This window comes from Pseudomonas sp. P7759, assembly GCF_013386445.1.
GTDB lineage: Bacteria > Pseudomonadota > Gammaproteobacteria > Pseudomonadales > Pseudomonadaceae > Aquipseudomonas > Aquipseudomonas azotoformans_A.
This window is the reverse complement of sequence record NZ_JACART010000017.1, coordinates 1-57290: the sequence shown is the minus strand read 5'-3', so window position 1 is coordinate 57290 and position 57290 is coordinate 1. Positions and strand designations below refer to the sequence as shown.

Here is a 57290-nt window from a genome sequence, read left to right as displayed (position 1 = left end):
AACCGCAAGACGGTGATCCTGGCCTACGAAGAGGCCATGACCAAAGGCTGGCTGGTCAGCGAGCCGCGACGCGGGACCTTCGTCAATGCGCAGTTGACGGCCAAGCAACTGCCGAGCGGCGCGCAGGCGCCCTTCGCGCCGCCCATCCTGGCGCAGACAGCCGCGCCCTATTTCGCCCAGAACGCCCAGGTGACGGCGCTGAATCATCGGCATGACGCGCTGTTTTTCGATAACGGCACCAGCGACCACCGCCTGCTGCCCCAAGCCGTGCTGCACCGCTACTACCGCAATGCCCTGCGCAGCAGCTTTGCATCCAACACCCTGCGCTACGGCAGCGAGGGCACCGGCTATCATCTGCGCTGCGCGCTGGCCGAGATGCTGCGTAACAACCGTGGGTTGACGGTTGGCACCGAAAACATCTGCCTGACCCAAGGCACCCAGATGTCGCTGTACCTGACCGCCAGCCTGTTGCTCAACCCCGGCGACGTGGTGCTGGTGGAGCGCCTGAGTTACCCGCCAGCGTGGGAAATTTTCCGCAGGTTGGGTGCGCAACTGATCACGGTGGACATCGACGAAGAAGGCTGTCGCACGGACCAGATCGATCGCCTGTGCCGCGAACACAAGGTGCGGATGATCTATCTCACGCCACACCACCAGTTCCCCACCACCGTGAGTCTGCACGCGGCGCGGCGGCAGCAGTTGCTGGCATTGGCGGCGCTGCATGACTTCTGCATCATCGAAGAAGACTACGACCACGAATTTCACTTCAGCGGGCGCCCCTACCTGCCCCTGGCCAGTGATCGCACGCAGCGGCATGTGATTTATGTTGGCTCATTATCCAAGGCTCTCGGCTCGACGTTCCGCTGCAGTTATGTGGTGGCTCCCGCGCAGGTGGTCGAAGCCCTGCACAGCAACGCCGCACTGATGCTGGGCGATGCCGACGCGGTCGCGCAGAAGATGCTTGCCAACCTGATCAACGACGGCGAACTCAAGAAGCACCTGCGCCGCGTGTCGAAGGAATACCGCGCCCGCCGTGAAACCTTGCAAGGCTGCCTGCATGCGGCGTTCGGTGAGCGGATCCAGGTGCGCGAGCCCGAAGGCGGCCTGGCGCTGTGGGTGCGTTTCGACGATGCAATCGACGTCGACAAGATGGTTAACGCAGCGCTTGATCACGGGCTGGTCGTACGCAGCGGCCGGCAGTTTTCGCCGATGGACCAGGCGGAGAACGCGTTGCGGTTGGGCTTTGCCTCGCTTGATCAGAACGAGATACGCGAGGCGACCTTGAGGCTGGCCAGCGCGGCGAACGCGCGATAAAACGCGCACAAACAAAAACGCCGATCATTGCTGATCGGCGTTTTCATTGAATATGGAGCGGGAAACGAGACTCGAACTCGCGACCCCGACCTTGGCAAGGTCGTGCTCTACCAACTGAGCTATTCCCGCAAATGGCGTCCCCTAGGGGACTCGAACCCCTGTTACCGCCGTGAAAGGGCGGTGTCCTAGGCCACTAGACGAAGGGGACACACAACTGAAACACATGGTGTGTATTTCAGTGCCCAGAGGTTAGATCCGAAGATCATGCCCTGGTTTCACTCAGTGCCGCCCGAGGGCCACACTGCTTAAATTGGAGCGGGAAACGAGACTCGAACTCGCGACCCCGACCTTGGCAAGGTCGTGCTCTACCAACTGAGCTATTCCCGCAAATGGCGTCCCCTAGGGGACTCGAACCCCTGTTACCGCCGTGAAAGGGCGGTGTCCTAGGCCACTAGACGAAGGGGACACACAACTGAAACACATGGTGTGTATTTCAGTGTCCAGAGGTTAGATCCGAAGATCATGCCCTGGTTTCACTCAGTGCCGCCCGAGAGCCACACTGCTTAAACTTGGAGCGGGAAACGAGACTCGAACTCGCGACCCCGACCTTGGCAAGGTCGTGCTCTACCAACTGAGCTATTCCCGCATATTGGCGTCCCCTAGGGGACTCGAACCCCTGTTACCGCCGTGAAAGGGCGGTGTCCTAGGCCACTAGACGAAGGGGACACACGTACAACATTCACTACCTAACCGCGTTTCGCTGTGTGCTTTACGCGTTAAGTGGCGCGCATTCTATGGATGGATTGAAAGGTCGTCAACCCCCAAGGATAAATTTATTAAAATCAATGACTTCGACCTGCTTTCAGGGCCTGCGGGCGAATTGTGCGCGTCCGGGCTTTGACGCCTATATTCTGGCGCCCGACAAGGCGCTATAGTTCGCTCCGGCAAATGATGGCAATGTGCATCCATGCAGGGAGCACCTATCTATATAGAAGCAAACTACCCGGGCAACTGGTCGATCAGTCCTATCCGCCGGATGGCCCAGTCACTACACTCCACTGTAAACCCTATAAAGAGGTCACACCGGTGACACCACTCATGATCACCCTGCTGGTAATAGCCGGGATCGTAATACTGATCGCCATTGGCTACATGAACCACGTGGTGGAAAACAACAAGCTGGAAAAGAAGCGCACCGAGATCGAGCTCAATGATCGCCTGCGTCGCTGCGGTGAAATCACCGAGACTTTCCCCGGCCAGTTGATGACCGCGGCGCTCAAACTGTTGATGACCCGCCTGGAACTCAACGTCAACCAGCGCCTGTTGAACCTCAACAAAGGCAGCGCACCACTGAAAGCCCGCATCGCCGAGTTGAATACGCTGGTAGCCCAAGGCGAATCGATCCCGGTGAACAACCCGCCCGCGCCGATCCAGACCGAAGCCAAGGCCAAGGACGTGCGCTTCCTGCTCGAAGCCCTGCACGGCCAGGTCACCCGCGCCGCCCAAGACGGCTTCCTGCCGGCCAACGAGGCCAAGCACTGGATCCGGGAAATCCGCCATATCCTGGTGTTGCTGCACATCGAGTTTTTCAACAACCTCGGCCAGCACGCCCTGCAACAAGGCCAGCCGGGCCAGGCACGCCTGGCGTTCGAGCGCGGCGTGCAGTACCTGCGCAAACAGCCGGAGCCGGTGATCTACAGCACACAACTGCAACAGCTGGAGGCGCAGCTTGCTCGCGCCAACTCCACGGTGCTGACCAACAGCAAGCCCGCCGAAGACGAGGTCAACGAACTGACCGAAGGCCTCAAAGTGGTGGATGCCGACGCCGAGTGGAAGAAGAAAGTCATCTACGATTGATTGGACGGTCGCTGGCGAGCCTGTGGTGAGCGGGCTTGTGTGGTGAGCGGGCTTGCCCCGCGCTGGGCCGCGTAGCGGCCCCAATTAGATCACCGCATTTTTCCAGACAAAATGCAGTGCCTGGTTTTAGGGCCGCTACGCAGCCCAGCGCGGGGCAAGCCCGCTCACCACAGCAAGCCAACTCACGACCATCAAGACCAGGTCTGTACAAACAACCTACCGCTTCACAAGATGCCATCACTTTGCATCTATCCCCCCGCCCCCGACTAGCGTAAAAAAGTGCCCCTTACTCCGTGAAGTCAGAGGCCCGCTATGCCTGTCGCCGTCATTGATGGACAACCGCTGCACTACATTGACCAGGGCACCGGCCCGGTCGTCCTGCTGGGTTCAAGCTACCTGTGGGACGCCGGCATGTGGTCGCCGCAGATCGAAGCGCTGTCGCAACAATACCGTGTGATCGTGCCGGAGCTATGGGGCCACGGAGAATCCGGTGCGCTGCCCGCGAAGACCCATTCGCTGGACGACCTCGCGCGCCAAACCCTGGCCCTGCTCGACCAGTTGGACATCCCGCAGATCAACCTGGTGGGGCTCTCGGTCGGCGGTATGTGGGGCGCACGCCTGGCGCTGCTGGCGCCCGAGCGAATCAACAGCCTGGTGCTGATGGACACCTATCTGGGCGCCGAGCCCGAGGCCACGCGCCAGTACTACTTTTCGCTGTTCAAGATGATCGAAGACGCCGGTGCCATCCCCGAGCCGCTGCTGGATGTGGTCGCGCCGATCTTCTTCCGCCCGGGTATCGACCGTGAATCAGCGCTGTACCAGGATTTCCGCCGGCAATTGCAGGGTTACTCCAAGGAGCGCCTGTTGCAGAGCATCGTGCCCCTGGGTCGGCTGATCTTCAGTCGCGAAGACGTGCTGGAGCAACTGCCGCGCCTGGACGCCGACACCACCTTGGTGATGTGCGGCGAGCAGGACAAACCGCGCCCTCCCGCCGAGTCCGAAGAGATGGCGGGCCTGATCGGTTGCAGCCTGATCCTGATTCCTGAAGCCGGCCATATCAGCGCCAGGGAAAACCCGGACTTCGTCAACGAAGCCCTGCTGACCTTCCTCGCCAACAACGCCTGACCCGCCCTCCCCTGTGGTCGTCGCACTCACGCGGCGATCACAGGCGGAAGTGCCCCACCATGCCCTTGAGTTCCGCGCCCAACTGCGCCAGTTGAATACTCGACGCGGCGTTGCCCTGCATGCTCAGCGCCGACTGATCGGCACTGGCGCGGATACTGGTGACGCTGCGGTTGATCTCTTCGGCCACCGAGCTTTGCTCCTCGGCCGCCGCGGCAATCTGCTGGTTCATCTGCTGGATCAACGACACCGCCACCGCAATGCTGCCCAAGGCACTTTCGGTTTCCAGGGCATCGCTCACTGCCAGCTTCACCAACTCGCCGCTTTGCTGGATCTGCTGCACGGATGACTGGGCCGCACTGCGCAAGGTGCTGACCAGTCGTTCGATTTCTTCAGTGGATTGCTGGGTACGCTTGGCCAGGGCCCGCACTTCGTCAGCGACCACCGCAAAACCACGGCCCTGCTCGCCGGCACGGGCGGCTTCGATGGCGGCGTTGAGGGCCAGCAGGTTGGTCTGTTCGGCCACGCTCTTGATCACACTCAACACGCTGCCGATGTGCTGAATTTCCGCGCTCAAGCTCTCGATGCTGGCGCTGGCAGAGGTGCTGGAAGCGGCCAGCAATTCAATGCGCTGCAAACTCTGGCGCACCACCTGCTGGCCGCTGTCGACTTTGTCATCGGCGGTCTGCGCGGCTTGCGCGGCCTCTTCGGCGTTGCGCGCCACATCGTGCACAGTGGCGGTCATCTGGTTCATCGCCGTGGCGACCTGTTCGGTTTCTTCTTTCTGGCTGCTGACCTCGACGTTGGTCTGCTCGGTGACGCTGGACAATGAATGCGCCGAACTGGCCAGTTGCTCGATACCGGCTTGCAGGCCGCTGACCATCTGGCTAAGCCCATTACCCATCTGTTGCATCGCCTGCATCAACTGGCCGATTTCATCACGACGGCTGACCTCCATGCGCCCACTCAAATCACCGTCGGCAATCTGCTGGGCTACCGCAATCACACTGCGCAGCGGCGCAACGATCAAACGGGTGATCACCCACGCCGCTATCAACCCCACCAACAACGCCAAAGCCGAAGAGCCGATGATCAGCATCGCGCTTTTTTTCAACTGCGCCTGCATCGACTGGTCTTCGGCGTCGTAGGCCTGGTTGACCCGACTGACGACCTCACCCGCCCGATCATGCAGCTGCTTGTAGACCACCTTTTCCTGCGCCAACAGCCCGGTGTACTCGCCGAGCTTTTCACTGAACGCGGCGATATGCCCGGCCACTTCGTTAAGCACGGTCTGGTAGCCGGAATCCTTGACTGCGGTTTTCAGTTGCTCGACCTGGGCGAGGGCCTGGTCGGCTTGCTCGATCTTGCCCTGCTCACCATTGTCCTCATCGACTTTTCGGCTCTGGTTCAAGCGTACGTGGGCTTCATTCATGGCTTGCAGCATCAGGCGCGACACCTGGCTGACCTGCCCCGCCTGCTCGATGAACTCGGCGCCTTCCTTGCCCTGGCTTTCCTTCAAGCCATAGGCGCCGTCATCCGCCAGCCCGGCCTGCAACACGTCAAGGTTGTTGGCCACGCTGGACACCGACCAACTGGCCATCTCCAACGCCAGGTCTTTGGTTTGGGTCAATTCGACAAACTCATCGAACGCCTTGCGGTAGGCGGCCAAGGCCTGTTCGACATCGGTCATGACCGGCACATTGGCCGCGGACTGGGCCTTGAGACTGGCCGCAAGCGCCGCCAAGGCATCAACGCTTTCATGCAGGGCATCGACGGCTTTGGGGTCGGCGTGCAGCGCGTAGTCCTGCTCGATCAGGCGCACCTTGAGCAAGCCGCTGTTAAGCGACGACATGGCCTTGAGGCCTTCGAAACGCTGGCCAACGGTTTGCAGGGACCACACCCCGATCGCCGCGACCAAGGCCGTCAACAGCAATACCAGGGTGAAACCCAAGCCCAGCTTTTTTGCCATACCAAGGTTGGCGAATTGTCGTTGCACGGCCGAAATCATTGCACTTGAATCCTCTTGCAATGGCGGTTGCCATCGAGCACGGTTTACACAGGCGAGATTCGCAACCACAAGGCACTGAACACAAGTCGTTGGCGCCACAATAATGGCAAAAAGCTACACGCTCGTCGTTTTCAGAATGGTCGAGGTCGATCTAGCGGGCCCCATGGCGCGGAACAACGCCAAGGCCCGTTGATCATCGGCATAGGCCACATTGATGCGCAGCCACTCACTGGGCTCGCTGGTTGGGCTGAACAGCGCTCCCGGCGACAATAAAACCCCGAGTCGCCGGGCACATACCTGCAACCGCGATGAGTCCCGTGCCCCCGGTCGCGCCCACACGAACATACCGCCGGCAGGCGCGGTGAACACCTCCCACTCCTCGTCCTCCAGCACCTGCAGCGTAGCTGTCATTTGCGTATTCAACCGCTTGCGCAAACGCTGTACCCATTTGCGATAAGTACCATTCGCCAGCAGCGTGGCCACCACCGCTTCGGCAAAGCGTGAGGTGCCGAAACCGGTCAGGGTCTTGAGGCTGGCCAACTGCGTGATGATCGCGGCGCTGGCGCTCAGGTAACCCACGCGCAAGGCACTGCTCAAGGTCTTGGAAAAGCTGGCGACGTAGATCACCCGGTCATCATGGGGCAATGCCGAAAGCCGCGTGCAACTGGCGTGTTGCAAGTCGCCAAGCACATCCTCTTCGATGATCAGGAAATTGTCGCGTCGCGCCAGCGCCAGCAAGCGCTCGGCGACCGCGCGGCTCAGGCTGGAGCCGGTGGGGTTGTGATACAGGCTGTTGATGAACAGGCACTTGGGCCGGTGTCGCTGCAGCAGCGCTTCCAGCGCCGGAATGTCCGGGCCCGCGGGGGTTCGCGGCACGTGCAGCAGTTGCACACCGTGGAATGCCAATTGCCTATAGAGGTTGGCGTACCCTGGCGTTTCGACCACCACGCAGTCGCCGGCCTTGAGCAAGGTGCGTATCAGCAAGTCCTGGGCATGACTCGCGCCCGCCGTGGTGAGGATACGGTCCTGGTGGGCCGCAATCTGGATTCGGCTCAGCCGCTTGAGCAGTTGCTCGCGCAGCGCCGGCAACCCCAGTGGCGTGCTGTAGTTGAACAGGCCGGCGGTGTCGGTACGGGTGACTTCACGAATCGCATAACTGATGTCATCGCTTTCACGCCAGGCATCGGGCAACCAGCCGCAGCCCAACTTCAGCTCTCCCAGTGGACTATCGACAAAGCCGCCCCATTCCCGCTCGGCGCCTTCGTACCACTGGCCCTCATGCAGGGCCGGTGGCTGAGCCACGCTGAAACCCGAGCCCGGCTTGGAAACCAGCACACCCTGGGCGACCATCCGCTCGAACGCCTCGATCACGCTGGATTGGCTGAGCAGGTTATCGAGGGCCACCTGTCGAATGGACGGTAAGCGTGTGCCAGGGCTCGCCCCACTTGTGCGAATCCATTGCGCCACTGCGCTGATGATTTGCTGCACCACCGGTACAAGGGCTTGTCGATCGATCCCTAAATCCATGCGCCACTCACTTCAACTGTCTGTTATTCAACCCAGAACAGTTAAGCACAGAAGCGCATTTCGGCCGCTCGCCAAGTTTTATTAAAGTATTGATTTTATTAGATTATTTACCTCCTGATACACATTCCGACAGGGCACGGTGCCAGCTATGGAAACGCCCCACAGCCCCCCAAACCTTTTCGAATGAAGGGCGGCGTGAGGTCCTAGATCGCGGTCGCACCACCGTCCACCGCCAACGCTTGGCCCGTGGTAAAGGCCGCGCCGTCGCTGCACAGATAAAGCACCGCACTGGCGATTTCCTCAACCTTGCCGATGCGCCCGACCGGGTGCATGGCGGCGGCAAACTCAGCCTTGCGGGGGTCGGTTTCATAGGCGCGCCGGAACATATCCGTATCGATCACCGCTGGACAGACTGCGTTGACGCGGATTTTCTTCTTCGCGTACTCGATGGCCGCCGATTTGGTCAGGCCGATCACCGCATGTTTGGAGGCCGCATAAATGCTCATCTTCGGCGCCGCCCCCAGGCCCGCGACCGAGGCGGTGTTGACGATCGCCCCGCCGCCCTGGGCCAGCAACAGCGGCAACTGGTGCTTCATGCACAACCACACGCCCTTGACGTTGACGCCCATGATCGCGTCGAACTCATCCAGGCTGCCATCGGCCAGCTTGCCCTTTTCGATCTCGATACCGGCGTTATTGAAGGCGTAGTCCAGGCGACCGTAGGCGGCGATGGTCTGGGCCATCAATTGCTGCACATCCGCCTCCAGCGTGACGTTGCAGCGCACGAACAGCGCCTCACCGCCGGTCTGGTGGATCAGGGCGACAGTGCCCTCGCCGCCCGCCACGTCCAGGTCGGCAACCACGACCTTCAAGCCTTCGGCAGCGAACGCCAGCGCGGTGGCGCGGCCAATACCGGCAGCGGCGCCAGTCACCAGGGCGACCTGGCCGGAAAACGTCATGCTCATAGAAGATGTCCTGTGGGAGAAATTAGCGGTGGGTCGAGTCTAGCCAACGCCGCGCGGGACGCGTCAGCACTATCAAACCGCCGGTTGGCGCCGCATGGATTGCAGTGATAAAAGGCACCGGACGACTATCAGCAACACCTATCGACCGCCATTCGCACCCTCGGTGAACCTTGCCCCCGGCGCGTTCAAGGTCTATCACTTCAGGTTCATTTCCAGAAGAGTCGCTGCCATGACCGCCCAGACCAACCGCCAATTCCTGCTCGCCAAGCGCCCGGTCGGCGCAGCCACCCGGGACACCTTCACTTACCAGGAAGTCCCGGTGGGCACGCCCCAGGATGGCCAGGTGCTGGTGCGCAACGAATACCTGTCCCTCGACCCGGCCATGCGCGGCTGGATGAATGAAGGCAAGTCCTACATCCCACCGGTCGGCATCGGCGAAGTCATGCGCGCGCTGGGTGTGGGCAAAGTAATTGCGTCGAACAACCCGAAATTCGCCGTTGGCGACTACGTCAATGGCGCGCTGGGCGTGCAGGATTATTTCCTGGGCGAGCCGCGTGGTTTCTACAAGGTCGATCCGAAACTCGCGCCGTTGCCGCGCTACCTGTCCGCCCTGGGCATGACGGGCATGACCGCCTACTTTGCGCTGCTGGACACGGGTGCGCCCAAGGCCGGCGAAACCGTGGTGATCTCCGGCGCGGCCGGTGCCGTGGGCAGCATCGCCGGGCAGATCGCCAAGCTCAAGGGTTGCCGCGTAGTGGGCATTGCCGGCGGCGCCGACAAGTGCAAGTTCCTGGTGGATGAACTGGGCTTCGATGCCGCCATCGACTACAAAAGCGAAGACGTGCCCGCTGCCCTCAAGCGCGAGTGCCCCAAAGGCGTCGACGTGTATTTCGATAACGTCGGCGGCGATATTCTCGACGCCGTCCTCAGCCGCCTGGCACTGAAAGCCCGCGTAGTCATCTGCGGTGCCATCAGCCAATACAACAACAAGGAAGCCGTGAAAGGCCCGGCCAATTACTTGTCACTGCTGGTCAATCGCGCGCGCATGGAGGGTTTTGTAGTCATGGATCACGCCGCAGGCTTTGCCGCTGCTGGCCAGGAAATGGCCGGCTGGATGGCCCAGGGCAAGCTCAAGAGCAAGGAAGATATTGTGGAGGGGCTGGAGACGTTCCCGGAGACGCTGATGAAGCTGTTCAATGGCGAGAACTTTGGGAAGCTGGTGCTGAAGGTCAACTGACACACTGTGGATCAAATTGTGGGAGCGGGCTTGCTCGCGAAAGCGGTGGATCAGCCAACTGATGTAATGACTGAAACTCCGCATTCGCGAGCAAGCCCGCTCCCACATTTGTTACCAGGTTCGACCTGAAATCAGGCGATCTCGGCAACCACTGCCGCCAACGCCTTGGCCGGATCCGCCGCCTGGCTGATCGGCCGCCCGATCACCAGGTAATCAGAACCCGCGTCCAGCGCCTGACGCGGCGTCAGAATACGCCGCTGGTCATCCTGTGCGCTGCCCGCCGGACGAATCCCCGGCGTCACCAACTGCAACGAAGGGTGCGCAGTCTTCAGCGCCTGGGCCTCCAGCGCCGAACACACCAGGCCATCGAGACCGGCTTTCTGCGCCAGGGCAGCCAGGCGCAGCACCTGCTCCTGGGGCTCGATATCCAGACCGATACCGGCCAGGTCTTCACGTTCCATGCTGGTGAGCACGGTCACGCCGATCAACAAAGGCTTGGGACCGCTGCGCTGTTCCAGCACCTCACGGCAAGCACTCATCATGCGCAGGCCGCCGGAGCAGTGCACATTGACCATCCACACGCCCATTTCGGCGGCGGCCTTGACCGCCATGGCGGTGGTGTTGGGGATATCGTGGAATTTAAGGTCGAGGAACACCTCGAAGCCTTTATCACGCAGGGTGCCGACGATTTCCGCCGCACAACTGGTGAACAATTCCTTGCCGACCTTGACCCGGCAAAGCTTCGGGTCCAACTGGTCAGCCAGCTTCAGTGCGGCGTCACGAGTGGGGTAATCCAGGGCGACGATGATAGGAGTCTGGCAGACGGACATTGGAATGGGCTCTCAGGCAAGTCGAAATCGGCGCGGATTGTAGCGCAAGCGGCGCCGTTGCGGGATCCGATGATCGGTAAATACTGACCAAGCGCCATCGGGCGGGCATTTTCTCCAATTATTTCAAAGCTGATACATTCACGACATGCCCCCAACACGCCCCACGGCTAGCCTCGCTCGCACGACCCACCGACCAGCACTTCCAGCCATGGGGCTGGACGCCTATGCTGACCGCAACGACCAGGCAGATGATCGCATTATGCAGACCCCTTCCGTCTCTTTGAACGACGAGCAAAAAGGCGCGGTGATCGCCGATGACAAGCGCTGGAACACCCGCGCGCTGATCGTTGACGACGATGTGCCGATCCGCGAACTGCTGATCGACTACCTCGCCCGCTTCGGCATCCTGGCCACTGGCGTCACCGACGGCACCGCCATGCGCCAGGCCATGCAGGCTGAAACCTTCGATATGGTGGTGCTCGACCTGATGTTGCCCGGTGAAGACGGCCTGTCGCTGTGCCGCTGGCTGCGCGCGGAGTCGGACATTCCGATCCTGATGCTCACCGCCCGCTGCGAGCCGACGGACCGCATCATCGGCCTGGAGCTGGGCGCTGACGACTATATGTCCAAGCCGTTCGAGCCGCGTGAGCTGGTAGCGCGGATCCAGACCATCTTGCGCCGTGTACGCGATGACCGCACCGAACAGCGCGCCAACATCCGCTTCGACACCTGGCGCCTCAACAGCGTGTTGCGCCAACTGGTGGCCGACGATGGCCTGGTGGTGCCGCTGTCCAACGCGGAATTCCGCCTGCTGTGGGTGTTCATCGAGCGTCCGCGCCGGGTGTTGAGCCGCGAGCAGTTGCTGGATGCCGCCCGTGGCCGCTCCATTGAAGCCTTTGATCGCAGCATCGACTTGCTGGTGTCACGCCTGCGGCAAAAACTCGGGGACGATCCTAAAGCCCCGCAACTGATCAAGACCGTGCGCGGGGAAGGCTACCTGTTCGATGCGCGGGATATCGGTTGATGCGCAACGCCCTCAACACGCTGTTCGGTCGACTGTTTGGCGTGTTGCTGGTGGCGATTGTGCTGGCCCATGTGCTGGCAATCTCATGGTTTCGCTATTACGGCCCGCCCCCGCCGCCGCCCCAGGAAACCTTTGTCGAACAGCCCGACGGCACGATGAAGCTCCTGCCCAAGCACAAACGTCCGTGGTTTGGCGGCCCGGTGGTGCCGCTGACGTTCCAGTTCATCTCGTTGATCATCGCCGCCTGGTACGGCGCCAAGTTGCTGAGCCGGCCGATTCAGCGCCTGAGCGAAGCCGCCGAGCGCTTGAGCCTGGACCTCGACAGCCCGCCCCTCGACGAGTCGGGACCGCGTGAGGCCCAGCAGGCCGCGTCGACCTTCAACCTGATGCAACGGCGCATCCGCGAACAGGTCAGCCAACGCGCGCGCATGCTCGGCGCGGTCTCCCATGACCTGCGCACCCCGCTCTCGCGCCTCAAGCTGCGCCTGGAACAGATCGAAGACACCAAGCTGCAAGGCCAGATGCGCCAGGACCTGGACGATATGATCGGCATGCTCGACGCCACCCTGAGCTACCTGCACGAACAACGCACCAGCGAAACCCGGCACTGGCTCGACGTGCAGGCGTTGGTCGAGTCCATGAGCGAAAACGCCCAGGACCAAGGCTGCGACGTACAATTCGCCGGCACCTGCGCGCCGCTGCAGGTGCAGCCGATGGCCTTGCGTTCGTGCCTCAACAACCTGATCGACAATGCCCTGCGCTATGCCGGTACGGCGCGCATCGAGCTGACGGACAGCCGCGAGGCCTTGGTGATTCGCGTGATCGACCATGGCCCCGGCATCGCCGTCGACAAGCGCGAGGCGGTGTTCGAGCCGTTCTATCGGTTGGAAGGCTCACGCAATCGTAACTCCGGCGGCGTCGGCCTGGGCATGACGATTTCCAAGGAAGCCGCCGAACGCCTCGGCGGTCGGCTGCACCTGGAGGACACCCCCGGCGGTGGCTTGACCGCCGTGATGTGGTTGCCCAGGGCTTAAAGCGGTTTGTCTTCCCGACGCCCTTGGGCCTGGGTCGCGCTCCAATCCATCAACAGGCTGTAGGCCACCGCCAGCAGGGTCGGGCCGATAAACAGGCCGATGAACCCAAATGCAATCAAGCCGCCGAACACGCCAAGCAACACGATCACCAGCGGCAGGTTGCCGCCACGGCTGATCAGGTAGGGCTTGAGCACGTTGTCCACGCCGCTGATGATGAAGGTGCCCCACACGCCGAGGAACACCGCGTAGGTGTAATCACCCTTCCACGCCAGCCAGGCCGTGGCCGGGATCCACACCAGCGGCGGGCCCATGGGGATCAGGCTGAGCAGGAAGGTGACGATACCCAGCACCAATGCACCCGGTACGCCGGCGATCCAGAAGCCGATCAACGCCAACAGCGCTTGGGCAGCGGCGGTGCCGATCACGCCGTTGACCACCCGCTGCACGGTGCCGGCCACCAGTTCGATGTAGTAGCCGGCGCGATCGCCGATCAAGCGTTCCAGCAGGCGGTGGACGAACATCGCCAGGCGCGGCCCGTCCCGATAGAAAAAGAATACGAATACCAGGCTCAGGGTCAGTTCCAGAATCCCGCCACCGATTTGCGCACTGCGCGCCAACAACCAATTACCCACCTGCCCCAGATAGGGCTTGATGCTGACCATCAAGGCGGCGCCCTGCTGATCAATGCTGTCCCACATGCCCACCAGCCGCTCGCCGACAAAGGGGATCGAGCCGAGCCAGGCAGGCGCCTCCGGCAAGCCGTCGACCTGGATATCCTTGATCAATGAGGTTGCATCGCGCACATGGTCCGCGAGGTTGAAGCCCAGCCATACCAGCGGCAGCGCCACCAGCAACATCCAACCCAACGTCAGGATGCCGGCGGCCAAGGATTCGCGACCACCCAGCCAACGAGTGAGCAGGACCATCAGCGGCCAACTGGCAAACGCCAGCACCGCGCCCCAGAACAGCGCCGACCAGAACGGCGCCATCACCCAGAAGCTGGCACCGAACAGCACCAGCAGCAGGATTTGCACCAGTAGGCGATCGTTATTGAGCATGTAGGATCTCGAAAGGAAGACTGTAGGAAGACAGCTTAGGCGAACGGCACGGGTCCGTTCGCCCTGTTACGCCTAGCGTATCAGATGCAGGTGCAGGCCTTTGGCGTCACCTGTGCCGGTTTCCATGCGTGCAGCGCGCACGCCTTTGTCGACCAACGCCTGGCGCCAGGCTTCGGCGGTCGGGCCGGTCAAGCTGACGCGCAACGTGGCATCCAGGTTCAGGCCACGGGAAATCAGGGTCAGCCAGGTGTCGTCAGGCTCGCCGCCCAATGCCGGGAAATCCAGCTCACCGGTGCTTTTCAACTCACGCAGCAGGGTCGCCGAGGTGGGAAGCAGGTCGGCCAGCGGCGCGTTGGCGTCCAACTGTTCTACGTGCAGGTAGGCGCGGCGGTTGCCACGGGTGATGCCGTACAGCGCCACCAGGGAGTTTTCCTGGGGAGCCGCGAGGCGCAGCAGCAGGTATTCCTGCTGCCCGTCGGCACCGACCAGCTTGGCGTTGCCGAACACTTCATTGGCCCACAGGCTGCTTTCACCGCAATCGCGCGCCTGACACCAGAACAACAACTGCGCGCCCGTCTCCTGCAAGGCTTCACGCGTCGCCTTGAACGCGGCGCTGGAGCTGTGCTCGGCGGGCAGTTCATAGGTGATGGCGGTGGTTTGGCCACGGGCGGTGGCCTGGCCTTCATAACGCAACTGGCCGCTGATCTTGCGGATCGCGCCCATGGGGTAGATGCGTTCTTTTTCTTCGGCGGGACGGTAGTCGACGATTTGCGAGTCGACCTGGCGGGCCACGGTGGGCAGGTCCTGGCTGCCCGGTACGTCGGCGGCGAATACCAGTGGGCTCAAAAGGCTCAAGCCCAGGATACGGATACATCCGTTACGCACGCTCATAAGATCAACGAGCCCTGGCCATCGGAGGTCGCAGCGGTGTTGAGTTTGTTCATGGTTGACTCCCTTTCAATCCGCCCAGCCTCGGCAGTTGACCGCCCCAAGTCAAGGCGCGGAGAAGAACCGATTGAAACAGTCTGCAACAAGGACCGCGCCGGACTCATCATTCAGGTGTAAATGATGGCCGCCTGGCAGCGTGGTGACCGTAAAGGGCAGCTGGGAAAGCAATTCGGAATGTTTCGCCAACATGCCGTCGGCAGCGACCACCAACTGGGTAGGACAACCCACGCGTCGCACGAAAGCCATCGCCTGTTCTTCAGTCAGACGAACCGGCGAAGCCAGGGTCAGTCGGCTGTCGGTACGCCAGGTGTAACCGCCTGGCACCGGCATCAAACCGCGCTGGGCCAGGAGTTCGGCAGCTTCGCGGCTGACCGCCACCACGCCTTTCATGCGCGCTTCGACGGCTCGATCCAAGGTGTTGTAGACCGGCTTGCGCTTGTCCTGCAGGTTCAATTGCGCTTGCAACGCCATGCCCAGGCGCTCGGCGGCGTTCTCGCCGCTGGCGGTCGGCGGGGTGACGCCGTCGATCAATCCCAGGTGCGTCACTCGCTCCGGCAACGCGCCGGCCAACACCAGGGACACGATGGCGCCAAGGGAATGGCCAAGTAATGCAAAACGTTTCCAACCCAGTTGCTCAGCGACTTGCAGCACGTCAAAGACGTAATCCCACAAAGCATAACCGGCACCCGTAGGACGATGCGCCGAATGCCCGTGCCCAGCCATATCCAGCGCAACGATGCGCAACCCCTGGAGTTTTGGCGCCAGCCGCGCAAAGCTGTTGGCGTTGTCCAGCCAGCCATGCAGGGCAATCACCGGCAAGCCGTCCTCGGGCCCGAACAGATGAGCCGCCAGTTCGATATGCGGCAGGCTCAGGCGCACTTCTTCGACCGGCGTACTCATGCGCAGCTGCGCTCGCGGGCTTCCCAGCGGGAGAACAGGTTCTTGATCAAGGTCGCGGTGTCGTGGGGGCGCTCAAGGGGGAACATATGGCCGCCGGGCATGGTGAGCATTTCGCCCATGGGCAGGCGCCCGACGCCACTGGCGTGGTGACGCATTACCACCCGGCTCTGCCGGCCGCGCACCACCGCCAACGGCACCTTCAACTGGCGCACTTGGCCGGGGCTGGTGTGGGGCACGCCACGGTAGATGCTGATTTCAGTGGCCGGGTCGAAGCGCAGGCGCAGGCGATCGCCCACTTGCAGCAGGCCGTGTTGCAGGTAGGCGTCGAAACATTCGGGGTCAAAGCCACGGAACAGGGTCTTGCCGGCGAAATAGCTGCGCGCGGCGTCCAGGTCGCTGAACTCCTCCCGACGGCCCAAGGTGCGGCCGGCCGGGGTCAGGCGGTCGATAAACCCGAAACGCTTGGCCGCGCGAATCACCCAACGGTCGGCGCGTGTCAGCACCGGTGAATCCAGCATGACGACGCCGCGATACAACTGCGGGCAACGCATGGCCGCGTGCAGGTGCAACACACCACCGAGGGAATGGCCCACGCCCCACACCGGTTCCGGTTGCTGCTCCAGGTGGTGGATCAGTTCGTCCACCAGGTTCTGCCAGTTGTCGTCCACCGGAAACCTCGGGTCGTGACCGTGCTGCGGCAGGTGAGCCACCGCATATTCCGGGGCCAGGGCGGCGAACAACTTGCCGTAGGTGGCCGAGGGAAAGCCATTGGCGTGGGCAAAAAACACGTGCTGCGACATACCGGATCCATCTACAAAAACAGAGATTGATTGTCACCATGCCCGGCCGGCACAGCAATGACTGTAACTGCCAGGAATGATGACACTCACGCCACGCCTATCGCGCCGGTGGGTTCTCGCCTAGCGGCACCACCGCCATGGTCAGGCGCGACACGCAACTGGCCTTGCCCTCATCGTTGGTCAGGCGGATGTCCCAGACCTGGGTCGTGCGGCCAATATGAACGGCCTTGGCCACCGCCGTCACCCGCCCGCTGCGCACACCGCGCAGGTGATTGGCGTTGACCTCCAGGCCCACGCAATAAAACTTGCTCGGGTCGATGCACAAGTAGGCCGCCATGGAGCCAACGCTCTCGGCCAACACTACCGAGGCGCCGCCATGCAGCAAGCCGTAGGGCTGATGGGTGCGATGATCGACCACCATGCTCGCGGTCAGGGAATCGTCGTCGAAGCTTTCAAAACGGATGTCCAGCAGTTCACCGATGGTGTTTTTCTGGATCGCGTTGAGTTGGTCGATATTCGGTTGGGTGCGCCATAGGCTCATTTAAATTGTCCTTATTGGTTTTATTACGGCCCTAATCCTGCCACAGAACCGTTTCGGAACGCTCGCTCCAGGTTTGGAAATATTCGCCGTAAACCGATTCGATCACGTTGCGCTTGATCTTCAAGGTCGGCGTCAGAAAGCCGTTTTCCACCGCCCAACTGTCTTTGACCACCACCAATTGGCGCAGGCGTTCATGCTTATCCAGCCCCTGGTTGACCTGTTCCAACCAGCGCTCCAGGCTGGCACGCAGGGCTGGCGAGTCGTCCCCACCCGCCGATAACACGCACAAGCCTATCGGCGCAATCAGTCCCTCGCCCACCACGCACACCTGCTCGATACGCGCATGCTCGGCCAGGCGGTTTTCAATCGGCGCCGGCGCCACGTATTTGCCTTTGCTGGCCTTGAAGATTTCCTTGAGTCGCCCGGTCAGGCGCAAACGCCCCTCGGCGTCCTGCTCGCCTTTGTCGCCCGTGCGCAGGAAGCCATCGGCGGTGATGGTTTCGGCAGTTTTCTGCGGGTCCTTGAAGTAGCCGAGCATGGTCGCGCCGCTGCGCACCTGCACTTCCCCCGCTGGGTCGATGCGCACTTCCACACCAGGGCACGGCAAGCCGATCCAGCCGAGGGTCTGCTGGCCGGGGCGGCAGACATGGGAGTAGCCGCAACTTTCGGTCATGCCATACACCTCAAGCACATCCAGGCCCAGGCGTTGATACCAGCGCAGCAACGCCTCAGGCACAGGCGCCGCTCCCGAAAGCGCGATACGCAACGCGTCCAGCCCCAGGCCGGCGAGCACCTTGTGGCCCACGCGTTTGCCGATGAAGGGCAGGCGCAGCAAGGTATCCAGGCGTTTCGCGGGGATTTTGGCGTAGACGCCCAGCTGGAATTTGGTCCAGATGCGCGGTACGCCAAACAGTGCGGTCGGACGCGCCCTACGCAGGTCTGTCAGAAAGGTTTCCAGGCTCTCGGCGAAAAATACCGTTTGCCCGGTGTAGATCGAGGCCATTTCCACAAACATCCGTTCCGCCACATGGCACAGCGGCAGGTAAGACAACAATCGGTCGCCCTCGCCCAAGCCAAATAACTCCGTACCACGGGTGGCGGCGAACCCCAGCGCGCCGAAGCTGTGCATCACGCCCTTGGGCAGGCCGGTCGTGCCGGAGGTATAAATGATGGTCGCCAGGTCCGAGGCGACCGGCGCCGGGTCATCCTGGATCGGTGCACAGGCTTGCAGGTCGGCCCAACTGAAATCGAATTCGCCCGCTGGGCACAATGGCAGGCTGATGGTCGGCACACTCGCAGGCACACCGGGCGCCATGGCGGGCCAGTCGTCGAGCTTGCCGATAAACACCAGCGCCGCCTCGGAATGGGTCAGCACATGGGCAACGGAGTCGGCGGTGAGGTTGGGATACAGCGGCACCGAGACATGCCCGGCCATCCAGATCGCCAGGTCAGCGATGATCCAGTGCGCGCAGTTTTTTGAGATCAGCGCAATGTGCGAGCCCTGGGGCAGCTCCCGGGCGCGCAACCAGTGCGCGGCGCAGCGGGCCTGGTGGCCGACGTCGCCCCAGGTGAGGCTTTGCACCTGGCCACCCCCTATCGGCTGCACCAGAAAGGTTTGGCGCGGATGTCGCGCTTCACGTTCGAAGAAGACCTGCAACGGCAAACGAAAAGCGACGGGCATGGGACGCGCTCCTTTGTGGTCCGACGATAGCCAACCAAGCACTTGCTTGGTTGACTATATAGCACACACAAAGCCGCGATAAAGCCTACGGATTCTTCACGCCGACCAGGCTCATCAGCCCCGCCAGCGGGAAATCCCCTTCCAGTTCCGCCAGGCTGGCAGTGTGCATCGGCTGTGGCTGGCGCTGGTGACCGTGCTGCAGAAAGCTGATCAGGCTGCCCACCAACGGCTGGTGGCTGACCAGCAACACATTGTCATCGGTGTCGAGCTGTTCCAGCACCTGCAACGGGTTGCCCACGGGGGTCAGCCACGGCACGGTGCGGATCTCCGGCTCGAAGCCCAGCGCTTCACGCACCAGGTGTGCGGTCTGCTGCGCCCGCACATAGGGGCTGGCGATGATCGCGCTGAGGGGCTGGCCGATCAGGTGCGCAGCACTGCGCAACACTTCGCCACGGCCATGCTCGGTGAGGTTGCGTTCGGCATCGGTGCGCGCGTGCCCTTCGGCCTCGCCGTGGCGCAGGATCCACAGCTTCACAGTTTCGGCTCTTCATCACGCACCGGGTGCGGCGCTGGCGGCACGCTGTGGGCGGCTTCGCCCTCGGGTACGCGCGGAGTCGGCCAGTCGGCGAACGGCCACGGCTTCTGTTCGGTGTGGAAGCTGCCGAAACGGCCGATTTGCGCCAGGAACTGGCTGAGGCTGTCGCCAAAGTTCATCAGGCCCAGGTTCGGGGCGCCGTAGACCAGACGGTAGATCAACTGCACCACCACCAGCGCGCCGAGCAGGAACTGCGCCACTTGCCACACCAGGGCAAACACCAGCATCCACAGGATGCGCAGGGCAATGGATTCGTACTTGGGGGCTGCTTTCGGATCGTTCATGACGCGTTCCTCAGTTGAAACCACTGGTGGAAATAAAGTCGACATCGGTCTTGGGCTCGGCGCGCATCAGCAACTCGATGACCTGGTTCAAGGTGCGCCCTTCAAACAGGATCGCGTGCAACCCGGCGACCAGCGGCATATACACGCCGACTTCCTGGGCCTTGGCCTTGAGCACCTTGAGGGTGTTGACTCCTTCGGCCACTTCGCCCAGGCGGGTGACGGCGTCTTCCAGGCTCAGGCCCTGGCCAAGGGCGAACCCGACCTGGTAGTTGCGGCTTTTCGGCGAGGAGCAGGTGACGATCAAGTCGCCCACGCCCGCCAGCCCCAGGAAGGTCATCGGGTTGGCGCCCTGGTTCACCGCAAAGCGGGTCATCTCAGCCAGGGCGCGGGTGATCAGCATGCTCTTGGTGTTTTCGCCCATGCCCAGCGCGACGGCCATGCCAGCGATGATCGCGTAGACGTTTTTCAGCGCACCGCCCAGCTCGACGCCAAAACGGTCGCTGCTGGCATAGACGCGGAACGTGCGGCCATGTAACACGGCCTGGACACGTTCGCAGAGTTCCTCATCTTCACTGGCGACCACCGTGGCGGTCAGCGCGTGTTCGGCCACTTCCCGTGCCAGGTTCGGCCCGGACAGCACGCCAATGCGCGCCTGGGGAGCGATTTCTTCGAGGATTTCGCTCATCAGCTTGAAGGTCTGCGCCTCGATGCCCTTGGTCAGGCTGACCAGCAGCTTGCCGGCCAGACGCTCAGCGTGGGGCGCCAGCACCGAACGCAAGGCGCTGGAGGGCAACGCGACGAAGCACAGGTCGCACGCCGTGAGGGTTTCCAGCAGGTCGGTGACCGGCTCGACCGCAGGATGAATCTTGATGCCTTTGAGGTAACGCGGATTTTCCCGGTGCACCCGAATGGCCTCGGCCTGTTCGGGATCGCGCATCCACTGGCGCACAGCGTGGCCGTTCTCGGCCAGCAGGTTTGCCACGGCGGTACCAAAACTTCCGCCTCCCAGGACCGCAATAGGGCGCTGTTCAGTCATATGCAATCCGTTAATCCATACCAGTGGCGATGGCGGCATTATACGGGCCGACCCGCTGGCGGCCAGCCCCCGCATCAATTCGTGCGTTTGTCGGAAAATGCCACATTTTCATGAAGCAATTGCAAGTCCGACGACTGGCAAAAGGCCCCACCTCAGTTAACATGGGCGGCTATCCGCAATTATCAAGGCCGTGCCGTGTATTTGGGCCCTCCTCCTCGCTCATCCCTCTGGTTGATGTTGTTGTGCAGCGCACCGACGCTGGCCGACGACCTGTTCCTCGACAGCCAGCCGCTGCCCCAGGTATTGACGGCCACGCGCCTCAAACAGTCGGCCGCCGCTGTACCGGGCAGCATGACCGTGATCGACAGCGAGTTGATCAAGGCCAGCGGCGCGCGGGACATCAGTGAGTTGCTGCGCCTGGTGCCGGGGATGATGGTCGGTTACACCACCGGCAACCAGGCGGCGGTGAACTACCACGGCACCAGCGCCAGCGACGCGCGGCGCATGCAGGTGTTGATCGACGGCCGTTCGGTGTACCGCGCGGGCCTGGCCACCGTGGACTGGAGCGACATTCCGGTGGCCATGGAAGATATCGAGCGCATCGAAGTGTTCCGGGGCCCCAACACCGTCAGCTACGGCGCCAATGCCTTGATGGCGGTGGTGAACATTCTTACGCGCTCGCCGGCCAACAGCCACGGCACGCGGGTAAAAGTGGTGCGTGGCGAACGCGGCATCAATGACTTCTATGCCAGCCAGGGCGCGGACTGGGAAACCGGCGACTTGCGCCTGTCCCTATCCGGGCAGCAAGACGATGGCTTCGACAGCGATGCCTCCGGCGCCGACCGCCGCGACAGTCGCCGCCTCAGTCGCTTCAGCCTGGCGATCAGCCAGACGCTGAACACGCAGCAAAGCATCGACGTACAACTGGACGCAAAGGAAGGCACCAACCAGCGGCCGTATACCTACAGCCCTGTCTTTGCCGGGATTACCGAAGGCGGTAACAATTCCGACGTCACCGCCAAGGACTACGCCGGCTCCCTGCGCTGGAACTTCGACTTCAACCCTGAGCACAGCCTGTATATCCAGGGCTCGGCCCAGCAATGGGACCGCCAGCAAGTCTGGAAAGCCTGTGACGCCAAGGTCTCGTTCAGCCCCGAGCTGACCCAACTGTGGCAGATGAACCCCAACTACGCCGAACTGCTGGCCCGGCACATGGACACCTACAGCCAAGGCAGCGCACCACCGGGCAGCGCCGCCGAACAGGCGTTGGCCAACCAGGTGCTGCAACAATGGCGTGACGGTGCCAGCCAAAGCGTCTGCGGCGATATCGACCAGAGCACCCGCGAGAGCCGCTACGACCTGGAGATTCAAGACACCCTCAGCCTGTCCGACAGCCTGCGCCTGGTCAGCGGCATGAACTATCGCTATGACCGCGCCGACTCCGACACCTACTTCAACGGCACCTTGGACGACACCACCTGGCGCCTGTTCGGCCAGTTGGAATGGCGCGCGAGCGAGCATTGGCTGCTGCAAGGCGGCGCCATGTATGAAGACACCCACCTGAGCGGCAACTCGCTGACGCCACGGGTGGCGGTCAACTACCTGATCAACCCGCGCCACGGCCTGCGTGCGGTGTATTCCGAGGCAATCCGCTCGCCGGACATGTTCGAGAACAACGTCAACTGGAGTTATCGCGTCACCAACCTCAGCTCCCCGGCCTACGGACAGACCACCGGGCAATACTTCGTAAAAACCCGGGGCCCGGGCAACCTCGATAAAGAGATGATGAAGTCACGGGAACTGGGGTACAACGGCTTCTTTGCCGACATCGGGCTGAACATGGACGTGAAACTGTTCTACGACGAGATCACCGACATGATCAGCTCGCCGCTGCGCAATAACCAGTACATTGCCAGCAACGCCAACAGCTCACGGTTCACCGGCGCCGAGTCGCAGTTCGACTGGCGCGTGAGCAACGCCGATCGTCTGCGGCTCACCTATGCTTACGTCGACGCCAGCAGCAGCAACCCGCTGGACAAAGCACAGACCGCGCGCAACAGTGGCTCCGCCGGCTGGTTGCGCGAGTGGGGCCAGGGTTGGTCCAGCGCGCTGTTCTACTATGGCGATGACGCACTCAACCAATATCGCTTCGAACGGGTCGACCTGCGGGTGGCCAAGCGCATTGCCCTGGGCAAAGCCAACGTGGAGCTGGCCGGCATGTTGCAAGAACGCCTCGACAACCAGCCCACCACTTGGGCTGACAACAATTATGACCATCGCCACGTGCTCTACTTCAGTGCCGAGCTAGAGTTCTGACATGGGCGACTCGTCACGGATGACTGGCCTGTTGATCACTCGGCTCTGGCGGCGTGCCCTGCTGCTCGCCTGCCTGCTGCTGGCCGCGCCGGCGTGGAGCGCCGACATTCTGCTGACCGCCGCCGAAGACGGTGCCGGTGTGCAAGCATTTGCCCAGGCCCTGGCCCAGCAACGCCCCGAAGACCGTGTCACCTTCACCGCCCTCAAGGACTTGCCGGCACCCGGTCGACTGCCGGCCAACACCCGTCTGATTTTGCTGGACCTGCCCGGCCTCGACTGGCGCCTGCAAGAACCTCAGGGCCCGCCAACCCTGGTGCTGCGCATCAGCCGCCTGCAAGCCCATCAGCGCCTGGGAAACATGCCGCACCCACGCATCAGCCTGCTGTGGAGCGACCCGCCGCTGGATCGCCAACTGCGCCTGATCGCGGGCATCCTGCCGCAGGCGCGGCGCATCGGCGTGCTCTATGGCGCCGACAGTGAGTTCCTGCTGCCCGAACTGCGCCAGCATGCCGCGCCGCTGGGCCTGGAGATCGTGCCGCAGCTGTGGGACAACATTAATGACAGTCGGCCGCTGCAGACCCTGTTCCGCAACAGTGACGTACTGCTCGGCCTCGACGACCCGCAGTTGTACAACCCGAAAACCGCGAAGAACCTGTTGCTGAGCAGTTACGCCCAGCAATTGCCGCTGATAGGCCCGAACGCGGGCTTCGTGCGGGCCGGCAGCCTGGCCAGCACCTACAGCGACCAGGCCGACTGGCTGGCCGTGCTCGACCGCCTGCTCGACCACTCGCCGGCCAACTGGCCGCGCTCGCTGTACCCGGAACGCTTCAAAGTCGTGGGCAACCCGCAAGTCGCGCGCTCACTGGGGATCGAACAGGTGGATGAAGCCAGTGTCGGCGCCCGATTGGCCGAAGGAGAAAAACGCCCATGACCTTGCGTCGTCGTTGGGACATCAACACCCGCACCCAGCTCATCACTCTGGGCCCGGCGCTGTTGCTGACGTTGCTGTTGATCAGCTTCTTCACCTTCGTGCGTATCCAGGATTTGCGCCAGGAACTGGACCACACCGGTCAACTGATCGCCAACCAACTGGCGCCCGCCACCGAGTACGGGGTGATATCCGGCAACAATGATGTGCTCGACAGCCTGTTGCGCGCCACGCTGGCCACGCCCCATGTGCGTTTCCTGGAGATCCAGGACAGCAGCGAGAACATTCTGGTGTATGTCGAGCAACCGTCGGAGAAGCACGACCGTTCGCTGTCGGTGAAAGTGTTCCAGGCGCCGATCCGCCTGCAACATATCCAGCTGGGCAATGATTTTTTCCAGGACAACCTCAATGAACCCAAGGCGCCGCGCGCGGACTACCTGGGCCGGGTGATCGTCGGCATGTCCAACGATGCGTTCAGCCAGCGCCAACAGGAGATCCTGTTCAAGGCAGGCATCCTCGCGCTGTTCGCCCTGCTGTTTACCTTCCTGCTCGCACGGCGCCTGGCCGCCAGCCTGTCGCAGCCGATCAGCGCCATGGGCCATGCGGTGAAGGCGATCCAGCAAGGCGACTACCAGACACCGCTGCCGATTGTGGATGACTCGGAGCTGGGCGACCTGTCGCGGCATATCAACAACCTTGCCGAAGGCCTCAACCAGGCCAGTCGCGAACAGCAACAGGCCATGGCCCAGTTGATCCAGACCCGCGAAGAGGCCGAGCGCGCCAACAACGCCAAGTCAGACTTCCTGGCCATGATGAGCCATGAACTGCGTACCCCCATGAACGGCGTGCTGGGTATGTTGCAGTTGCTGGAAACCACCGAGATGACCGAGGAACAGACCGAGTACGCGGCGCTTGCGTCGGAGTCCACCGAGCATTTGCTCAAGGTCATCAACGACATCCTCGACTTCTCGCGTATCGAACGCGCCGCCCTGGAACTGGAGCATATTCCGTTCAATCTGGCGGACCTGATCAACAGCTGCGCCCAGGCCTTCCAGCACAGCGCCCAGCAACGTGGGCTGGCGCTGCAACTGGCGATCCCGCTGGGGATGGACGCCTTGCACGTGCAGGGTGACCCGACACGGATCCGCCAGATCCTGGTGAACCTGATCGGCAACGCGCTGAAGTTCACCGAGCACGGCAGCGTCAGCGTCGAGCCCCATTGGCAGACCCTCGACCATGAACTGGTGTGGTTCACCTGCACCGTGCGCGACAGTGGCATCGGCATTTCCGCCGAACGCCTGGAGGCGATGTTCGACGCGTTCCAGCAGGCCGACAGTTCCATTTCAAGACGTTACGGCGGCACCGGCCTGGGCCTGCCCATCGCCCGTACCTTGGCCGAACGCATGGGCGGTACCCTGCGCGCCCAGAGCGAGGAAGGCCGCGGTTCGGTGTTCACCCTGGAAATTCCCCTGGCCATCGACCAGTACAGTGTGCCGGCGATTGCCAGCGACGCCGACGGCAAAGCCAGTGCGGGCGATGGTCGCCATGTGCTGCTGGTGGAAGACAACCCGGTCAACCGCACCGTGGTCGAAGCCATGCTGCGCAGCCTGGGGTTTGAAGTGAGCCTGGCCACCGACGGCGCCGAAGCGATCCGCAGCGCCGAGAGCCTGATTTTCACCGCCATCCTGATGGATTGCCGGCTGCCGTTGATCGACGGCTACGAAGCCACCCGGCAGATTCGTCAGTTGCCGGGCTGCGCCGACTTGCCGATCATCGCCCTGACCGCCAACGCCTTGCAGGGCGACCGTGAAGCCTGCCTGGCAGCGGGAATGAACGATTACCTGGCCAAGCCGTTCAAACGCACGGATTTGCAGCAAATCCTACAGCGCTGGGTGCAATAGCGCCGCGCCATCAGCCAACTCCGACTGGCGTGAAAGGCGAAAGTGCGGCAGTCTTAGGCACCCGAACGGGCCGATAAACAGGCCCGGTTTAAAATTTCAGTGAACAAGTGTACATTCAGTGCCTTGCCGCTGTGACTTTCACTACAACGCAATAGTCTATGTGTAGGCTGCCGACATGAGGCATGAACGCTTCATTCGGTTCGGGAAGATTTACCCTACCCTGCCGCATGGGATTATTGAGGAGCTCGCATGACCAAACAAAACGCCTTTACTCGGGAAGACCTGCTGCGCTGCAGTCGCGGTGAGCTGTTCGGCCCAGGTAACGCGCAACTGCCCGCCCCGAACATGCTGATGGTGGATCGCATCACCCATATCAGCGAAGAGGGTGGCAAGTACGGCAAAGGTGAATTGGTCGCCGAGCTGGATATCACCCCGGACCTGTGGTTCTTTGCCTGCCATTTCGAAGGCGACCCTGTGATGCCAGGCTGCCTGGGCCTTGACGCCATGTGGCAGCTGGTCGGTTTCTTCCTCGGCTGGCAAGGCTTGCCGGGCCGTGGTCGCGCCCTGGGTTCGGGCGAAGTGAAGTTCTTTGGCCAGGTCCTGCCGACCGCCAAGAAAGTCACCTACAACATTCAAATCAAGCGCGTCCTCAAGGGCAAGCTGAACCTGGCCATCGCCGATGGTTCGGTGAGCGTCGACGGTCGCGAGATCTATACTGCCGAAGGCCTTCGGGTCGGCGTATTCACATCCACTGACAACTTTTAAGGGTTATCCGCATGCGCCGCGTCGTTATCACTGGTCTGGGCATTGTTTCTTGCCTGGGCAATGACAAAGAGACCGTCACCGCTAACCTGCGTGCAAGTCGCCCTGGCATACGCTTCAACCCGGAATATGCCGAAATGGGTCTGCGTAGCCAGGTTTCCGGCTCCATCGACCTGCCCCTCGAAGAACTGATCGATCGCAAGATCTATCGCTTCGTCGGCCACGCTGCCGCCTACGCCTACCTGGCCATGAAAGACGCAATCGCCGACTCCGGCCTGAGCGAAGACCAGGTCTCGAACGTACGCACCGGCCTGATCGCCGGCTCCGGCGGCGCATCGACCCTGAACCAGATGGAAGCGCTGGACATCCTGCGCGAAAAAGGCGTGAAGCGCGTTGGCCCGTACCGTGTCACGCGGACCATGGGCAGCACCGTTTCCGCCTGCCTGGCCACGCCGTTCCAGATCAAGGGCGTGAACTACTCGATCTCCTCTGCCTGCGCCACCAGTGCTCACTGCATCGGTACTGCGGTTGAGCAGATCCAGCTGGGCAAGCAGGACATCGTGTTCGCCGGCGGCGGTGAAGAAGAGCATTGGAGCCAATCGTTCCTGTTCGACGCCATGGGCGCACTGTCCACCCAGTACAACGAAACCCCGGAAAAGGCCTCCCGCGCCTACGACGCCAAGCGTGACGGTTTCGTCATCGCCGGCGGTGGCGGCATGGTGGTGGTCGAGGAGCTGGAACACGCCCTGGCCCGTGGTGCCAAGATCTACGCGGAAATCGTCGGCTACGGCGCCACTTCCGACGGCTACGACATGGTTGCCCCGAGCGGTGAAGGCGCCATCCGTTGCATGCAGATGGCCATGTCCACCGTTGATACCCCAATCGACTACCTGAACACCCACGGCACCTCGACTCCGGTCGGCGACGCCAAGGAAATGGAAGGCGTGCGTGCGGTATTCGGCGACAAGGCTCCGGCGATCAGCTCTACCAAGAGCCTGTCGGGTCACTCCCTGGGCGCTGCTGGCGTTCACGAAGCGATCTACTGCCTGCTGATGATGGAAGGCAACTTCATGGCCGGCTCGGCCAACATCGACGAGATTGATCCGGTGGTGGCTGACATGCCGATCCTGACCAAGACCGTTGAGAATGCAAAAATCGACACCGTGATGAGCAACAGCTTCGGCTTTGGTGGCACTAACGCTACCCTGGTGCTGAAACGCTGGCAGGGTCAGTAAGACCTGTAGCTTGATTGCATGAAAAAGCCCCGACTGGTTCGGGGCTTTTTTGTGGGCAATTGCCAACCCTGTGGCGAGGGAGCTTGCTCCCGTTGGGCTGCGAAGCAGCCCCGGCGACTGCTGCGCAGTCGAACGGGAGCAAGCTCCCTCGCCACACAAAGCGGTTACACCGAAAACCGCGCCACCATCGTGTTCAGGTCCACCGCCAACCGCGACAACTCCTGGCTCGCCGCGCTGGTCTGGTTGGCCCCGGTCGAGGTCTGATGCGCCAGGTCGCGAATGTTCATCAAATTACGATCCACCTCCCGCGCCACCGCCGCCTGTTGCTCGGATGCGCTGGCGATTACCAGGTTGCGCTCGTTGATCAAGGTAAACGCCGAGGCGATTTCCTCCAATGCCGTGCCCGCCGACTTGGCGATGTCCAAGGTCGAGCGTGCACGGGTGTTGCTGTGTTGCATCGAGCTGACCGCCTGATCGGTGCCCTGTTGAATCCCGCTGATCATCTGCTCGATTTCCTGGGTCGACTGCTGGGTGCGATGGGCCAACGCCCGCACTTCATCGGCCACCACCGCAAACCCACGTCCGGCATCCCCGGCGCGCGCCGCTTCAATCGCCGCGTTTAACGCCAGCAGGTTGGTCTGCTCGGCAATCGAGCGAATCACGTCCAGCACCTTGCTGATGCCATACACCTTCTGCGCCAGGTCCTCGACCTGGGTCACGTTGTCGGTGACATCGGTGGCCAGCGCCTCGATTGACACCACGGTCTGATGCACCTGTTCACGCCCATGCTGGGCAATGCGGTCGGACTCGCGTGAAGCCTGGGACGTGGCCACCGCGTTGCTTGCCACCTCCTCCACCGCCGCCGTCATCTGGTTCACCGCGGTGGCGGCCTGCTCGATTTCCTGGTTCTGCTGGTGCAGGCCGCGAGTGGCATCTTCAGTTACGCAACTGAGTTCCTCCGAGGCGGACGCCAACTGGTTCGACGATTCGGCAATACGCCGGATGGTGTCGCGCAGGTTGTCCTGCATGCCCTTGAGCGCCTGCTGAAGGCGCGCCGGCTCATCGTTGCCACTCACATGGATCTCGCCGGTCAGATCGCCACTCGCCACGCCCTGGGCGACTTTCAGCGACTGGGCCAAGGGCAACACGATGCTGCGCGTCAGCCACACGGCTAGGCCGATGGTGATCAGTGCGGTGAGCACGATCATGCCGATAACCCAACTGCGCGACTGGATGAATACGCTTTGCGCCAGGCTGGCAGCCTGATTGGCATTGGCTTTGTTGAGGTTGACCAAGTCATGCAGGGTCGTAGCCATCTCGTCGGCAAGCTGGTTCATCTCACCGTTGACCACTCGGATCGCGTCTTCGAGCTGGTTGGCCTTGGAAAACCCTACGACCTGCTCCTGACGTTGCAGGTACTGCTGCTCTTGGGCCTTGAAGCGATCAAACAGCGTACGCTCCTCGGGCAGCACGATCAGCGCTTCATAAAGCGTTTGCGCATGGTGCAGGCCGTTTTTGAGGTCGCTGAGTTTTTGCTCGTTCTGCGCCAGCGCCTGGGGATCGCGGTTGACCAGCAGACGCAGGGTCAGCGCACGGATGCGCAGCAGGTCCTGGCTCATCTCCCCCACGGCCATCACGCTGGGCAGCCAGTTATTTTCCACCTGGTCCGACTGCTGGCGCATATTGGCCATCTGCAACAGGGCGAAACCGCCCAGGGCAAATACCATCAACGCCAACAGGCCAAATCCCAGGCCTGCGCGCGGGGCGATATTCAGACTTCTGATACTCATGCCTTGGCTCCTTCCAAATGCGCTGCATCCATTTGCAGCTGGCTCTTGAAAGGTATCGGCCTATGAGCGCCTTTGCGTAAGACGAAAACGCGATATCAACGCGACGCACCATCGCAGGTAGCTTTAGGCAGGATGGCCAGGAAGTTGTCTCGCGCCACTTTTCGGGCGACGGCCTCCGGCAATGCATCCAAAAAGGGATCGAAGCTTCGTATCTTCCTACCCAACTTGTTGAAACGCCCTACTACGTCCGAACCCAACATAAACCGCTCAGGGAAGCGTTCCACCAGCGCTACCCACTCGGGGCGAGGCTGGCCGGCATCATCCAGCAGATACGGCGTGAGCATGCTCCAGGACAGGTCGATGTACAGGTTGGGATAGGCCTCCAGCAGGCGACTCAAAGTCGGCAATAAAAAGTCCATCTGCACCTGATGACGATGAATTTCCTTGCTGGTGCCGGCATGGGCCCAGATGAAGCGCGTGTGCGGATGATTGCGCAGCGGTTCTTCCACTTCAGCCAGGTAAAGCGGATTGCGCTCACGCTTGGAGGTGATATTGGAGTGCAGCATCACCGGCAGGTCGTTTTCCGCCGCCAGGTGATAAATGCGGGTCATGGCTTCGTTATTGGCGCGCGGGGTGTCGCCGGCAGTAATGGCCGTGAGGTCGTCATGACGGGTGAAGACTTCGCCAATGCCCTGCCACAGCCCTGGGTCGAGGTCGAGCATGCGCTGGATATGGGCGACCGAGTTCTTATCGTTGGGGTTGAAGCCGGACAGAAACGGATGGAAGTGGCGGCGTTGCTCGGGGGGCAGCTTGTTGACCGCTGCGGCGACGATCACGTCGGTGGCGCTGTACCAGTAGGCATCGGCGTCATCACCGGCGTAGTAACGCGGCCGCTTGGGTTCATCTTCGTGCCATTTTTTCGCAACGGGTATGCCGGAAATCATCACATGCTCGATGCGGCTGTCGGCCATGGCCTTGAGCAGCTTGTCCATCCCTGCGGTTTCCTGGAAGAAATCCACGTAATGCAGGTGCGCATCGCTGTAGGTATAGTCGCGGGCCTGCACAGCAAGGCTGCTGGCGGTGAGCAACAGGGCCAGCGTCAGGCGGGTCCAGGGCACGATAAAACCTCGATAAGGGCTGATACGGGTAGACCTTGCTCACGCTGCCTGGGTTCATCCGGCAAAAAAAGGCGGAACACCGAAGTGCCAGCATGCTCTATAACTGCATGACCTTCATCCTGCCACCCTGTGAGGTTTACCATGCCTGTTACCGTGAATACCCTGAACCAGGACAACTTCCGTCATAGCGTCAATATCAATAACCACGAGTTGTTTACCGACCTGCCCAAAAGCCTGGGCGGCGACGATTCGGCGCCCTCCCCCCACGACTACTTCGACGCCGCCCTGGCGTCGTGCAAAGCCCTGACCGTCAAGCTCTACGCACAGAAGAAAGACATCCCGCTGACCGGCGTGACCGTGGAAGTCACCCACGACGCCACTGAAGAGCAAAAGGGCAAATACAAGCTCAACGTCAAGCTGACGCTCAAGGGCGTGCTCACCGACGAGCAACGCGACGAACTGCACCGTGTGGCGGATCGCTGCCCGGTGCACAAGCTGATGACCACCGCCGAAGTCACCATTGAGACAAAGCTGTCGGAAGGCGCCTTCAGCCAATAGCAGCAACATCCTACCGAGCGGGTTATGCTCAGCTTCATCTAACCCGCTCAGACTGGGACGTGCCATGCCCCCCCTCACCGTGATCCGCCCTCGCCTCGAAGACGTCGAAGGCCAACCGATCCTGCGCCCGCTGCCGTCGCGGGAATGCCGCAGCGTCGGGCCCTTTGTGTTCTTCGACCATATGCTGCTCACCCGCTATGCACCGGGCGATGGCATGAATATCCGCCAGCATCCGCATATCGGGCTGTCGACCCTCACCTATCTGTTTGAAGGTGCTTTGCAGCATAAGGACAGCCTGGGTTCGGATCAGGTGGTGCAGGCCGGTGATGTGAGCTGGATGACGGCCGGCAGCGCGATTGCCCATGTCGAACGCACCCCTGAGCCGCTCAAGGCCAGCGGTTTTAGCCTGCACGGGCTGCAAGTGTGGCTGGCCTCGCCCAAGGACCATGAGACGGGACCGGGGCATTACAGCCATCACTCGGCAGCGAGCCTGCCGGTGAGTGACAACCTGGGCGTGCAGGTCCGCATGATCGCGGGCGATGGGTTCTGCCTCAAGTCGCCGGTGCCGGTGCTGTCGCCCACCCTGTACGCCGAGGTGCAGATGCAGACGGCCACGACGCTGCTGGTTCCGGATGAGCATGAGGAACGAGCGGTGTACGTGCTGGAAGGTGAAGCACAGTTGGACGGTGAACTGCTTGAGGTGCATAGCCTGGTGGTCTTGCCCGCCGGTCAGGAGATGACGCTGTTCGCCGAGAGCGATTGCCACTTGGTGGTATTTGGCGGCGCGCCGCTGGATGGGCCGCGGCGGATCAACTGGAATTTTGTCGCGAGTGATCCGGCGGTGATCGAACAGGCCAGGCAGCGCTGGGCGGCTGGGGATTGGCCGACGGTGCCGGGTGAGTCCGAAAGAATCGAGTTGCCGGTGAGATAGCATTCGCGAGCAAGCCCGCTCCCACATTTTGATCTGTGAACACCCTCAAATGTGGGAGCGGGCTTGCTCGCGAAGAGGCCAGCACAGGCGCTGAAAAATCAGCCCTGGAACACTTCATCCAACAAATCATGCATCGACTCGAACGCCCGCTTGGCCGTCTTCGCGTCATACATCATCTTGCCCGGCACATTGGCATGGGGATCGGTGAACGAATGCACCGCGCCGCCATAGCTCAGCAATTGCCAATCCACACCGGCCGCGTTCATTTCATCTTCGAACGCCGGCAGTTGCGCTTTCGGCACCAATGGATCGGACGCACCATGCAGCACCAGCACTGAACCCTTGATGTGCTTGGCACCAGCTGGGTTTTGGGTGTCGATGGTGCCGTGGAACGAGACCGCCGCCTTCAAGGGCGCACCGGTCCGCGCCAGTTCCAGCGAGCAGAAACCGCCAAAGCAGAAACCGAAGGTCGCCAGCTTCGAAGTATCAACCTCGGCCTGGCCCTGCAACTGCTCAAAGGCAGCTTGCATACGCTTGAGCAACTGTGGATTGTCATTTTTCAACGGCATCATCGCCGCGCCAGCTTCATCGCCATTCGAGGGACGCACGGTCTGCCCGTACAGGTCGGCGATCAGCACCACGTAGCCCTTGCTGGCCACGCTCTTGGCGATCTCTTCGGCACCCGCACTCACCCCCATCCAGTTCGGCGCCATCAGCAGGCCCGGCAGCGGGCCCTTGTGGCTGGCATCGAACGCGAGGCGGCTTTCATAAGACTGGCCATCAATCTGATAGACCACGGAACGTACAGTGACTTGGCTCATCATTTACTCCAGTTGAGGTGCACTAGAACGAAAAAACCCGCCGAAGCGGGTTTTTCTACATCAGGGTCAAACCGACAGTTCAACCAACAGCTTGTTCAGGCGGCGCACATAGGCGGCCGGGTCTTTCAAGCTGTCGCCAGCGGCCAGGGCCGCCTGGTCGAAGAGGATGTGCGACAGGTCGCCAAACCGCTCTTCGCTTTGCTCGCCGTCGAGTTTCTCGATCAGCGGGTGAGCCGGGTTGAATTCTAAGATCGGCTTGGAATCCGGCACTTTCTGGCCGCTGGCTTCGAGGATCTGGCGCATCTGCATGCCCAGGTCCGCTTCGCCGATGGCCAGGATCGCCGGGGAGTCGGTCAGGCGGTGGGAAACCCGCACTTCGCTGACCGCCTCGCCCAGGGACGCCTTGATCCGCTCAACCAGGCCTTCTTTGGACTTGGCGACTTCTTCGGCTTCTTTCTTCTCTTCTTCGGAGTCCAGGTTACCCAGGTCCAGGTCACCACGGGCCACGTCGACGAACGACTTGCCGTCGAACTCGTTGAGGTAGCTCATCAGCCACTCATCGATACGGTCGGTCAGCAGCAGCACTTCGATGCCTTTCTTGCGGAAGACTTCCAGGTGCGGGCTGTTCTTGACCTGGGCGTAGGTTTCGCCGGTCAGGTAGTAGATCTTGTCCTGACCTTCCTTGGCGCGAGCCAGGTATTCGGCCAGGGACACCACTTGCTCGCCGCCTTCTTCGTGAGTCGAAGCAAAACGCAGCAAGCCAGCGATTTTTTCTTTGTTGGCGAAATCTTCCGCCGGGCCTTCTTTCATGACCTGACCGAAGTTTTTCCAGAAGCCTTTGTATTGCTCAGGCTCGTTCTTCGCCAGTTTTTCCAGCATGTCGAGCACGCGCTTGGTCAGTGCCGACTTCATGGAGTCGATGATCGGGTCTTTCTGCAGGATTTCCCGCGACACGTTCAGCGACAAATCGTTGGAGTCGACCACGCCTTTGATAAAGCGCAGGTACAGCGGCAGGAAGGATTCCGCCTGGTCCATCACGAACACGCGCTGCACGTAGAGCTTCAGGCCTTTCGGCGCTTCACGCTGGTACAGGTCGAACGGAGCACGGGCCGGTACGTAGAGCAGCGAGCTGTATTCCAGCTTGCCTTCGACCTTGTTGTGGCTCCAGCTCAGCGGGTTTTCGTAGTCGTGACCGATGTGCTTGTAGAACTCCTGGTATTCCTCGTCCTTGATCTCGGTACGCGGACGGGTCCACAGCGCGCTGGCGCGGTTGACCACTTCCCATTCCTGGGCAGGAGCCTCTTCGCCTTCGGCAGCCGCTTGTTCTTTCGGCAGCTCGATTGGCAGGGCGATATGATCGGAGTACTTCTTGACGATGTTGCGCAGGCGCCAGCCATCGGCAAATTCATCTTCACCGTCTTTGAGGTGCAGGACGATGCGGGTACCACGGTCGGCCTTGTCGACAGTGGCGATTTCGAATTCGCCCTCGCCTTTGGACGACCAGTGCACGCCTTCGCTGGCGTCGAGGCCGGCACGACGGCTGAACACTTCCACTTGGTCAGCCACGATGAAGGCCGAGTAGAAGCCCACGCCGAACTGGCCGATCAGGTGCGAATCTTTCTTCTGGTCGCCCGACAGGTTCTTCATGAAGTCGGCCGTACCGGATTTGGCGATGGTGCCCAAATGGGTAATCGCGTCTTCGCGGTTCATGCCGATGCCGTTGTCTTCGATCGTGACGGTCTTGGCGTCCTTATCAAAGCTCACACGGATTTTCAGTTCGGCGCCACCTTCCAGCAACTCAGGCTTGGACAGGGCTTCGAAACGTAATTTGTCGACAGCGTCAGAGGCGTTCGAGATCAATTCGCGAAGGAAGATTTCCTTGTTGGAATACAGCGAATGGATCATGAGGTGCAGCAGTTGCTTCACCTCGGTCTGGAAGCCCAGGGTTTCCTTTTGAGTTTCCACACTCATGGTCATCAAACTCCAATTGGATGGCAGTGGCCGCGCCCTTGAGGGTTGGCGGCGGGTTGTCATCAAAGTTGGGGGCTAAGACCAGGATTTCAAGGGCGGCTCTGTTCCTCGATCTTGAAATGCGCCCGAGCGGTGGCGATGGGCTCGGCCGCCGTGCTTTGCCAGGCGGTGATCGCCACGTTCGCCACCCGTCGGCCCTGGCGCCACACCTGGCATTTGGCGTAGGTGTCGCGAAACTGCCCGGCGCGCAGGTAATCCAGGGAAAAATCGATGATTTTCGGGATGCCAGGCGCGCCCGTGAACACCAGCAGGTGCAGGGCCGCCGACAGCTCCATGAAGCCTGCGATCACGCCGCCGTGCAGCGCCGGCAATATGGGGTTACCAATATTGTCCTTGTTGGCTGGCAGGCGAAACAACAGCTCATCCCCTAGCCGCGTGCATTCAATACCGATGAGCTTGGCGTAGGGAATCAAGTTGAGCAGCGCCTCGTAATCGCCACGCTCATGGGCCTGTTCCAGGCGGGTCTTGAATCGGTGCGTCATGCCTGCTCTCCCTTGATCGTGCTGCCCAATCCTTGTGTGCCCCTGAGGCGTTTGCCCATGCGCATGAACGTGCCCACCACATGGGCGATGGGTTGCTGGGGGTCATCCTGGTAGGCAAAGCCGCGGGTGAAGATCACATCGGTGGTCACCCGGTAGCATTGGGCGAAGCCATACACGGGTTTGTGGGGCGCCGCGGGATGCATGTAGTCAACGCGTAGGTCGAGGGTCGGGCACACTTCGAATTCCGGCAGCACACACAGGGTGGCCATGCCGCAGGCGGTGTCCATCAGGGAGGTCAGCGCGCCGCCGTGGATCACGCCCGACTGGGGATCGCCGACCAAATGCGGCGCGTAGGGCATGATCAAGGTGATGCCCTCCTCGCTGGCCTGATGAGCGGTAATACCCAGCACCTGACAATGGCGCAAGGCCGATACAAAGCGCGTCGCGCGCTCTAACAGGGGATTTTCGGTCATTCGTTCCAGACTCTTATTAGTGTTGATCTGCAGAAGGGGTGGAGCGGGCAAAAGTTCCGGTTACTCATGGATTAATATATCTATGGAATAAAAGGAACTAATGCCGAACCGCCATGCTCGAAAGGCCAGTAGATATCTTCAATAAGGAGAAACACCCATGCGCAAGACTTTAGCTATTTCCATGATGCTCGCCGCTGCCCTCGGTCTCGCTGCCTGCGACAAGAAATCCGAAGACAAAGCCCAAGACGCCGCCGCGCACTCTGAGCAAGCTCAGAAAGATATGGCGAAGGCTCAGGATAAAGTGAACGACGCTGCGAAAGAAAACGCCGATGCTGCCAAAGCTCAGGCCGAATCGAACGAAGCCGCCGCAAAAGAAGCAGCACCTGCTACCCCTGCCACCGGTTCTTGAGACCGCGGTTTGAAATAGCTTGGCTGCAAAAAGAAAGCCCGCTTAGATAGCGGGCTTTTCTTTGTCTGGCGTTTTTATTTAAAGGCCTTAGTTAGCCCACTTCTTTAGCCGGCTCCGGCGGCGGCGTGTCCGTCTGCGTATACACCATCACTTGCAGCACGTCGGAATGAAACTCCCGGCGGTACAGCACCAACACCACCCCACTGCTCATCAACATGAACAACCAAGGGCTGACAAACCACGCCAGCATGGTCATGCCGAAGTAATAAGAACGCAGGCCGAAGTTGAACTGGTTGGCGGCCATGGAAATCACCCGCGCAGCGCGCAAGGCAAACGTATTGCGCTCCTGCTCCGACACATGCCGCTCACCGATCATCGGCGCCGAGCCCACCAGCACCGCCGCGAAGTTGTACTGGCGCATGCACCAACTGAACGTGAAGAACGCATAGACGAACACCAGCGCCAGGCACAGCAACTTGATCTCCGACATGCCCTGGGACGCCTGCTGCACCATGGGGATATCCGCCAGCAACGACACCGCGCGCTCGGAGGCGCCGAGCACGGTGAGAATGCCCGCGAGGATGATCAAGGTGCTGGAGGCGAAGAACGAGGCATTGCGTTCCAGGTTGCCGATCACACTGGCGTCGGCGATGCGGTTGTCGCGCAGCAGCATGCGGCGCATCCAGTCTTCTCGATACAGGTGCAGCACGCTGGCCAGGCAGGCCGTGTCGCGGGCTTTCCAGGTGGCATAACGGGTGTAGCCACCCCAGCACAGGACGAACCAGAGCGCGGCAAGCAGGTGGATCTGATTGGTTTCGATAAACGACATGCGGGTCCTTATGACGAGCGCGTTTGAACTTGAAGTTTTCCTAACCCCTTCGACGTTAGCCCAAGCTAAAAGACACTGCCTGACGCCCAAAAAAAATGCCCCGTATCGATTGATACGGGGCATTTCGGCAGAGCCTTCAGCGGATCAAGCGATCGCTTCGCTGCGCTTGCCAAGCATCCGATCAATCACCACGGCCACCACCAGGACCATCACCGACGGCACCAGCCAGGCCAGGCCTTGCTCACTCAGCGGCAGGTTGGTCAGTTGCGCCGGCAACCAGTCTGCGAAACCGGCGCCCTTGAGTGCGTCGATGCAACCAAAGATGAACGACACCAGCATCACCGGGCCGACAATGCGGCCCTGCTCCTGCCAGAAGTCTTTGCAGAAGCTCAAGGCCACCAACACGATGCACGGCGGGTAGATCGCTGTGAGCACCGGAATCGAGAACGCGATCAGCTTGGTCAGGCCCAGGTTGGAGACGAACAGCGAGAACAGCGCCAGGATGACCACCAGCGTCTTGTAGGACAGCGGCAGGATACGGCTGAAGTACTCGGCGCACGCGCAAGTCAGGCCCACGGCAGTGACCAGGCACGCCAGGGAGATCAGCACGGCCAGGAAGCCGCTGCCCAGGGAACCGAAGGTATGTTGCACGTAAGCATGCAGCACCGCTGCGCCGTTGCTCGCGCCGGCAGCGACCGCATGGCTGCCCGAACCCAGGCGGAACAGGCTGACGTACACCAGCGCCAGGCCCACACCGGCGATCAGGCCCGCGATGATCGCGTAGCGGGTGATCAGCTTCGGCGACTCGACACCACGGGAGCGAATGGCGTTGACGATCACGATGCCAAACACCAGGGCGCCCAGGGTATCCATGGTCAGGTAACCATTGATGAAGCCTTGGGAGAACGGTGCAGCCACGTATTCCGGGGTGGCGACGCCCACTTCACCGGCCGGCAAGGCAAAGGCGGCGATACCGAGGACGGCCAGCGCGATGATCTTCAGCGGCGCGAGGAAGCGACCGACGGTGTCCAGCAAACGCCCTGGGTACAGGGAAACGAAGAACACCACCAGGAAATACACCGAGCTGTAGAGGAACAGTGCCAGCGGGCTTTCGCCGGTCAGCGGCGCCAGGCCCACTTCAAAGGACACGGTCGCGGTACGCGGGGTGGCGAACAGCGGCCCTACCGCCAGATACGCCGCCGCCGCGAGCAGGCCACCGGCGATCTTGCCGATCGGGCTGCTCAGCGCGTCCATACCGCCACCGACCTTGGCCAGGGCGATCACGGTGACCACCGGCAAACCCACTGCGGTGATCAGAAAGCCCAGCGCTGCCATCCAGACATGAGGCCCAGACTGCAAACCAACGATAGGCGGGAAGATGATGTTGCCGGCGCCCACGAACAGGGCAAACGTCATAAAGCCCAACGCCAGGACATCCTGGCTTTTCAACACTTTCATTTCGGGAAATACCACACTACTGAATCGGAATTTAGAGAGGGATTCCCTATGGATGAGGGAAATACTGCCGGCCCTTATGGGAGCCGACCGGTCTAGCGCGGGGCTTCCTTTTGGGATGCGCACGCATAAAGAGGCGGGTAGGTTACAGAATCGGGCTGACAAACGCACTGTTGCGGGGCGGACTGTCCGATAAGCGACATCTTAATGTCGCGTTTTCATACTTAAATGATGGATCAGCAACCCCCAGAAAGCACAAAGGCCACCCGAAGGTGGCCTTTGTGTGGGTGAAGCGTCAGCTAAGCGCGAGGCTTACTTGACAGCCCAACCGGTCAGCTCGGACAAAGCCTTGCCGATGTCTGCCAGCGAACGCACGGTTTTAACGCCTGCGTCTTCCAGGGCAGCAAACTTCTCGTCTGCAGTACCCTTGCCGCCAGAGATGATTGCGCCAGCATGGCCCATGCGCTTGCCAGCAGGGGCAGTCACACCAGCGATGTAGGAAACAACCGGCTTGGTCACGTGTGCCTTGATGTAGGCAGCCGCTTCTTCTTCAGCCGAACCGCCGATCTCACCGATCATGACGATCGCTTCGGTCTTCGGGTCTTCCTGGAACAGTTTCAGGATGTCGATGAAGTTCGAACCTGGGATCGGGTCACCGCCGATGCCGACGCAAGTCGACTGACCGAAACCGGCGTCAGTAGTCTGCTTGACAGCTTCGTAGGTCAGGGTGCCGGAACGGGAAACGATACCGACTTTGCCTGGCAAGTGAATGTGACCTGGCATGATGCCGATCTTGCATTCGCCTGGAGTGATCACGCCTGGGCAGTTAGGGCCGATCAGGGTAACACCCAGCTCGTCGCACTTAACTTTAGCGTCCAGCATGTCCAGGGTAGGAATGCCTTCGGTGATGCAGACGATCAGCTTGATGCCGCCGAATGCCGCTTCCAGGATCGAGTCCTTGCAGAAAGGAGCCGGAACGTAGATCACGCTGGCGGTGGCGCCAGTGGCAGCTACAGCATCTTTCACGGTGTTGAACACTGGCAGGCCCAGGTGTTCGGTGCCGCCTTTGCCCGGAGTTACGCCGCCAACCATCTTGGTGCCGTATTCGATGGCTTGCTGGGTGTGGAAACTACCTTGCGAACCGGTAATACCCTGGCAGATAACTTTGGTGTCTTTATTGATCAGGACGCTCATTACTTGCCCTCCGCAGCTTTGACAACTTGTTGAGCAGCGTCGGTCAGGCTGGTAGCCGCGATGATGTTCAAACCGCTTTCTGCCAGTACTTTAGCGCCCAGTTCAGCGTTGTTACCTTCAAGGCGGACAACAACCGGGATTTTAACGCCGACTTCTTTCACTGCACCGATGATGCCTTCGGCAATCATGTCGCAACGAACGATGCCGCCGAAGATGTTGACCAGTACTGCAGCGACGTTGGAGTCGGACAGGATGATCTTGAAGGCTTCGGTTACGCGTTCTTTGGTAGCACCACCGCCCACATCGAGGAAGTTGGCTGGTTTGCCGCCATGCAGGTTGACGATGTCCATGGTACCCATGGCCAGGCCAGCACCGTTGACCATGCAACCGATGTTACCTTCCAGGGCTACGTAGTTCAGTTCGAACTTGGCAGCGTGCGCTTCGCGCGGATCGTCTTGCGACGGATCGTGGAAAGTCTTCAGCTTAGGCTGACGGTACATGGCGTTGGCGTCGATGTTGATCTTGGCGTCCAGGCAGTGCAGATCGCCGTCAGCCTTGATCACCAGCGGGTTCACTTCCAGCAGGGCCAGATCGTGATCCTGGAACAGTTTGGCCAGACCCACGAAGATCTTGGCGAACTGGGCAACTTGCTTGCCTTCCAGGCCCAGCTGGAAAGCCAGCTCGCGACCCTGGAATGGCTGAGCGCCAACCAGTGGATCGATAGTGGCTTTCAGAATTTTTTCTGGGGTTTCTTCGGCGATCTTCTCAATGTCCACGCCACCTTCGGTGGAAGCCATGAACACGATGCGACGGCTCGAACGGTCAACGACAGCGCCCAGGTACAGCTCTTTAGCGATATCAGTGCACGATTCAACCAGGATCTTGGTGACTGGCTGGCCATTGGCATCAGTCTGGTAAGTCACCAGACGCTTGCCCAGCCACTGCTGTGCGAAGGCCTTGGCGTCTTCTTTGCTGCGAACCAGCTTAACGCCGCCCGCTTTACCGCGACCACCAGCGTGGACCTGGGCTTTGACAACCCACTCAGTGCCGCCGATTTTGTCGCAAGCTTCTGCTGCTGCTTCCGGGGTGTCTACTGCGTAGCCCTTGGAAACTGGCAGGCCGTATTCAGCGAACAGCTGCTTACCCTGATACTCGTGAAGATTCATGCTTTTTACCGTCTTCGTTAGGTACTGCGCATTCGGCGCTGCGCTCATTATGAGTGCCGCGCCACCTGTGACTGCTGCTTGCGCAACTTGCGGGGCTCAAGGCCCGTAAAGCTGCGCAAGGCTGCGTCCAGCGGATATTCCGCGGTGAGTCTTGCGCGCAAGGCTCACGACGGGCAACTCCGCCGTGGTTTCTTATTATCTCGCTTAGCGCTTCTTGCGGTTGGCGATGTGGATGGCGCCGCCATTCACTGCCAACGCTGCTTCGTGCAACGCTTCGGACAGGGTCGGATGGGAGAAGACCATCATGCCCAGGTCCTCGGCACTGGTGCCGAATTCCATACCGATCGCGCCTTGCTGAACCAGTTCTGCAGCGCTCGGGCCAATCACGTGGACGCCCAATACGCGGTCAGTCTTGGCATCAGCGATGACTTTGACAAAACCACCGGTGTCGTTGGCTGCCATGGCACGGCCAGAAGCGGCAAACGGGAAGGTGCCGACGTTAACTTCAACGCCTTCAGCTTTCAACTGCTGTTCGTTCTTGCCGACCCATGCAATTTCCGGGTGGGTGTAGATAACCGATGGGATCAGGTCGTAGTTCATCTGGGTCTTGTGGCCCTTGATGCGCTCGACAACCATGATGCCTTCTTCGGAAGCTTTGTGCGCCAGCATCATGCCGCGAACCACGTCGCCGATGGCGTAGACGCCAGGCACAGTGGTTGCGCAGTGATCGTCAACGTGCACGTAGCCGCGCTCGTCGAGGGTCACGCCGCTGTCGGAAGCCAGCAGGTCGGTGGTCACTGGACGGCGACCCACGGCTACGATCAACTTGTCGAAAGTGATGGTTTTTTCGCCATCCTTGTCGGTGTAGTTGACGACAACTTCTTCACCGTTGACTTTCGAACCGGTCACGCGAGCGCCCAGCTTGATGTCCAGACCTTGTTTGGTCAGGGTTTTCAGCGCTTCTTTGGATACAGCGGTGTCGGCAGCCAGCAGGAACGTGTCCAGGGCTTCCAGCACAGTCACTTCGGAACCCAGGCGGGACCATACCGAACCCAGTTCCAGGCCGATCACGCCAGCGCCGATCACGCCCAGGCGCTTAGGCACAGCCTGGAATTCCAGGGCGCCGGTCGAATCAACGATCACATTCTGGTCAACGGGAGCAGGCGGGATGTCGATTGGACGCGAACCTGGGGCCAGGATCACGTTCTCGGCTTCGATGATTTCGGTCGAGCCGTCTGGCTTGGTGATTTCAACTTTCTTGCCAGCCAGCAGCTTGCCGTGGCCTTGCAGGGAAGTCACGCCGTTGGCCTTGAACAAGGTGGCAACGCCGGAAGTCAGCCCTTTAACGATGTTGGCTTTACGGCCGACCATTGCTGGCACGTCCATGGTCACGCCAGCATGGTTGATGCCGTGGATCGCGAAACCGTCTTGGGCTTCGTGGAATTTCCAGGAGCTGTCCAGCAGCGCCTTGGAAGGAATGCAACCGACGTTCAGGCAAGTACCGCCCAGTGCCAGTTTGCCTTCCTTGTCGGTGTATTTTTCGATGCAAGCAGTCGAGAGGCCCAGTTGTGCGGCCTTGATGGCAGCAACGTAGCCGCCAGGACCTGCACCAATCACTACAACGTCAAATTTCTGCGTCATGAAAATAGTTCCTCTATTCAGCGACAAGCTTCAAGCGACACGTTGCAAGCCAAGCTGCTTTTTCCTACAGCCTGTAGCTCGCAACGTGCAGCTGCGTCTTTAGATGTCCAGCAGCAGACGAGCCGGGTCTTCCAGCAGGTTCTTGATGGTCACCAGGAAAGTCACGGCTTCTTTACCATCGATCAGGCGGTGATCGTACGACAGCGCCAGGTACATCATTGGGCGGATCACGACTTGGCCGTTGATGGCCATCGGACGCTGGATGATGTTGTGCATGCCCAGGATTGCGGCTTGTGGCGGGTTGACGATCGGCGTCGACATCATCGAACCGAAGGTACCACCGTTGGTGATGGTGAAGGTACCGCCGGTCATCTCGTCGATGGTCAGCTTGCCGTCACGGGCTTTCTTGCCGAAGCCGGCGATGCCGCCTTCGATTTCAGCCAGGCTCATCAGCTCGGCGTTACGCAGTACCGGCACCACCAGGCCACGGTCGCTGGACACGGCAACGCCGACGTCTGCGTAGCCATGGTAAACGATGTCGCCGCCGTCGATGGAAGCGTTGACAGCCGGGAAGCGTTTCAGCGCTTCGGTGGCCGCTTTCACGAAGAAGGACATGAAGCCCAGGCGTACGCCGTTGTGGGACTTCTCGAACAGATCCTTGTACTTCGAACGCAGGGCCATGACTTCGGTCATGTCGACTTCGTTGAAGGTGGTCAGCATCGCCATGTTCGACTGTGCTTCAACCAGACGCTTGGCCACGGTGGCACGTACGCGAGTCATCGGTACACGCTTCTCGGTGCGGTCGCCAGCGGCGAACACTGGAGCAGCGGCAGCCGGGGCAGCAGCCTTGGCAGGTGCGGCAGCTGGAGCGTTTTTCTTGGCTTCAACAGCAGCAACCACGTCTTCCTTGGTGATGCGACCGTCTTTGCCGGTGCCTTTGACGGACGCCAGGTTGATGCCGTTCTCTTCAGCCAGCTGACGGGCAGCCGGTGCAGCGATCGGGTCTTCAGCACCAGCAGCCGGAGCGGCGGCAGGGGCAGCGGCGGCTGCCGGTGCAGCAGCAGGAGCAGCGGCAGCAGCGCTGCCCTCTTCGATCGAGCCCAGTACCTGGTTCGACAGAACGGTAGCGCCTTCTTCAGCAACGATTGCGCCCAGCACGCCGTCAGCTTCGGCCAACACTTCCAGCACGACTTTGTCGGTCTCGATGTCGACGATCAGGTCGTCACGCTTTACAGCGTCGCCTGGTTTCTTGTGCCAGGTGGCAACGGTGCCATCGGCAACCGATTCCGGGAATGACGGGGCTTTGATTTCGATAGCCATTATCTGTGGGTCCTTAAAATTCGGTTTCAGTCAGCGCGAAGGCGTTAAACAGTGAAAGCATCTTGCAGCAGTTTTTCCTGCTGCTCGGCGTGCATCGACGCATAACCACACGCAGGTGCTGCAGAAGCATCACGACCGGCGTACTCCAGGTTCAGCGCCTTGTTGTGGTTACCCATGCTGCGACGCAAATGATGCTGGCTGCTGTACCACGCGCCCTGGTTCATCGGTTCTTCCTGGCACCACACCACGTTGGTGAGGTTGGTGTAAGGCGCGATGGCCTCCATCAGGTCGTCTTCCGGGAACGGGTAAAGCTGCTCGATACGCACGATGGCGATGTCTTCGCGGCCTTCGGCACGGCGTTTTTCCAGCAGGTCGTAGTAGACCTTGCCGCTGCACAGGACCAGGCGAGTCACTTTTGCCGCGTCCAGCGTGTCGATTTCTGGAATCACGGTCTGGAACGAACCATCCGCCAGATCTTCCAGGGTCGAGATGGCCAATTTATGACGCAGCAACGACTTCGGTGTCAGCACTACCAGCGGCTTGCGCAGCGGGCGGATCACCTGGCGACGCAGCAAGTGGTAGATCTGGGCCGGGGTAGTCGGCACGCACACCTGGATGTTGTGCTCGGCGCACAGCTGCAGGTAACGCTCCAGACGGGCCGAGGAGTGCTCAGGACCCTGGCCTTCATAACCGTGTGGCAGCAGCATGGTCAGACCGCACAGGCGACCCCACTTGTGCTCGCCGCTGGTGATGAACTGGTCGATTACCACTTGGGCGCCGTTGGCGAAGTCGCCGAACTGGGCTTCCCAGATCACCAGCGCGTTTGGCGTGGTGGTCGAGTAACCGTATTCGAACGCCAGAACCGCTTCTTCGGACAGGAACGAATCGTACAGGTCGAAACGTGGCTGGCCTTCGTACAGGTTCTGCAACGGGATGTAGGTGCCCGCGTCTTTCTGGTTGTGCAATACCGCGTGACGGTGCGAGAACGTACCACGGCCGATGTCCTGGCCGGTCATGCGGATCGGGTGACCTTCGAACGCCAGGGTCGCGTACGCCATGGTTTCGGCGTAACCCCAGTTGATCGGCAGGCCGCCGGCTTGCATCTTCTGACGGTCTTCGTAGATCTTCGCCACTTGGCGCTGAACCACGAAGCCTTCAGGAATTTCCAGCAGCTTGGCGGACAATTCCTGCAAGGTTTTCAGATCGAACGACGTATCGTGACGCGCAGTCCAGGCGTGGCCCAGGTACGGACGCCAGTCGACGAACAGCTCTTTGTTCGGCTCTTTGACCAGGCTTTTTACAACATGCAGACCATTGTCCAGCGCGTTGCGGTATTCATCGACCTTGGCCTGAACACGCGCATCGTCAACCACACCGGCCTTGGTCAGGCTTTCGGCGTACAGCTCACGGGTGGTGCGCTGCTTGGTGATTTGCTGGTACATCAACGGCTGGGTGCCGCTTGGTTCGTCAGCTTCGTTGTGACCGCGACGGCGGTAGCAGACCAGGTCGATCACCACGTCACGCTTGAACTGCATGCGGTAGTCGATGGCCAACTGGGTCACGAACAACACGGCTTCCGGATCATCGCCATTCACATGGAGGATCGGCGCCTGGATCATCTTGGCAACGTCGGTCGCGTACTCGGTGGAGCGTGCGTCCAGCGGGTTGCTGATGGTGAAGCCAACCTGGTTGTTGATGACAATGTGAACCGTACCGCCAGTCTTGAAGCCGCGGGTCTGCGACATCTGGAACGTTTCCAGGACCACGCCTTGACCGGCGAATGCCGCGTCACCGTGGATGGAAATCGGCAGGACCTTTTCACCGGTGGTGTCGTTACGACGATCCTGGCGAGCACGGACCGAACCCTCGACCACTGGAGAAACGATTTCCAGGTGGGATGGGTTGAAGGCCATGGCCAGGTGAACTTCACCGCCTGTGGTCATCACGTTGGACGAGAAGCCCTGGTGGTATTTAACGTCACCGGAACCCAGCTCGACCTTCTTCTTGCCTTCGAACTCGTCGAACAGCTCACGCGGGTTCTTGCCGAAGGTGTTGACCAACACGTTCAGGCGACCACGGTGGGCCATGCCGATCACGATTTCCTTGGTGCCGTAGGAACCGGAACGCTGGATCAGCTCGTCGAGCATCGGGATCAGGCTTTCGCCGCCTTCCAGGCCGAAACGCTTGGTGCCCGGGTATTTGGTACCCAGGTATTTTTCCAGGCCTTCGGCAGCAGTTACGCGCTCAAGCAGATGGCTGCGTACGTCGGCGGACAATACCGGACGACCGCGCACACCTTCCAGGCGATGCTGGAACCAGTGGCGTTGCTCGGAATCGGTGATGTGCGTGAACTCAGCGCCGATGGTGCGGCAATATGTCTGCTGCAACGCTTCGTGAATTTCGCGTAGGCTCGCTTCCTCTTTGCCGATGAACAGGTCGCCGGCACGGAAGGTCGTATCAAGATCGGCATTGGTCAAGCCGTAATGATTGATCGACAGGTCAGCAGGTGCAGGACGCTTCCAGAGCCCCAGCGGGTCAAGCTGGGCCGCCTGGTGGCCGCGCATCCGGTAGGCCTGGATCAGTCGCAGTACTTCAACTTGCTTCTTCTCGTGCTCACTGCTCACGCTGCCGGCGGAAACCGGTTGGGCGCGGCGCTGGTTCTTTGCCAGCAGCACAAATTGATCGCGAATTGTGGCGTGCGATACATCGGTGGCAGCGTTGCCGTCTGAAGACAACGTCTGAAATTTGGTGCGCCATTCTTCTGGCACAGCGTTAGGGTCGTGCAGGTAGAGCTCATAAAGCTCTTCCACATAGGCAGCGTTACCACCTGAAAGATAGCCGCTGTTCCACATGCGCTGCATCACGCTTTCTTGCATGCTTGGTCACCCTCGATTTGGGGACACCACCGGCGAAAACACCGAGTTTGCTTGCAAAAGGCCAAGTGCAGCGACCAAAACAAGCCACTTAGGATCACGCTGATAGTTCGGGTACCAACCCGAATGCCCCTGCTTGTCTCATTTCTTCAAAATAAGAGCCGCGGCTTTGTAAGTCGCTGCTCAAGTTAAAACTACGGCGCCGGTTGAAGCCTGCGCCGTAGCATTTACGGGCACAACGGTCCTGCTTTTACTACAACGTCAGTTACACGCCGCTCTGCAGCAGCATGTTACGGATGTGACCAATGGCCTTAGTCGGGTTCAGGCCTTTGGGACATACGTTGACGCAGTTCATGATCCCGCGGCAGCGGAATACGCTGAACGGGTCATCCAGCGAAGCCAGACGCTCGGACGTCTTGGTATCACGGCTGTCTGCCAGGAAGCGGTACGCTTGCAGCAGGGCAGCTGGACCCAGGAACTTGTCCGGGTTCCACCAGAAGGACGGGCAAGAGGTCGAGCAGCAAGCGCACAGGATGCACTCGTACAGACCGTCGAGCTTCTCGCGCTCTTCCGGGGACTGCAGACGCTCGATGGCCGGAGCCGGCGTGTCGTTCTGCAGGAACGGCTTAACTTTCTCGTATTGCTTGTAGAAGATGCTCATATCGACGACCAGGTCACGGATAACCGGCAAACCTGGCAGTGGACGAACGATCAGCTTGTTGCCTTTGACCACGGCGGACAGCGGCGTGATGCACGCCAGGCCGTTTTTGCCGTTGATGTTCATGCCGTCGGAACCGCACACACCTTCACGGCAAGAGCGACGATAGGAGAAACCTTCGTCCTGCTCTTTGATCAGTGCCAATACATCCAGCACCATCAGGTCTTTACCACCGGTATCGACCTGGAATTCCTGCATGAACGGCGCAGCGTCCTGATCAGGGTTGTAGCGATAAACACTGACTTTCAACATGGCAGCCACCCTTAGTAAGTCCGAATCTTCGGTTCAAACGTCGGAACCGTCTTCGGCGAGAAGTTCACGGCACGCTTGGTTACGCGCTTGTCACCCGGGAAGTACAGGGTGTGGCACAACCAGTTTTCGTCGTCGCGATCTTCAAAGTCTTCACGGGCGTGGGCACCACGGGATTCTTTACGAACCTCGGCAGCGATTGCGGTCGCTTCGGCCACTTCCAGCAGGTTTTGCAGCTCAAGGGCTTCGATACGAGCGGTGTTGAACGCCTGGCTCTTATCGTTGATCTTGACGTTGGCGATACGCTTGCGCAGATCAGCCAGCTGGGCGATGCCCTTCTGCATGTATTCGCCGGTACGGAACACACCGAAGTAGTTCTGCATGCAGCTTTGCAGCTCGCGACGCAGGGTCGCCACGTCTTCGCCGTCGGTGCGCTCGTTCAGAGCGTTCAGGCGAGCCAGGGCAGCTTCGATGTTGGCGTCGGTGGCGTCATCGTATTCGATGCCGTCAGTCAGCGCTTTTTCCAGGTGCAGGCCAGCAGCACGGCCGAATACCACCAGATCGAGCAGCGAGTTGCCGCCCAGACGGTTGGCACCGTGTACCGATACGCAAGCCACTTCGCCTACGGCGAACAGACCGTGGATGATTTCGTCCTGGCCTTCGGCGTTCTGGGTGATCGCCTGGCCGTGGATGTTGGTCGGCACGCCGCCCATCATATAGTGGCAAGTCGGAACAACCGGCACCGGAGCAACCACCGGGTCAACGTGAGCAAAGGTCTTGGACAGCTCGCAGATACCTGGCAGACGGCTGTGCAGCACTTCTTCGCCCAGGTGATCGAGCTTGAGCAGTACGTGGTCGCCATTCGGGCCACAGCCGTTACCGGCGATGATCTCTTTAACCATCGAACGGGCCACAACGTCACGACCGGCAAGGTCTTTCGCGTTCGGAGCATAACGCTCCATGAAACGCTCGCCGTGCTTGTTGATCAGGTAACCACCTTCACCACGGCAACCTTCTGTAACCAGTACACCAGCGCCGGCAATACCGGTTGGGTGGAACTGCCACATTTCGATGTCTTGTACCGGTACGCCAGCACGCAGTGCCATGCCGACGCCGTCACCGGTGTTGATCAGGGCATTGGTGGTGGAAGCGTAGATACGGCCTGCACCGCCCGTCGCCAGCACGGTAGCCTTGGCGCGGATGTAGGTGGTTTCACCGGTTTCGATGCAGATGGCGATCACACCGACGAATTCGCCCTGGGCGTTTTTCACCAGGTCGACAGCGTAGTACTCGTTCAGGAACGTGGTACCGGCTTTCAGGTTGCCCTGATAAAGGGTGTGCAACAGCGCGTGACCGGTACGGTCGGAAGCGGCGCAGGTACGGGCAGCCTGCCCGCCTTTACCGTAATCCTTCGACTGACCGCCGAATGGACGCTGGTAGATGCGGCCTTGCTCGGTACGGGAGAACGGCAGACCCATGTGGTCCAGCTCGAACACCGCGGCCGGGCCTTCCTGACACATGTATTCGATAGCGTCCTGGTCACCGATGTAGTCGGAACCCTTGACGGTATCGTACATGTGCCAGCGCCAGTCATCGTTCGGATCGGCAGAGGCGATGGCGCAGGTGATGCCACCCTGGGCCGACACGGTATGGGAACGGGTCGGGAACACTTTGGTGATCACGGCAGTCTTGTGACCGCCCTGGGCCAGCTGCAGCGCAGCGCGCATGCCAGCACCGCCGCCACCAATGATGATGGCGTCGAATGAAATAGTTGGAATGTTAGCCATGAATCAGATACCCCAAAGAATCTGCACACCCCAGACGAAGTAAGCGAACATCGCGACGCCGCAGACTGCCTGGAAGAGAAAACGTACTGCAGTCGCGGACTTGCCCAGCGCCATTGGCGTCAGGTAGTCGGTCGCGATGGTCCACATGCCGACCCAGGCGTGTGCGCCCAGGGCTACAAGGGCCAGCAGACTGAAGATTCGCATCGCATTGTGGGAAAACAGGCCATGCCATTGCTCATAGCTGATGCCTGGATTTGCGACGAGGTATCCGATCAGGAAAATGAAATAAGCCGCGAGAACGACCGCAGACACACGTTGTGCCATCCAGTCATAGAGGCCCGAACGCGAAAGGTTCGTAACGCTGGTTACCATATCCAAACTCCTGCCAGAACGATCAGCACCACGGAAATGGCGATGATGATTTTCGAGCCCAGGCGGCCGCCTTCCAGCGTCTCACCGATACCCGCATCCATGATCAAGTGGCGCACACCGGCTACCAGGTGATACAGCAGAGCGGACAGGAGGCCCCATGCTACGAACTTGGCCAGCGGGCTGGTCAAGCATGCCTTCACCTCGGCGTAACCTTCCTCGGAACCCAGGGATTTGCTCAATGCATAAAGCATGATGCCCAAGCCCAGGAACAGGATGATGCCGGAAACACGGTGCAGGAACGACGTAACGCCGGTGATGGGGAGTTTGATGGTCCTTAGGTCTAGGTTTACAGGTCGTTGGCTATTCACGGCTTTTTTTCACACTGAAGAGCCCCTAACAATCAGGGCAAAGTTGTTGGGGAGTGCACTGGTCAGGTAAGCACCACCCAGGGAGTGCGACCCCCAATGAAAGCAAGCCCAAAAGCCCTTGGCGGTCGGTGGCCGAGTATAGACAGTTAGGTTACTAATGACAACGCGCGCACCTCACCCTAATAGCGGATTGCGCTGACGGGATAAAAGGCGTAAATGGCAGTCAATTTCGAGGAAAAAGTACGGTTAAAGCCTTCTGGTGCAAGACTTTAGGCAAATTGACATCTGGATTTATATCAATATAGTGGTGCGGGCCCTGCGTGGGGGGTCTGTCTGATGATTTGAAGCATAAATAGGAGGCCACATGGCTGACAAAAAAGCGCAGTTGATCATCGAGGGCGCAGCCCCCGTCGAGCTGCCCATTTTAACCGGCACCGTTGGTCCCGATGTTATCGACGTACGGGGCCTGACGGCCACGGGCCGTTTCACATTCGACCCAGGCTTCATGTCGACCGCCTCTTGCGAGTCGAAGATCACCTATATCGATGGTGATAATGGCATTTTGCTGCATCGCGGCTACCCGATCGAGCAGCTTGCTGAACAGTCGGACTACCTGGAAACCTGCTACCTGCTGCTAAATGGCGAATTGCCAACAGCCGAGCAGAAAGCCCAGTTCGTCAGCACCGTGAAGAACCACACCATGGTTCACGAGCAGCTGAAGACCTTTTTCAACGGCTTCCGTCGCGACGCCCACCCGATGGCCGTCATGTGCGGTGTGGTCGGAGCCCTGTCGGCCTTCTATCACGACTCCCTCGACATCAATAACCCGCAGCATCGCGAAATTTCCGCGATCCGCCTGGTTGCCAAGATGCCGACCCTGGCCGCAATGGTTTACAAGTACTCCATGGGCCAGCCCATGATGTACCCGCGCAACGACCTGACGTACGCGGAAAACTTCCTGCACATGATGTTCAACACCCCGTGCGAGATCAAACCGATCAGCCCGGTGCTCGCTGCCGCGATGGACAAGATCTTCATCCTCCACGCCGACCACGAGCAGAACGCATCGACCTCTACCGTGCGCCTTGCCGGCTCTTCGGGTGCGAACCCGTTCGCCTGTATCGCCGCCGGTATCGCCGCACTGTGGGGCCCTGCCCACGGCGGTGCGAACGAAGCCGTATTGACCATGCTCGATGAAATCGGCGATGTCTCGAACATCAACAAGTTCATCGCCAAGGCCAAGGACAAGAACGATCCGTTCAAGTTGATGGGCTTCGGTCACCGGGTCTACAAGAACCGCGACCCGCGCGCCACCGTGATGAAAAAGACCTGCGACGAAGTGTTGAAGGAACTGGGCATCAAGAACGATCCGCAACTCGAACTGGCCATGCGCCTGGAAGAGATCGCCCTGACCGACCCATACTTCATCGAACGCTCGCTGTACCCGAACGTCGACTTCTACTCGGGGATCATCCTCAAGGCGATCGGCATTCCAACCAGCATGTTCACCGTGATCTTCGCCCTGGCGCGGACCGTGGGCTGGATCTCCCACTGGAAAGAAATGCTCTCCAGCCCGTACAAGATTGGCCGCCCGCGCCAGCTGTACACCGGCTACGAGTCGCGTGACATTACCAAGCTGGAAGATCGCAAGTAAGCCTCGCTTAGTTGCACTGAAAACGGCCTCCCTTAGTGGAGGCCGTTTTTGTTTGTGCAGTTGTAGTGAGCGGGCTTGCCCGCTCACTACTCCCCCCTTTCACCCAGTATTCAGGCAAAAAAAATACCCCGACCTTCCGACCGGGGTATTTTCCTATCCAGCTACAACCTTAGTGAGACACCGCCCCACTCGACCCCAGGCCAGTCTGCGAACGCACAAACTGCGGGAAGTACAGCGCACGCTCTTTCTCTGCCGCCGCCGACTTGTCGGTGATGGAGAAGAACCAGATGCCGACGAACGCAATAATCATCGAGAACAGCGCCGGGTACTCATAAGGGAAGATGGCTTTTTCATGGTGCAGGATCGACACCCAGATGGTCGGGCCCAGCACCATCAGGCCAACGGCACTGATCAAGCCCAACCAGCCACCAATCATCGCGCCACGGGTGGTGAGGTTTTTCCAGTACATGGAAAGCAGCAACACCGGGAAGTTACAGCTGGCGGCAATGGAGAACGCCAGGCCGACCATGAACGCAATGTTCTGGCTTTCGAACAGGATACCCAGGCCGATAGCCAGCACGCCCAAGGCGACAGTGGTGATCTTCGAGACGCGAATCTCATCCTTGTCGTTGGCCTTGCCTTTCTTGATTACGCTGGCGTACAGGTCATGGGACACCGCCGACGCACCGGCCAGGGTCAAGCCGGCAACCACCGCGAGGATGGTGGCGAAGGCCACGGCCGAGATGAAGCCCAGGAAAATACTGCCACCCACCGCGTTGGCCAGGTGCACCGCCGCCATGTTGTTGCCGCCCAGCAAGGCGCCTGCGGCATCCTTGAACGCCGGGTTGGTGCTGACCAGCAGGATCGCGCCAAAGCCGATGATGAAGGTCAGGATGTAGAAGTAACCAATGAAACCGGTGGCGTAGAACACGCTCTTGCGGGCTTCTTTCGCGTCGCTGACGGTGAAGAAGCGCATCAGGATGTGTGGCAGGCCAGCGGTACCGAACATCAGCGCCAGCCCGAGGGAGAAGGCTGAAATCGGGTCTTTCACCAAGCCGCCGGGGCTCATGATCGCCTCACCTTTAGGGTGAACCTTGATCGCCTCGGAGAACAGGGCGTTGAAGTCGAAGTTGACGTGCTTCATCACCATCAGCGCCATGAACGAGGCACCCGACAGCAGCAATACAGCCTTGATGATCTGTACCCAGGTGGTCGCCAGCATGCCGCCGAACAGGACATACATCACCATCAAGATGCCGACCAGGATCACCGCAACGTGATAGTCCAGGCCAAACAGCAGCTGAATCAGCTTGCCCGCACCCACCATCTGCGCAATCAGGTAGAACGCCACCACCACCAGCGAACCACAGGCCGAGAGGCTGCGGATCTGGGTCTGGCCCAGGCGATAGGACGCCACGTCGGCAAAGGTGTACTTGCCCAGGTTACGCAGGCGCTCGGCGATCAGGAACAGAATGATCGGCCAGCCCACCAGGAAGCCGATCGAGTAGATCAGGCCGTCATAACCGGAGGTGTAGACCAGCGCGGAAATCCCCAGGAAGGACGCCGCTGACATGTAGTCACCGGCAATCGCCAGGCCGTTCTGGAAACCGGTGATCTTGCCGCCGGCCGCATAGTAGTCGGCCGCCGATTTGTTACGCTTGGAAGCCCAGTAGGTGATGCACAGGGTGGCGCCGACGAACGCGACAAACATCACGATGGCCGAAACGTTCAGGGGTTGCTTGTGCACTTCACCGGTCAATGCGTCCGCAGCCCAAAGGGCCGGAGCAAAGAACGAAGCGCCGAGTAGTGTCAGTAGACGACCGATCATTGCGCAGCCTCCTTGAGAATCGCATTGTTCAGGTCGTCAAACTCGCCATTGGCCCGGCGCACGTAGATGCCGGTCAGGATGAAGGCAGACACAATCAGCCCGACGCCCAGGGGAATGCCCCAGGTAATCGACGAACCGGGGCTGAGCTTGGCCCCCAGTACTTGTGGCCCGTAGGCGATCAACAGGATGAAAGCGGAGTAAAGCCCTAGCATGATCGCCGAGAGAATCCAGGCGAACCTTTCCCTTTTTCTCACCAGCTCCTTGAAACGCGGGCTGTTTTGAATCGAGAGGTAAATGCTGTCGTTCATTGTTTTTATCCTCGCAGCACAGCTTTTTTATTATTGGAACGTATCCACTGTATGCGGCTGCCGTAGAGGTTCCAGACGACCTTAGTATTAGAACGACATCGGGGTTGCCGCCAGTTCTGCAGTGATTGAATTGACAGCCTCTGACCCAGAAACGACAAAGCCCGCCTGGCGAAAACGCCAGGCGGGCTTGCAAGGTACTATTTAGACGCTTCGGGGGTTATTTACCGGTCCACTCGGCGACACGCTCAGGGTGCTTGGCGACCCAATCCTTGGCGGCGGCATCAGGCTTGGCGCCTTCTTGAATCGCCAGCATGACTTCGCCGATTTCGTCCTTGGAGGCCCACTGGAATTTCTTCAGGAAGGCTGCGACTTCCGGCGCTTTCTTCTCCAGGCCCTTGCTGCCGATGCTGTTGACGGTTTCAGCAGCACCATAAATCCCTTTTGGATCGTCCAGGAAACGCAGTTTCCACTTGGCGAACATCCAGTGTGGCACCCAACCGGTGACCGCAATGGATTCCTGTTTGTCTTCGGCACGGGTCAACTCGGCGATCATCGCCGCGCCCGAACTGGCTTGCAGCTTGTAATCGAGGCCGTATTGCTTGATGGCTTCGTCAGTCTTGAGCATCACGCCAGAACCTGCGTCGATGCCGACGATCTTATTCTTGAAGGTGGTGTCGGTCTTGAGGTCTTCGATGGACTTGGCTTTGACATATTCCGGCACGATCAGGCCGATCTTCGCATCCTTGAAGTTGGGGCCGTAGTCGACCACCTTGTCCTTGTTCTTGGCCCAGTATTCACCGTGGGTGACCGGTAGCCAGGCGGAGAGCATGGCGTCGAGCTTGCCGGTGGCCACGCCCTGCCACATGATCCCGGTGGCAACGGCTTGCAGTTTCACGTCATAACCGAGCTTGGCCTTGATCACTTCTGCCGCCACGTGGGTGGTGGCCACGCTGTCGGACCAGCCGTCCACATAGCCGATGCTCAGGGTCTTGCTGTCGGCGCTGGCCAGTGTGGAGCTCATCGCAACTACCAGAGTGGCAGCTGCGCCCAAGAGTCGTCGCATCTTCATAGTACTTCCCCGAAAGTGCTGCGCCCGGCGGATGCCGAGCGACGTCAACCTGTTGTTATGTGGTGCACCGCGCCCCCTTCACGCGCATCGATCCGGTTGCAGTGACATCAGTGGAGTGCTGACACGTCGATCATCAACCTGCCGGGGCCTTCGACCTGCTCTGTCAGCGACCTCATACAAGCAGGAAACGACATCACATAGCCAGCAGGACGCTTTGTAGGACTTGACGTCAAAATCCCGCCCGAACTTTGCATGTCAAAATTATGCAGCCCCACTGGGACGGGGCAAATCCGGGTAAGATGCGCGCCTTTGCTCCTACAGTTAAGCCGACCATGCCCGCGACTGCCCGCTTCCCCGCCCTGCCCTATTTTTTCGCCTTGATCCTCGGCCTGCTGGCCCTGATCGGTTACTGGTATGGCCTCGGCCGGCCGGTGGTATTGCCCGACGTCGCCAGTGCCACGCACAAGATGCAGTGCGCGTCCTATACCCCTTTCGATAAAGACCAATCGCCGTTCGACCAGCCATTCACGCTGCGTCCGGAGCGCATGGACGCTGACCTCGCCCTGCTGGCGACCCGCTTCGAGTGCATCCGCACCTATTCCATGACCGGCCTGGAAGCCTTGCCGGATATGGCGCGCAAGCACGGGCTGAAGGTGATGGCCGGCGCCTGGGTCAGCAGTGACCCGGTCGCAACCCAAAAGGAAATCGACGAACTGATCGCCTCGGCCAACGCCCATCCGGACGTGGTGACCTCAGTGATCGTCGGCAACGAAGCGCTGCTGCGCAAGGAAGTCACCGCCGCACAGCTGGTGAAACTGATCCAGACCGTCAAAAGCCAGATCAAGCAGCCGGTGACCTACGCGGACGTGTGGGAGTTCTGGCTGCAACACCCGGAAATCGCCCCGGCCGTGGATTTCCTCACCATCCACTTGTTGCCGTACTGGGAAGATGACCCGTCCGGCATCGACCAGGCCCTCAAGCACGTGGGCGATGTGCGCCAGACCTTCGGCAACAAGTTTGCCCCCAAGGACATCCTGATCGGTGAAACCGGCTGGCCAAGCGAAGGCCGCCAGCGTGAAACCGCCGTGCCGAGCCGGGTCAATGAAGCGAAATTCATGCGTGGTTTTGTCGCCATGGCCGAGGCCAATGGCTGGCACTACAACCTGATCGAAGCCTTTGACCAGCCGTGGAAACGTGCGAGCGAAGGCGCCGTGGGCGGTTACTGGGGCCTGTTCGATGCGGATCGCCAGGACAAGGGCATCCTCGCCGGGCCGGTGACCAATGTGCCGTACTGGCCGCTGTGGCTGGGCGTCGGCGGGATGATCCTGCTGGGCACCCTGGCATTGGGGGGGCGCGTACGCAGCGCGCGTGCCGCGCTGGCCCTGCCGTTGTTGGGCGCCTTTGCAGCCTGCTCCATTGGCACCTGGGCCGAGCTGACCCGCGTGACGGCACGTTTCAATGATGAATGGGTGTGGGCAGGTTTGCTGCTGGTGTTGAACCTGCTGGTGCTGGCCCATGCGGCCTTGGCCTTGAACGCGCAGGAAGGCTGGCGTGAGCGGGCGTTCAACTGGCTGGAGCAACGAGCCGGCTGGCTGGTGGCGATCGCTGGCTTCGCAGGGGCTGTGATGATGCTGGCGTTGGTGTTCGAGCCGCGCTATCGCAGCTTCCCGAGTGCGGCACTGGTGTTGCCGGCCTTGGTGTACCTGATTCGCCCGGTCACTGGCCCGCGCCGGGAGATTGCCTTGCTGGCCTTTATCATCGGTGCCGGCGTGGCGCCGCAGTTATACCGTGAAGGTCTGTTGAATCAGCAGGCTTGGGGTTGGGCGGTGGTCAGCGTGCTGATGGTTGTGGCTTTGTGGCGGTGCTTGCGGGTGCGCAAGGCTTAACACCGCTTTCGCGAGCAAGCCCGCTCCCACATTCGACCGCATTCTCATGTTGGAACT

The 57290-nt window shown here is 60.6% G+C and carries 49 protein-coding genes, 6 tRNA genes and 2 pseudogenes (1 of these 57 running past the window's edge); 16 read left to right on the top strand and 41 right to left on the bottom strand.

The features are described from left to right. On the top strand, positions 1-1314 hold the 3' portion of the coding sequence (locus HX823_RS15900) for a PLP-dependent aminotransferase family protein (RefSeq protein WP_177075469.1). Its footprint begins 168 nt before the window's first position; the window shows 1314 of its 1482 coding nt (coding positions 169-1482); its start codon lies beyond the left edge, outside the window; its stop codon occupies positions 1312-1314. A gap of 53 nt (positions 1315-1367) precedes the next feature. Here the strand turns inward: HX823_RS15900 and HX823_RS15895 are convergent. The 6 genes from HX823_RS15895 to HX823_RS15870 form a co-directional block, all read right to left on the bottom strand. Further along, positions 1368-1443 (bottom strand) — tRNA-Gly (locus tag HX823_RS15895). A 3-nt stretch (positions 1444-1446) separates the two neighbouring features. Further along, positions 1447-1522: transfer RNA gene (locus HX823_RS15890), tRNA-Glu, on the bottom strand. 103 nt (positions 1523-1625) lie between these two features. Continuing rightward, a tRNA-Gly gene (locus tag HX823_RS15885) sits at positions 1626-1701 on the bottom strand. A gap of 3 nt (positions 1702-1704) precedes the next feature. Next, positions 1705-1780: transfer RNA gene (locus HX823_RS15880), tRNA-Glu, on the bottom strand. Positions 1781-1884: 104 nt separating this feature from the next. Continuing rightward, positions 1885-1960: transfer RNA gene (locus tag HX823_RS15875), tRNA-Gly, on the bottom strand. Positions 1961-1964: 4 nt separating this feature from the next. Further along, positions 1965-2040, bottom strand: a tRNA-Glu gene (locus HX823_RS15870). 372 nt (positions 2041-2412) lie between these two features. Here HX823_RS15870 and HX823_RS15865 point away from each other — a divergent pair. Together HX823_RS15865 and HX823_RS15860 are read left to right on the top strand one after the other, a co-directional pair. Then, positions 2413-3171, top strand: a complete 759-nt coding sequence (locus tag HX823_RS15865) for a hypothetical protein (RefSeq protein WP_218169824.1) — start codon at positions 2413-2415, stop codon at positions 3169-3171. A gap of 312 nt (positions 3172-3483) precedes the next feature. Beyond that, positions 3484-4296: an alpha/beta fold hydrolase gene (locus HX823_RS15860; protein WP_038847207.1), complete on the top strand. Its 813-nt coding sequence runs from the start codon at positions 3484-3486 to the stop codon at positions 4294-4296. Positions 4297-4333: 37 nt separating this feature from the next. Here the strand turns inward: HX823_RS15860 and HX823_RS32340 are convergent, their stop codons facing one another. The 4 genes and pseudogenes from HX823_RS32340 to HX823_RS15845 all read right to left on the bottom strand — a co-directional run bounded on the left by HX823_RS32340 (position 4334) and on the right by HX823_RS15845 (position 8793). Then, a complete protein-coding gene (locus tag HX823_RS32340; RefSeq protein WP_370590780.1) occupies positions 4334-5176 on the bottom strand; it encodes a methyl-accepting chemotaxis protein in 843 nt (280 codons plus the stop codon). 15 nt (positions 5177-5191) lie between these two features. Continuing rightward, positions 5192-5392, bottom strand: a pseudogene (locus tag HX823_RS32335) (HAMP domain-containing protein); the annotation flags it as partial. Positions 5393-6415: 1023 nt separating this feature from the next. Then, positions 6416-7828 carry a PLP-dependent aminotransferase family protein gene (locus HX823_RS15850; protein WP_177075465.1) on the bottom strand — a complete coding sequence of 471 codons (1413 nt, stop codon included), beginning with the start codon at positions 7826-7828 and terminating at the stop codon, positions 6416-6418. A gap of 203 nt (positions 7829-8031) precedes the next feature. Continuing rightward, complete coding sequence (locus tag HX823_RS15845; RefSeq protein ID WP_177075463.1) at positions 8032-8793, bottom strand: SDR family oxidoreductase; 762 nt, start codon at positions 8791-8793, stop codon at positions 8032-8034. A 229-nt stretch (positions 8794-9022) separates the two neighbouring features. Here HX823_RS15845 and HX823_RS15840 point away from each other — a divergent pair, with 229 nt between their 5' ends. Beyond that, on the top strand, positions 9023-10030 hold the full coding sequence (locus HX823_RS15840; RefSeq protein ID WP_177075461.1) for an NADP-dependent oxidoreductase: 1008 nt from the start codon (positions 9023-9025) through the stop codon (positions 10028-10030). Positions 10031-10161: 131 nt separating this feature from the next. On the opposite strand, the gene pyrF is transcribed toward HX823_RS15840, so the two are convergent. Beyond that, positions 10162-10860, bottom strand: a complete 699-nt coding sequence (gene pyrF, locus HX823_RS15835) for an orotidine-5'-phosphate decarboxylase (RefSeq protein WP_010211681.1) — start codon at positions 10858-10860, stop codon at positions 10162-10164. Between the two features lie 259 nt (positions 10861-11119). Here pyrF and HX823_RS15830 point away from each other — a divergent pair, with 259 nt between their 5' ends. Next, positions 11120-11884: a response regulator gene (locus HX823_RS15830; protein WP_177075459.1), complete on the top strand. Its 765-nt coding sequence runs from the start codon at positions 11120-11122 to the stop codon at positions 11882-11884. Beyond that, the gene (locus HX823_RS15825) at positions 11884-12918 is read left to right on the top strand and encodes a HAMP domain-containing sensor histidine kinase (protein WP_038843946.1); all 1035 of its coding nucleotides are present in this window, start codon (positions 11884-11886) and stop codon (positions 12916-12918) included. Before HX823_RS15830 ends, HX823_RS15825 begins: the two co-directional genes overlap by 1 nt. Here the strand turns inward: HX823_RS15825 and HX823_RS15820 are convergent. From HX823_RS15820 to HX823_RS15780, 9 genes are all read right to left on the bottom strand, one after another. Beyond that, positions 12915-13976, bottom strand: a complete 1062-nt coding sequence (locus HX823_RS15820; RefSeq protein ID WP_177075457.1) for an AI-2E family transporter — start codon at positions 13974-13976, stop codon at positions 12915-12917. The genes HX823_RS15825 and HX823_RS15820 overlap by 4 nt on opposite strands. Positions 13977-14048: 72 nt before the next feature. Further along, complete coding sequence (locus HX823_RS15815) at positions 14049-14867, bottom strand: DUF4892 domain-containing protein (RefSeq protein ID WP_177075455.1); 819 nt, start codon at positions 14865-14867, stop codon at positions 14049-14051. A gap of 102 nt (positions 14868-14969) precedes the next feature. Further along, complete coding sequence (locus HX823_RS15810; protein ID WP_038843953.1) at positions 14970-15824, bottom strand: alpha/beta hydrolase; 855 nt, start codon at positions 15822-15824, stop codon at positions 14970-14972. After that, positions 15821-16624: an alpha/beta fold hydrolase gene (locus HX823_RS15805; RefSeq protein ID WP_177075452.1), complete on the bottom strand. Its 804-nt coding sequence runs from the start codon at positions 16622-16624 to the stop codon at positions 15821-15823. Before HX823_RS15805 ends, HX823_RS15810 begins: the two co-directional genes overlap by 4 nt. Before the next feature lie 97 nt (positions 16625-16721). Next, positions 16722-17165, bottom strand: coding sequence for a hotdog fold thioesterase (locus HX823_RS15800; protein WP_177075450.1), 444 nt, complete (start codon positions 17163-17165; stop codon positions 16722-16724). Positions 17166-17196: 31 nt separating this feature from the next. Beyond that, positions 17197-18846, bottom strand: coding sequence for an AMP-binding protein (locus tag HX823_RS15795; protein WP_177075448.1), 1650 nt, complete (start codon positions 18844-18846; stop codon positions 17197-17199). An 85-nt stretch (positions 18847-18931) separates the two neighbouring features. After that, on the bottom strand, positions 18932-19381 hold the full coding sequence (gene sixA / locus HX823_RS15790) for a phosphohistidine phosphatase SixA (protein WP_177075446.1): 450 nt from the start codon (positions 19379-19381) through the stop codon (positions 18932-18934). After that, positions 19378-19725 carry a DUF4389 domain-containing protein gene (locus HX823_RS15785; protein WP_038843963.1) on the bottom strand — a complete coding sequence of 116 codons (348 nt, stop codon included), beginning with the start codon at positions 19723-19725 and terminating at the stop codon, positions 19378-19380. The genes sixA and HX823_RS15785 overlap by 4 nt, the downstream gene beginning before the upstream one ends. A 10-nt stretch (positions 19726-19735) precedes the next feature. Continuing rightward, positions 19736-20761 (bottom strand): NAD(P)H-dependent glycerol-3-phosphate dehydrogenase, encoded by a 1026-nt coding sequence (locus HX823_RS15780; RefSeq protein ID WP_012723107.1) that lies wholly within the window; start codon positions 20759-20761, stop codon positions 19736-19738. A 195-nt stretch (positions 20762-20956) separates the two neighbouring features. Here HX823_RS15780 and HX823_RS15775 point away from each other — a divergent pair, with 195 nt between their 5' ends. The 5 genes from HX823_RS15775 (at position 20957) to fabB (ending at position 27903) form a co-directional block, all read left to right on the top strand. Next, the gene (locus tag HX823_RS15775) at positions 20957-23077 is read left to right on the top strand and encodes a TonB-dependent receptor plug domain-containing protein (protein ID WP_371317967.1); all 2121 of its coding nucleotides are present in this window, start codon (positions 20957-20959) and stop codon (positions 23075-23077) included. Between the two features lies 1 nt (position 23078). After that, on the top strand, positions 23079-24008 hold the full coding sequence (locus HX823_RS15770; protein WP_038843965.1) for an ABC transporter substrate-binding protein: 930 nt from the start codon (positions 23079-23081) through the stop codon (positions 24006-24008). Beyond that, on the top strand, positions 24005-25906 hold the full coding sequence (locus HX823_RS15765) for an ATP-binding protein (protein ID WP_177075444.1): 1902 nt from the start codon (positions 24005-24007) through the stop codon (positions 25904-25906). The genes HX823_RS15770 and HX823_RS15765 overlap by 4 nt, the downstream gene beginning before the upstream one ends. Before the next feature lie 249 nt (positions 25907-26155). Continuing rightward, positions 26156-26671 (top strand): 3-hydroxyacyl-[acyl-carrier-protein] dehydratase FabA, encoded by a 516-nt coding sequence (fabA, locus tag HX823_RS15760; protein ID WP_010211704.1) that lies wholly within the window; start codon positions 26156-26158, stop codon positions 26669-26671. Positions 26672-26682: 11 nt separating this feature from the next. After that, positions 26683-27903: a beta-ketoacyl-ACP synthase I gene (gene fabB / locus HX823_RS15755; RefSeq protein WP_016979549.1), complete on the top strand. Its 1221-nt coding sequence runs from the start codon at positions 26683-26685 to the stop codon at positions 27901-27903. 164 nt (positions 27904-28067) lie between these two features. Here fabB and HX823_RS32330 read toward each other — a convergent pair whose 3' ends face one another. The 3 genes and pseudogenes from HX823_RS32330 to HX823_RS15745 all read right to left on the bottom strand — a co-directional run bounded on the left by HX823_RS32330 (position 28068) and on the right by HX823_RS15745 (position 30811). Then, complete coding sequence (locus HX823_RS32330; protein ID WP_371317968.1) at positions 28068-28931, bottom strand: methyl-accepting chemotaxis protein; 864 nt, start codon at positions 28929-28931, stop codon at positions 28068-28070. Continuing rightward, positions 28923-29693 (bottom strand): annotated as a pseudogene (locus HX823_RS32325) (MCP four helix bundle domain-containing protein); the annotation flags it as partial. The pseudogene HX823_RS32325 and the gene HX823_RS32330, both read right to left, overlap by 9 nt. Before the next feature lie 95 nt (positions 29694-29788). Next, entirely contained in the window at positions 29789-30811 is a 1023-nt protein-coding gene (locus tag HX823_RS15745) for an amidohydrolase family protein (protein WP_177075440.1), read from the bottom strand. Between the two features lie 141 nt (positions 30812-30952). Between HX823_RS15745 and HX823_RS15740 the strand changes: the two genes are divergently transcribed. Further along, positions 30953-31369: an OsmC family protein gene (locus HX823_RS15740; protein WP_033897639.1), complete on the top strand. Its 417-nt coding sequence runs from the start codon at positions 30953-30955 to the stop codon at positions 31367-31369. A 64-nt stretch (positions 31370-31433) separates the two neighbouring features. Continuing rightward, a complete protein-coding gene (locus tag HX823_RS15735; protein ID WP_177075438.1) occupies positions 31434-32300 on the top strand; it encodes a pirin family protein in 867 nt (288 codons plus the stop codon). Between the two features lie 98 nt (positions 32301-32398). On the opposite strand, the gene HX823_RS15730 is transcribed toward HX823_RS15735, so the two are convergent. The 4 genes from HX823_RS15730 to HX823_RS15715 form a co-directional block, all read right to left on the bottom strand. Further along, positions 32399-33121, bottom strand: coding sequence for a dienelactone hydrolase family protein (locus tag HX823_RS15730; protein ID WP_177075436.1), 723 nt, complete (start codon positions 33119-33121; stop codon positions 32399-32401). A gap of 66 nt (positions 33122-33187) precedes the next feature. Continuing rightward, on the bottom strand, positions 33188-35092 hold the full coding sequence (gene htpG, locus HX823_RS15725) for a molecular chaperone HtpG (RefSeq protein ID WP_177075434.1): 1905 nt from the start codon (positions 35090-35092) through the stop codon (positions 33188-33190). Between the two features lie 89 nt (positions 35093-35181). Beyond that, on the bottom strand, positions 35182-35634 hold the full coding sequence (locus tag HX823_RS15720) for a PaaI family thioesterase (protein ID WP_038850334.1): 453 nt from the start codon (positions 35632-35634) through the stop codon (positions 35182-35184). Beyond that, positions 35631-36107 carry a PaaI family thioesterase gene (locus HX823_RS15715; protein WP_177075432.1) on the bottom strand — a complete coding sequence of 159 codons (477 nt, stop codon included), beginning with the start codon at positions 36105-36107 and terminating at the stop codon, positions 35631-35633. Before HX823_RS15715 ends, HX823_RS15720 begins: the two co-directional genes overlap by 4 nt. Before the next feature lie 157 nt (positions 36108-36264). On the opposite strand from HX823_RS15715, the gene HX823_RS15710 reads away from it, so the two are divergent. Then, on the top strand, positions 36265-36516 hold the full coding sequence (locus HX823_RS15710) for a hypothetical protein (RefSeq protein WP_010211724.1): 252 nt from the start codon (positions 36265-36267) through the stop codon (positions 36514-36516). A 91-nt stretch (positions 36517-36607) separates the two neighbouring features. On the opposite strand, the gene HX823_RS15705 is transcribed toward HX823_RS15710, so the two are convergent. The 11 genes from HX823_RS15705 to sdhC all read right to left on the bottom strand — a co-directional run bounded on the left by HX823_RS15705 (position 36608) and on the right by sdhC (position 50488). After that, positions 36608-37345: a DUF599 domain-containing protein gene (locus HX823_RS15705; protein ID WP_177075430.1), complete on the bottom strand. Its 738-nt coding sequence runs from the start codon at positions 37343-37345 to the stop codon at positions 36608-36610. A gap of 144 nt (positions 37346-37489) precedes the next feature. After that, on the bottom strand, positions 37490-38803 hold the full coding sequence (brnQ, locus tag HX823_RS15700) for a branched-chain amino acid transport system II carrier protein (protein ID WP_033897633.1): 1314 nt from the start codon (positions 38801-38803) through the stop codon (positions 37490-37492). A 309-nt stretch (positions 38804-39112) separates the two neighbouring features. Further along, positions 39113-39994, bottom strand: coding sequence for a succinate--CoA ligase subunit alpha (gene sucD / locus HX823_RS15695; protein ID WP_010166265.1), 882 nt, complete (start codon positions 39992-39994; stop codon positions 39113-39115). After that, on the bottom strand, positions 39994-41160 hold the full coding sequence (gene sucC, locus HX823_RS15690; protein WP_003210567.1) for an ADP-forming succinate--CoA ligase subunit beta: 1167 nt from the start codon (positions 41158-41160) through the stop codon (positions 39994-39996). The genes sucD and sucC overlap by 1 nt, the downstream gene beginning before the upstream one ends. Before the next feature lie 204 nt (positions 41161-41364). Next, the gene (gene lpdA, locus HX823_RS15685; RefSeq protein ID WP_033897632.1) at positions 41365-42801 is read right to left on the bottom strand and encodes a dihydrolipoyl dehydrogenase; all 1437 of its coding nucleotides are present in this window, start codon (positions 42799-42801) and stop codon (positions 41365-41367) included. Positions 42802-42900: 99 nt separating this feature from the next. After that, positions 42901-44121, bottom strand: coding sequence for a 2-oxoglutarate dehydrogenase complex dihydrolipoyllysine-residue succinyltransferase (gene odhB, locus HX823_RS15680; RefSeq protein WP_016979561.1), 1221 nt, complete (start codon positions 44119-44121; stop codon positions 42901-42903). 44 nt (positions 44122-44165) lie between these two features. After that, complete coding sequence (locus HX823_RS15675) at positions 44166-46997, bottom strand: 2-oxoglutarate dehydrogenase E1 component (RefSeq protein ID WP_016979562.1); 2832 nt, start codon at positions 46995-46997, stop codon at positions 44166-44168. Positions 46998-47259: 262 nt separating this feature from the next. Beyond that, a complete protein-coding gene (locus tag HX823_RS15670; protein WP_003172807.1) occupies positions 47260-47964 on the bottom strand; it encodes a succinate dehydrogenase iron-sulfur subunit in 705 nt (234 codons plus the stop codon). An 11-nt stretch (positions 47965-47975) separates the two neighbouring features. Then, a complete protein-coding gene (gene sdhA, locus HX823_RS15665; RefSeq protein WP_016979563.1) occupies positions 47976-49748 on the bottom strand; it encodes a succinate dehydrogenase flavoprotein subunit in 1773 nt (590 codons plus the stop codon). Between the two features lie 3 nt (positions 49749-49751). Beyond that, positions 49752-50120, bottom strand: a complete 369-nt coding sequence (gene sdhD / locus HX823_RS15660) for a succinate dehydrogenase, hydrophobic membrane anchor protein (RefSeq protein WP_016974690.1) — start codon at positions 50118-50120, stop codon at positions 49752-49754. Beyond that, positions 50114-50488, bottom strand: coding sequence for a succinate dehydrogenase, cytochrome b556 subunit (gene sdhC / locus HX823_RS15655; protein WP_016979564.1), 375 nt, complete (start codon positions 50486-50488; stop codon positions 50114-50116). Before sdhC ends, sdhD begins: the two co-directional genes overlap by 7 nt. A gap of 364 nt (positions 50489-50852) precedes the next feature. On the opposite strand from sdhC, the gene gltA reads away from it, so the two are divergent. Beyond that, the gene (gene gltA, locus HX823_RS15650; RefSeq protein WP_177075428.1) at positions 50853-52142 is read left to right on the top strand and encodes a citrate synthase; all 1290 of its coding nucleotides are present in this window, start codon (positions 50853-50855) and stop codon (positions 52140-52142) included. Between the two features lie 169 nt (positions 52143-52311). On the opposite strand, the gene HX823_RS15645 is transcribed toward gltA, so the two are convergent. From HX823_RS15645 to HX823_RS15635, 3 genes are all read right to left on the bottom strand, one after another. Next, positions 52312-53970: a cation acetate symporter gene (locus HX823_RS15645; protein ID WP_038850336.1), complete on the bottom strand. Its 1659-nt coding sequence runs from the start codon at positions 53968-53970 to the stop codon at positions 52312-52314. Next, positions 53967-54278, bottom strand: coding sequence for a DUF485 domain-containing protein (locus HX823_RS15640; protein ID WP_016972153.1), 312 nt, complete (start codon positions 54276-54278; stop codon positions 53967-53969). The genes HX823_RS15645 and HX823_RS15640 overlap by 4 nt, the downstream gene beginning before the upstream one ends. A gap of 217 nt (positions 54279-54495) precedes the next feature. Next, positions 54496-55347 carry a glycine betaine ABC transporter substrate-binding protein gene (locus tag HX823_RS15635; protein WP_025857941.1) on the bottom strand — a complete coding sequence of 284 codons (852 nt, stop codon included), beginning with the start codon at positions 55345-55347 and terminating at the stop codon, positions 54496-54498. 332 nt (positions 55348-55679) lie between these two features. Between HX823_RS15635 and HX823_RS15630 the strand changes: the two genes are divergently transcribed. Continuing rightward, positions 55680-57233, top strand: a complete 1554-nt coding sequence (locus tag HX823_RS15630; protein WP_177075426.1) for a glycosyl hydrolase family 17 protein — start codon at positions 55680-55682, stop codon at positions 57231-57233. Positions 57234-57290 lie beyond the last annotated feature (57 nt).

Bases quoted from the DNA above. Each gene is read 5' to 3' on its own strand.
- HX823_RS15675 (WP_016979562.1), bottom strand. From the start codon at position 46,997: ATGCAAGAAAGCGTGATGCAGCGCATGTGGAACAGCGGCTATCTTTCA.
- pyrF (WP_010211681.1), bottom strand. From the start codon at position 10,860: ATGTCCGTCTGCCAGACTCCTATCATCGTCGCCCTGGATTACCCCACT.
- HX823_RS15805 (WP_177075452.1), bottom strand. From the start codon at position 16,624: ATGTCGCAGCACGTGTTTTTTGCCCACGCCAATGGCTTTCCCTCGGCC.
- HX823_RS32330 (WP_371317968.1), bottom strand. From the start codon at position 28,931: ATGCAGGACAACCTGCGCGACACCATCCGGCGTATTGCCGAATCGTCG.
- HX823_RS15810 (WP_038843953.1), bottom strand. From the start codon at position 15,824: ATGAGTACGCCGGTCGAAGAAGTGCGCCTGAGCCTGCCGCATATCGAA.
- HX823_RS15715 (WP_177075432.1), bottom strand. From the start codon at position 36,107: ATGACCGAAAATCCCCTGTTAGAGCGCGCGACGCGCTTTGTATCGGCC.
- HX823_RS15865 (WP_218169824.1), top strand. From the start codon at position 2,413: ATGATCACCCTGCTGGTAATAGCCGGGATCGTAATACTGATCGCCATT.
- HX823_RS15830 (WP_177075459.1), top strand. From the start codon at position 11,120: ATGCAGACCCCTTCCGTCTCTTTGAACGACGAGCAAAAAGGCGCGGTG.
- sucD (WP_010166265.1), bottom strand. From the start codon at position 39,994: ATGAGCGTCCTGATCAATAAAGACACCAAAGTTATCTGCCAGGGTATT.
- HX823_RS15820 (WP_177075457.1), bottom strand. From the start codon at position 13,976: ATGCTCAATAACGATCGCCTACTGGTGCAAATCCTGCTGCTGGTGCTG.
- HX823_RS15670 (WP_003172807.1), bottom strand. From the start codon at position 47,964: ATGTTGAAAGTCAGTGTTTATCGCTACAACCCTGATCAGGACGCTGCG.
- sucC (WP_003210567.1), bottom strand. From the start codon at position 41,160: ATGAATCTTCACGAGTATCAGGGTAAGCAGCTGTTCGCTGAATACGGC.
- gltA (WP_177075428.1), top strand. From the start codon at position 50,853: ATGGCTGACAAAAAAGCGCAGTTGATCATCGAGGGCGCAGCCCCCGTC.
- sdhA (WP_016979563.1), bottom strand. From the start codon at position 49,748: ATGGCTAACATTCCAACTATTTCATTCGACGCCATCATCATTGGTGGC.
- HX823_RS15630 (WP_177075426.1), top strand. From the start codon at position 55,680: ATGCCCGCGACTGCCCGCTTCCCCGCCCTGCCCTATTTTTTCGCCTTG.
- htpG (WP_177075434.1), bottom strand. From the start codon at position 35,092: ATGAGTGTGGAAACTCAAAAGGAAACCCTGGGCTTCCAGACCGAGGTG.
- HX823_RS15710 (WP_010211724.1), top strand. From the start codon at position 36,265: ATGCGCAAGACTTTAGCTATTTCCATGATGCTCGCCGCTGCCCTCGGT.
- HX823_RS15705 (WP_177075430.1), bottom strand. From the start codon at position 37,345: ATGTCGTTTATCGAAACCAATCAGATCCACCTGCTTGCCGCGCTCTGG.
- HX823_RS15815 (WP_177075455.1), bottom strand. From the start codon at position 14,867: ATGAGCGTGCGTAACGGATGTATCCGTATCCTGGGCTTGAGCCTTTTG.
- HX823_RS15845 (WP_177075463.1), bottom strand. From the start codon at position 8,793: ATGAGCATGACGTTTTCCGGCCAGGTCGCCCTGGTGACTGGCGCCGCT.
- HX823_RS15800 (WP_177075450.1), bottom strand. From the start codon at position 17,165: ATGAGCCTATGGCGCACCCAACCGAATATCGACCAACTCAACGCGATC.
- HX823_RS15645 (WP_038850336.1), bottom strand. From the start codon at position 53,970: ATGATCGGTCGTCTACTGACACTACTCGGCGCTTCGTTCTTTGCTCCG.
- HX823_RS15740 (WP_033897639.1), top strand. From the start codon at position 30,953: ATGCCTGTTACCGTGAATACCCTGAACCAGGACAACTTCCGTCATAGC.
- HX823_RS32340 (WP_370590780.1), bottom strand. From the start codon at position 5,176: ATGGTCAGCGGCCTGCAAGCCGGTATCGAGCAACTGGCCAGTTCGGCG.
- HX823_RS15850 (WP_177075465.1), bottom strand. From the start codon at position 7,828: ATGGATTTAGGGATCGATCGACAAGCCCTTGTACCGGTGGTGCAGCAA.
- sdhD (WP_016974690.1), bottom strand. From the start codon at position 50,120: ATGGTAACCAGCGTTACGAACCTTTCGCGTTCGGGCCTCTATGACTGG.
- HX823_RS15635 (WP_025857941.1), bottom strand. From the start codon at position 55,347: ATGAAGATGCGACGACTCTTGGGCGCAGCTGCCACTCTGGTAGTTGCG.
- HX823_RS15840 (WP_177075461.1), top strand. From the start codon at position 9,023: ATGACCGCCCAGACCAACCGCCAATTCCTGCTCGCCAAGCGCCCGGTC.
- HX823_RS15860 (WP_038847207.1), top strand. From the start codon at position 3,484: ATGCCTGTCGCCGTCATTGATGGACAACCGCTGCACTACATTGACCAG.
- odhB (WP_016979561.1), bottom strand. From the start codon at position 44,121: ATGGCTATCGAAATCAAAGCCCCGTCATTCCCGGAATCGGTTGCCGAT.
- HX823_RS15720 (WP_038850334.1), bottom strand. From the start codon at position 35,634: ATGACGCACCGATTCAAGACCCGCCTGGAACAGGCCCATGAGCGTGGC.
- lpdA (WP_033897632.1), bottom strand. From the start codon at position 42,801: ATGACGCAGAAATTTGACGTTGTAGTGATTGGTGCAGGTCCTGGCGGC.
- HX823_RS15785 (WP_038843963.1), bottom strand. From the start codon at position 19,725: ATGAACGATCCGAAAGCAGCCCCCAAGTACGAATCCATTGCCCTGCGC.
- HX823_RS15825 (WP_038843946.1), top strand. From the start codon at position 11,884: ATGCGCAACGCCCTCAACACGCTGTTCGGTCGACTGTTTGGCGTGTTG.
- fabB (WP_016979549.1), top strand. From the start codon at position 26,683: ATGCGCCGCGTCGTTATCACTGGTCTGGGCATTGTTTCTTGCCTGGGC.
- HX823_RS15770 (WP_038843965.1), top strand. From the start codon at position 23,079: ATGGGCGACTCGTCACGGATGACTGGCCTGTTGATCACTCGGCTCTGG.
- HX823_RS15780 (WP_012723107.1), bottom strand. From the start codon at position 20,761: ATGACTGAACAGCGCCCTATTGCGGTCCTGGGAGGCGGAAGTTTTGGT.
- brnQ (WP_033897633.1), bottom strand. From the start codon at position 38,803: ATGAAAGTGTTGAAAAGCCAGGATGTCCTGGCGTTGGGCTTTATGACG.
- HX823_RS15765 (WP_177075444.1), top strand. From the start codon at position 24,005: ATGACCTTGCGTCGTCGTTGGGACATCAACACCCGCACCCAGCTCATC.
- HX823_RS15795 (WP_177075448.1), bottom strand. From the start codon at position 18,846: ATGCCCGTCGCTTTTCGTTTGCCGTTGCAGGTCTTCTTCGAACGTGAA.
- HX823_RS15730 (WP_177075436.1), bottom strand. From the start codon at position 33,121: ATGAGCCAAGTCACTGTACGTTCCGTGGTCTATCAGATTGATGGCCAG.
- fabA (WP_010211704.1), top strand. From the start codon at position 26,156: ATGACCAAACAAAACGCCTTTACTCGGGAAGACCTGCTGCGCTGCAGT.
- HX823_RS15640 (WP_016972153.1), bottom strand. From the start codon at position 54,278: ATGAACGACAGCATTTACCTCTCGATTCAAAACAGCCCGCGTTTCAAG.
- HX823_RS15735 (WP_177075438.1), top strand. From the start codon at position 31,434: ATGCCCCCCCTCACCGTGATCCGCCCTCGCCTCGAAGACGTCGAAGGC.